We start from the raw sequence: 57,671 nt of genomic DNA, 5'->3' as shown, positions 1-57,671 counted from the left end.
AATGCTGCAAAAGCACTCTTTAACTTTTCCTCACTAAGCTCCATGCCGAGTTCTTTTACTTTGTCCTTAAATGCATGTCGCCCAGAGTGTTTTCCAAGGAACAGGTTATTCGCCTTCACACCGACCATTTCTGGTGTAATGATTTCATACGTAGAAGCGTGCTTTAGAACACCGTCCTGGTGAATACCAGATTCATGAGCAAAGGCGTTGCGGCCCACTACCGCTTTGTTTGCCTGCACATACATTCCTGTTAGTTTTGCTACAAGGTCACTCGTTCGTTTTGTTTCTTCCAGTTGTAAGCCTGTCGTATAAGGGTAAAAATCAGAGCGTACTTTTAACGCAACGGCAATTTCTTCTAAGGAGGCATTGCCTGCCCGTTCGCCTATTCCATTGATCGTTCCTTCGATTTGCGTTGCGCCATTTTCCACAGCAGCTAACGAATTGGCAACAGCCATCCCGAGGTCGTTATGACAATGACAGGAAAGGCGTGCTTGATCAATGTTTGGCACATTTTCTTTGATATACTTAAACATTTGGCCATATTCCAGTGGCGTTGTATAGCCGACTGTATCTGGCAAATTAATCACGGTCGCCCCTGCGTCGATGACACGTTCGATGATTTGTGCCAAAAAATCTAAATCCGATCTGGAAGCATCCTCTGCAGACCATTGAACATCATGGAATTTCTCTTTGGCATAGGTGACCATTTCGACTGCCGTATTCATCACCTGTTCGGGAGTTTTTTTCAGTTTATAAGTCATATGAATCGGGGAAGTAGCCAAGAAAAGATGAATGCTTGGGTGTTCTGCCCCTTTCAATGCTTCCCATGCTGTATCGACATCTGACTTTACGGTTCGTGCTAAAGCGGTAACCGAGGTGTTTTTTATCGTGTCGGCAATGGCTTTAACAGCTTGAAAGTCTCCTTTGGAGGAAGCAGGAAACCCTGCCTCCATCCGATCCACACCAAATCTCTCTAGCTGTTTGGCGATTTCCAGTTTTTCTAGTTGATTTAGGTTCACACCAGGTGACTGTTCGCCGTCTCGAAGGGTGGTATCAAAGATTTTAATTCGTGACATGCTCTTTCACATCCTTTTGCTTAGATTGTTTTGCTTGAAGTGGTTGCTTAACAAAAGGCATTAAATCACGTAACTCCTTTCCAACTTTTTCGATTTGGTGGTTGTTTTCTTTTGCATTAATCGCATTGAATTTGGGTCTGTTTGCTTGGTTTTCCAAAATCCATCCTTTGGCAAATTCACCAGTTTGGATGTCTGTTAGCACTTCTTTCATTCTTGCTTTCGTATTCTCATCAACAATTCTTGGGCCTGAAGCAAAATCACCCCATTGTGCTGTGTCAGAGATGGAGTAGCGCATGTTTTCCAGTCCACCTTCATAGATCAGATCCACAATTAGCTTCATTTCGTGCAAACATTCAAAGTAAGCAACTTCTGGCTGATAGCCTGCTTCTGTTAGTGTTTCAAAACCTGCTTTGATCAAGCTTGTAAGACCGCCACACAATACTGCCTGCTCACCAAACAGATCTGTTTCGGTTTCTTCTTGAAACGATGTCTCTAGTACGCCTGCCCTTGCTGCCCCAATCCCTTGGGCATAAGCGAGAGCCAGCTCTGCTGCATTCCCTGTTACATCTTGATATACACCGAACAATGCCGGAACTCCAGCACCACCTTCATATGTTCTACGTACAAGATGCCCTGGTCCTTTTGGTGCTACGAGGAAGACATCCACATCTTCTGGAGGAACAATTTGGCTAAAATGAATGTTAAATCCATGGGCAAAGGCAATGGCGTTTCCTGGCTGCAGGTTTTGTTTAATGCTTTCTGTGTAAACAGCTGTCTGATGCTCATCAGGCAATAGAATCATCACCACATCGGATTTGCTAACAGCTTCTGCTACAGAATAAACGGAAAAGCCATCTTCTTCTGCTTTTTGCTGTGACTTCCCTGGTCTTAGTCCAACCACAACATCATAGCCGCTTTCTCTTAGATTCAACGCATGGGCATGCCCTTGTGAACCATAGCCAACCACCGCGATTTTTTTGTCCTTCAATACCTCTGTTTGAATATCATTTTCATAGCGTACTTTTGTCATTTTGTATTCCTCCTCATTTTTAATCCTGCTTCACTGGCAGTTAGCTCTATAGTTTTTATAAAGGTGTTGCGTGAAGATCTGTAACAGCTTTAGGTTGGTGTCCTCTTAAAAAGGCTGTTACACCTGTTTTGGTAAGCTCCTTAATGCCGTATGGATGAAGCAGCTCGATGAGTGCCTCGACTTTATCTGGCTTTCCCGTTACTTGTATGGTCATGCTTTCCTTGCTTACATCGATTACCGAGGCGCGAAACGGAGAAATGATTCCTTGAATTTCTGCCCGCTGATGCCCATTGCTTCCCACTTTTATTAAGGCAAGCTCTCTTGCAACGATTGCCTTTTCGGTAATATCTGATACTTTGATGACATCAATTTGTTTGTTAAGTTGTTTTGTCAGTTGTTCGAGGTTTTGGTGATCACTTACCTCAATAACAAACGTCATTTTCGAAATGCCTTCTGTTTCTGATTTTCCAACGGAGATGCTGTCAATATTGAATTGCCGTTTATGCAGCATGCCGGTAATGCGATTCAGTACCCCGCTCCGGTCTTGCACAGTGGCTGTAATGATGCGCTTCATCTCTTCACCCCAATCATTTCATGGAGCCCTTTGCCTGGTGCGATCATCGGATAGACACATTCTTTTTGGACAACCCGACAATCCACAACTACTGGCCCGTTATAGGAGAAAACCTCTTCTAGCATTTCTGGTGCGTCTGCTTCTTTTTCTATTCGTACACCTTTAATTCCGTAGCTTTCCGCGAGTTTTACAAAGTCAGGATTCTCGACGAATAGAGATTCCGAGTAGCGTTCCTCGTAAAAGCTTTCTTGCCACTGTCTTACCATGCCTAATGCCTGGTTGTTTACGATGATGACTTTTACTGGCAACTGCTGTTCCTTCAAGACGGATAGCTCCTGTAAAGTCATTTGAAAACCACCATCTCCAACAACTGCTACAACCAATTCATCTGGTGCACCGAGCTGTGCTCCGATTGCTGCTGGAAAACCAAATCCCATTGTTCCGAGTCCACCAGATGTAACCCACTTGTTTGGTTTATCAAAAGAATAATATTGTGCTGTCCACATTTGATGCTGTCCCACGTCTGTTGTAATGATCGCATCCCCTTCTGAAATCTGGTGGATTTGGTCAATGAGCCACTGTGGGGAAAGCAGTTCATCTGAGCGATCATACCAGAGTGGAAATGTCAGTTTGTTGTGCTGCAATCCTTTTTGCCAGTCTTCATGATCTGTTTTAATGTCCTTTGCTAATAGTGCCTGTAGTGCAGCCTTCGCATCCGCTACAACTGGGATCGCAGTTGGAATGTTTTTGCCGATCTCAGCTGGGTCAATATCAATATGGGCAACCTTGGCATTTGGAGCGAAATGCTGTAAGTTCCCAGTCAGTCGATCATCAAATCGTGCTCCAATGTTTAGCAATACATCACATTCATATAAAGCCATGTTTGCTGCATAGGTTCCATGCATCCCGGCCATTCCGAGCATTTGGGGGTGGGAGCCTGGAAAGCTTCCCAAACCGAGTAATGTATTGGCAACAGGCAGCTCATATTTTTCTGCGAATTCCTTTAATTCTGCTGAGGCTTTTGAAAAGAGTACTCCAGCTCCTGCTAGGATGAGCGGCTTCTTAGCATGGCTTAAAGTCTCAGCTAGCTTCGTAATTTGTAATGGATTCGGGTTCACATTCGGCTGGTAACCTGGCAGTGAAAAAGTATTTGGATAAGATCCACCAGTAACTTCAGCCGATATATTTTTTGGAATATCTACTACTACAGGACCGGGACGGCCGGTAGAAGCGATATGAAAAGCTTCTTTGACTACTCGTGGCAGTTCCTCGATCGTTTTCACTTGATAATTGTATTTCGTTATCGGTGTCGTAATCCCTAATACGTCCGCTTCCTGAAAAGCATCTGTTCCAATCACACCACTGGCCACCTGTCCGGTGAAAATAACGAGTGGTAAGGAATCCATCATGGCATCCGTAATTCCTGTAATAAGATTTGTTGCGCCAGGTCCGGAAGTTGCAATCACAACACCAGGTTTTCCTGTTACCCTTGCATATCCTTCTGCCGCATGAATTGATCCCTGCTCATGTCGGGAAAGGACGTGTTTAAACGATGCTTTGCTTCTGTAAACCGCATCATAGATTGGCAGAACAGCCCCGCCAGGATATCCGAATATCGTGTCCACTTGTTCATCCACCAACGTTTGGATGAACAAATCTGCACCTGTCATAAATTCTGTTTCACTTTTCGGTACCTGTTTAACTTTAAGTGTCACTACTACATGCCTCCCCCATTTGCTTTTCTATTAAAAAAGGCCCTTCTCTCCCCTAAAACTGCACAAATCAGCAGAATTATTGGGGAGAAAAGAGCCATCTTTTCACGGTACCACCCAGGTTTTATAGCATCCTCACGAATACTACCTTATGAGACTGAAGATCAGTCTCCTTGATAACAGGCACATACACTGTACCTGACCACACCTACTTGGCAGTCACCGTTCAACGTGGCACTCAGGGAAGATGTCAGAACAAAATGTATTTCTGGGCTTCCAGCAACCCCAGCTCTCTGTGAATACATTGCGAATGTTCCTTTGCTCCCGTCATCGAGTTAACCTATAGAATTTTTTAGTAAAAAGTTGTTTTTTAGAGTTAAAGATTTGTTCAATTTGTTAGGTGAAATCTGAATATTTGATATTGCGGATAATCATATACCGTTTCAAAAGAACAGTCAACAGCTTTTTTCAAAGTTTTTTATTTGTTTAGATAACTCTGTTTATTTGTATACGCTTTCATGCTTGTTAGACAGGGAAAGTCTTGAAATGTTACAATTACATTACAACGCGATATATCAGTTGTTTTATTGTATTTACAGGTAAAAGTTCAATTTTATTTAATTAATATATTGCTGAGGGTTTTGTTGTAGATTTTACGTTTAGTTTAGGGTAATTTGTTTTTATGTAGTGATATATCGGTTATGTTGGTTGCATCTATTTTTTGGGCGTAGTGTTGATGCGTAGTTGGTGGTTTACGGGTGATTAAGTGGCTAATTGGGTTGATTCTCTCTCTATGTTGGTTGATTACACAGACAAACTGGTTGATTCTCTTTGTCTTTTCCCTCATCCCTAACAAAAAAGCTCCTCCCAGCTATTGGGAGGAGCTTCTTTTCAAACTATTTATCTAAGAAATCTGTAACGGCACCTTTGGAAGAGCAGGAAACATTATGGGCATACTTCCCAAGAATTCCTCGCTTGTACAATGGGGGTGCTGACCAGTTTTTCTTTCGTTGTTCAAGTTCTTCAGCACTTACTTCCATGCTAATTTCTTTTTTGTCAGAATCAATGGTCACGATGTCCCCCTCTTTGAGGAATGCAATTGGCCCGCCAGATTGCGCCTCAGGAGAGATGTGCCCTACAACAAGGCCATGGGTTCCACCAGAGAATCGGCCATCTGTAAGCAGTGCTACTTTTTCACCAAGTCCTTTTCCGACAAGAATCGCTGAAATAGACAGCATTTCTGGCATACCCGGTCCACCTTTTGGTCCGACATAGCGAATTACCAGTACGTCACCTTCGTTAATTTTGTTATCCATTACTGCTGCAGTCGCTTCTTTTTCTGTATCGAAAACACGTGCCGGTCCAGTGTGACGATTAACCTTCACGCCAGAGACCTTAGCTACTGCTCCACTTGGGGAGAGGTTTCCTTTAAGAACAATAAGTGGTCCATCTGCCCGTTTAGGTTTATCAAATGGCATAATAACCTCTTGTCCTTCTGTTAACGAATCAGCTACTTCCAAATTCTCAGCAATTGTTTTACCTGTAACGGTTAGACAATCCCCATGCAAGTAACCATTTTCGTACAATAGCTTCATCACTGCTTGTACCCCACCAACTCGGTGCAGGTCTTGCATAACATATTTTCCACTAGGTCGTAAATCTGCTAAATGTGGTGTCTTTTCTTGAATTCTATTAAAATCATCAATCGTTAAATCTACTTCGATCGCATGCGCAATAGAAAGCAAGTGAAGAATAGCATTCGTAGAACCTCCTAAAGCCATAACGACAGTAATCGCATTCTCAAATACTTCTTTTGTCATAATATCTTTTGGATAAATTCCCTTTTCAAGCAAATGATAGACTGCTTTACCAGCATCTGCACAATCAGCATGCTTTTCAGCTGACTCGGCTGGGTTTGAGGAACTTCCTGGAAGGCTCATCCCCATCGCTTCAACGGCTGAAGCCATCGTATTGGCTGTATACATACCTCCACATGCACCAGCTCCAGGACAGGCATTACATTCGATCTTATGCAATTCTTTGTCATCAATTGCGTTGTTATTATGCTTGCCAACACCTTCAAACACGGAAACAATGTCGATATCTTTATCATTATGACGGCCTGGAGCGATCGTGCCACCGTACACAAATACTGCAGGCACTTCAGCATTGGCAATTGCGATCATACAGCCTGGGATATTTTTATCACATGCACCAATCGCCACAAAGCCATCCAGATTCTCTGCACCGACTACAGTTTCAATCGAGTCAGCAATTACATCTCGACTTGGTAGGGAATAACGCATTCCTTGAGTCCCCATTGAAATTCCGTCAGAAACTGTAATTGTGTTAAAAATGAGTGGTACCCCACCAGCGTCTCGTGCACCTTTTTGGCTGCTACGCGCTAGGTCATCAATATGTATATTACAAGGCGTTACCTCGCTCCATGTACTGGCAATACCGATCATCGGCTTTTTAAAATCTTCCTCGGTAACACCGACCGCACGAAGCATCGCTCTATTTGGTGCTTTCATTGGGCCTTCACTGAAAACCTGACTTTTAATACGTAAATCTTTATCCATTTATCATCCCTACCTTTCTTTCGAAACATTATATGCTTAATTTTTTCATAGTTCAATATATTTCTTATTTTTGTGAAGTGAAATTTCTTAAAAATCAGTAATAAAATACTTCAATGTGAGGAATTTGACTGCATGTTATTTTTAGATAAATTTCGGGAAAATAGAAAATGGACAAACAAGAAAAACATCATGAGTATCGGTGAGCTTGAAGGAGTTTTAAGTTTTTCAAGGCATGATTCCACTTGGCTTTTATGAATAATTTTTCTTTTACTGTCCAACCTTAAGACGGAGGTGAGTTTATGTTAAATCGTGGATTGACTACTGCTTTACTTGGTATAGGAACTGCGCAATTTCTTAAAGTCCCCCTTTACTATGCGGAAACAGGACATTGGGATTGGAAAAAAACGTTTGGGTCTGGTGACATGCCAAGTTCCCATTCATCAGCTGTCACGTCACTTACTACATATGTGGGTATGAAGAAAGGTATTTCTTCCGTAGACTTCGGTATTTGCAGTATTTTTGGACTTATTGTCATGTATGATGCAATGGGAATACGTTGGCAAGCTGGGCAAACAGCGATCGCAGTAAATGATTTATATGAGCAGGTCGAGCATTTCGCTGACAAACACCCTGATATAAATTATAAAAAACAAGAAAAAGAATTAAAGGAAATGCTAGGCCATATGCCTATTGAAGTCCTTGGTGGAGCAGTACTAGGAGTGGCAATCGGGGCATTTAGTCATTTTTTGGAAAAGAGGAAAGATACAAAGGCTTAGAGAAGCTGTGATTAGTTTTCTAGAGTACGTTGAAGCTGGAGCGAAAAGTTAATGATCGCTTCAGTTTTTTTGTGTTTTAGTGACTGTTCACTATTAGGGCTTTAGCTGTGTGATATAATGATATAAAAAGCTTAAGTCTAGTAAAGTGAAACTTCAATCAGTGGGGGTTTTCATTCTTCCCCCACTGATTGTTAGTTGAACGAATCGGGGTGTTAACGACCGTTTACTCCCACTTTTCACTTCATGTTTTGAAGTGGGAGTCTTACGGACGGTTACTCCGGGATAAATGGGTGGTGTTTATTGTGAAGGAAAAGGTCACTAGTTTTGTAAAAGACTTTCTGTGGATAAAAGATACCAGCTTTGCTAATATCACACTTGATCGCTTAGAACAAAAAATGAGAGAGGCGACCTTTGAACGTGGCTTGATCAAAGGGTTGCTTTTAATTTTTGAAAAGAGGATACAAGAACAAGGAGAAAGAGCATTTCAACATTGGCTTGTTAACCTCCATTTTAAATGCCCTGATGAATTTCAAAATGAAGAGAAGGCTATTCAAATCTATGATACTTACTATCTTTGGTTGGAAAATGAAGTAACTAAACTAGAAATAGAAACAAAATTACGTTGGGAAGAGCAAACCGAGGATATTAAAGGATTAGATGAAAAGGCAAGAAAAACACAATTAGTTATAAGACACAGATTATCAGAAATCGTTTTAGAATTGATGTAATGATTATTTGTTGTTAGCACGTCATCTCGCATAGATGATGTGCATTTTTACTTGGAGTTCTTCTGCTTTTTGACGTTCATCACCCCTATGACGTGCATTTTTACTGCTTCTCTTCTCTCTTTTGCACGTCATCTCCCTTATGACGTGCATTTTCACTACTTCTCTTCTCTCTTTTGCACGTCATCTCCCTTATGACGTGCATTTTTACTGTTTCTCTTCTCTCTTTTGCACGTCATCTCCCTTATGACGTGCATTTTGATTGTTTCTCTTCTTTCTTTTGCACGTCATCTCACTTATGACGTGCATTTTCACTACTTCTCTTCTCTCTTTTGCACGTCATCTCCCTTATGACGTGCATTTTCACTACTTCTCTTCTCTCTTTTGCACGTCATCCCCTTCATGACGTGCATTTTTACTGCTCCTCCTCTCTCTTTTGCACGTCACCTCCTTCATGACGTGCATTTTCACTGTTCCCCTTCTCTCTTTTGCACGTCATCTCCCTTATGACGTGATGACCTCCATCACCCCGATGAAATGCAGTTCACCCGGGACTCTCCCAACCTTTGCAGTTCATCGCCCCGGCTGACGGATCAGTAGGCTACTCTTAAATACTGTCAGGATTTTTTCCTGTTCGATCATTGCAATCCATGGCATCAATCGTATGCATTTCTTCTTCTGTCAATGAAAAGTCGAATACATTTGCATTAGCTGCAATTCGTTCTGGTTTAGTTGATTTTGGGATGGTAATAATGTCATGTTGAATATTCCAGCGTAAAATCACCTGTGCTGGTGTCTTACCATATTTCTCTCCAATTTCGGTAAGAGTAGGATCATCAAGCAAGCGCCCACGTTTTAATGGTGCCCATGCTTCCAGTTGAATGGCTTCTTTTTTACAGTACGAATGAAGAGCTGTCTGGGTGAGGTGTGGATGGTATTCGACTTGATTCACAACAGGTTTCACCTCAGCATTTTCGAGTAAATGTTCGAGATGTTGTTGATGAAAATTGCTCACACCGATCGCGCGCACTTTCCCTTCGTTATACAATTCCTCCATTGCTCTCCATGTCTCGATATAGAGATCTCTGACTGGCCAATGTATTAAATATAAATCCAAGTAATCTAAACCTAGTTTTTGCAAACTTCTTTCAAATGCTTGCTTTGTTTCATGATATCCTTGTTCATCATTCCAAACTTTTGATGTCACAAAGATATCCTCTCTCGGGATACCGGAGTCCCTTATTGCCTGACCGACGCCCTCTTCATTTTCATAATAGGATGCTGTATCAATACTGCGATATCCATGCTGCAATGCAGCCTCTACAGCCTCTACCACTGTTTTTCCGTCCTCTACTTTATATACGCCAAGTCCAAATCCCGGCATCTTCACACCATTATTCAATGTTACAGTATCCTGCAAACTTGTGATCATGCATATCCTCCTCAAAGATTGTATTATTCTACCTTCATTGTATAAGAACTAGTCAGAAAATCGCAAACGTTTACCGAAGTGTCAATCCTACAGAAATGGGGTATAAATAAGTTATTACACGAACGAACTTAGAATATGGAGTGAGCTATGATACAGGAAATTTTTAACTCAAATCTATTTATACTTATTGTTTCACTTCTATTAATCTGCAGTATTCTGGCAGTTCAATTTTCCGTGAAAGTAAATGCTCCATCACTGCTTTTCTTTATTGCGCTTGGTATGATTGCAGGCAGTGACATACTAGGAATTATAAATTTTAATAATCCGGAAGTTGCCCAACTTGTTGGGATGATGGCTCTCGTAATCATCCTATTCGATGGTGGGATTCAGACACAGTGGAAAAATATACGACCTAACGCTGCACCCGCAGTCTCGTTAGCTACTGTTGGTGTGCTGATAACGAGTTTGCTTGTTGGTGTTGCAGCTTATCTTCTTTTTGACCTGAGCTGGCCAGAGGCGATTTTATTGGGGGCTCTTGTTGGTTCTACAGATGCTGCAGCGGTTTTTGCTATGCTAGCAGGAAGAAATATTACAAATAGACTAGAAGCTACATTGGAAGGAGAATCTGGTGCCAATGATCCAATGGCAGTGTTTCTAACTACGGCATTTATTTCGATTGTAAACCAGGAAGGAACAAGTTTTTTTGGATTCATTGGTCAATTCCTATTACAAATGGGTGGTGGCCTGTTAATTGGCTTGTTAATCGGGAAAATTGCCAGCAAGTCTCTTTATCGAATTAACCTCTCCTCAAGTGGTTTGTATCCACTACTAGCTATATCATTTGCTTATTTGACCTACAGTGTTGGTTCATTATTGAACGCAAGTGGATTACTTGCTGTATACGTTGCTGCCCTCGTAATAGGAAATTCTGGTTTAAAACAACGAAGTCCAATTTTACGATTTAACGAGGGGTTCAGCTGGATTGCCCAAATTGTGTTATTCGTCTTACTCGGATTGTTCGTCGCACCAAAAGACGTGTTCAGCTTTGAGATTATAGTGAAAGGGTTAATTTTATCCCTTACTTTAATGCTTATTGCACGTCCTGTTGCTACCTTTCTTTCTGTGGCAGGGATGAAGTTTAAATTTAAAGAAAAGCTCTTTTTATCTTGGGCTGGTCTGCGCGGCGCGGTCCCCATTGTGTTGGCATTATTTCCGCTACTAGCCGATTTAGCCAACAGTGCTTTATACTTTAATATCGTATTCTTTGTTGTGTTGACCTCAACGCTTGTCCAGGGAACTACCATACCTAAAGTTGCCTCCATGCTAGGTCATGTGTCATCTTCTACTACGAATCCAATCTATACAATGGACCTTCTTTCCATTGGGAAAACAGAGCTTGAGGTAGCAGAATTTCAAATTGCAGAGCATAATAATGCAGCAAACAAGAAGATAAAAGAACTTAACCTTCCTGAAACGGTTAATATTACCTTAATTTTGCGGAAAGGAGATACTGTTCCTCCGAGTGGTAATCTTACCTTAAAGCCTGGAGACACGTTATATATGCTCCTGCAAGGGGATGAATTAAAGGCAGTAGAAGAAATCTTGAAGGCTGAGGAACAGTAAGGAAGAGGTATAGCAGAACTAGGAATAAAACTTAAAACTGAGGACACACTTATAAACTAGTTAAAATATTCCCATCTGAGAATATTTTTGTATAAACGAGTTTAGAAAGTGGTGTGGAAATGGTTGAATTCTTGAAAGAAATGCTCATAGTACTGGGAAGAATCATTACTATTTTACCCCTATTATTATTCATCACCATATTTATGGGAAAGCGAGCGATTGGGCAGTTGCCTATATTTGATTTTTTAATTATAGTCACATTGGGGGCTGTTGTTGGTGCAGATATCGCGGATCCTAGTATTAAACACCTTCCAACTGCCGTCGCTATAATTGGGCTTGGGGTTCTACAAAGAGTTGTAGCAAATTGGAAAATATCCAATCGGAAAATAGGGAGATTCATTACATTTGAACCTACTGTTATTATCCAAGATGGAAAATTACTTAATAAAAACCTAAAAAGTATTCGCTATTCCATTGATAATATACTTCAAATGCTTAGGGAAAAAAATGTTTTTGATATGAATGAAGTAGAGACAGCGATTATTGAATCAAACGGGTCATTAAGCGTACTTAAAAAACCTCAAAAAAACACAGTAACCTTAGAAGATATGAACATTGTCAAAACAACCTCTACTATATCCTATCCTGTTATTGTAGAAGGAACAATTTACTCGGAGATCCTAAATGAATTTAGTCTTAATGAAGCGTGGATTAACCAGCAATTGTCCGATCAAGGAATTCATAATATAAAGGATGTTTTCTTTGCTTCAATAAATAATAGTCATGCGTTACACATTACTTTAAAAGATGAAAGAGGCTTAACTATTCCTCCAATAAAACACTAAATTATAAAGTGAAACTGCAATCAGTGGGGGGTTTTTTTCATCCCCCACTGATTTAGCATACATAAACCATCTTCAAAAACTCGTATGTACTTCCATTTGTATCCTGCATAAATCTGCCTGCCTCTTCAAAGCCAACCTTTCTGTAAACATTAATAGCTCTTTGGTTAAATACTGCAACAGATAAAGTTATCTTTTTAGGATTATAATTTGCTCTGACGAACGCTAAGCCTGCTTTTACAAATTCTCTTCCTATTCCTTTTCCAGTTAAATTAGGTTTCATACCTAATCCAATATCCACAATATAATAATTAATAGATTGTGCTGAAAAAAAGGCGACTAATTCCCCCTCGGACCTAACGGAAAAAACGGAATTCCCCCTTTTGATCGGGTCTAAAAACAACTCGAGGTCCTCTTTATCTGCAGTAATATCATAAAAGGAGTATATTCCATCATACTTCCAGTTATATGCGATATGCTCTGCTTCTCGTTGTGTCATAACATGAAATGTAAACTTCATGTTATCCTTCACTTTCTGTTGCAGAAAGCGGGCTATGTGCGCCTTCGTTCAACATGCCATAATGAATAAGGTCTTCGTAACGATTTCCTTTTCTCACGTGTTCTTTAAGGATCCCTTCCTCTTTCATCCCTATTTTTTGCAAAACCCTTCCAGATGCAGGATTTGTACCGAAGTAACGCGCAAACACTTTATGTAGCTTTTTTTCCTCAAACGCAAACTGTACGATTGCTTGCGCTGCCTCTGTCGCATACCCCTTCCCCCAAAAAGGCTCGCCAATCCAATAGGCGATTTCTCCATGCTGGAATGCTCGATTATTCGAGAGTGCGATCGCGCCATATAACTGTCCATTTTCCTTATCCGTAACAGCAAACTCATAGGACTTATCTGCGATAAAGCGCTCGCGGTGAGGCTCCATCCATGTCAAAGCATCCTCTACGGAATACGGATAAGGAAGGTATAGTGTGTTTTGGTAAATATTAATATTATTACAGAGCTCTGCTATCGTTTCTGCATCAGACTTTTCAAAAAGTCGTAGCAGTAACCGTTGCGTCGTAATCGTTTTATGTTGTTGATCATAAAGCATAAAGTCCCCCCTCATGACAAATCTTTTTATTTTAAATAAACCTGCAATGTAACTTTGTTATTGCCGTAAGACCAAACCGAATTTTCAACTACTAAATTAGAGCTAAAGGCTTCAACCCATACCTGTTTTGCATGTAATAATGCAGTTAATTGAGCAGAATTAAGCTGTACCTCTTCAATTTGTTCTGTCTTTTGAAAAACAAAGACGACACAAATACGATCTGCTTGATTTGCAGCAACCTCCATTATCCTACCTCCTTATTTTGGTTTACTGGGCTTGATGTTTTCCACTTGATTGCCGTTACAACCCACCAAAAAATCAAGTAACCGTATAGAGCGAATATAAAAATTGCCATGATATCGCCTTTTACGACGTTTTGCATTATGTATTCAAATTCATTTACTCCCGCTCCCCTCCCGATGAGGTAAAATATTGTGGCAATTGGTGTAATAATGGCCATAGCCAAGGCAGGGTACGCTAAGTCTTGCATACGTTTCTTACTAATACTCCATATTGCCATTCCAATCGTGGATAAAATGAATAGACCATAAGGCCACACCAACCAGCTTGGCAGCGATTCCCACATACCAGCACCCCCTGATTAAGTTGCAGTAAAATTAATTCTAAGTATACCATATTTTGTATTTGTTAGAAAATTACCAATTTAATTTAAGACGAAGAAAAAGCAAGGAAAGTAGCCTCCCTTGCTTATACTTATTTATGCCTGCCACTATGCTCTGTTTTAATTAATGTGCTTTCGGTCTTTGTTTCATCATGGACATCACAATAATAAACGACCACCTTGATATGATGGATGATCTGGCAGGTCCGTGTGTGACGCATGAAATTTTTCCAATAGGTAAATTTATGATCGCCCCCGTCCACCTTTTCTATATATGTATCCTGTACTTGCCAATTATGTTCCTTTTCTTCCGCTGGTCTAGTTGATCCATCCTCGATTTCTGCATGGGTAATTTCTCCACTTAAAAGAATAAAGAAAATCCCAGCCAGCATTAAGCCTCGCTTCCACATATCATCAGCCCTTTTAAAAATTTCGATTACGCTTAGTTATTTCCTGACTGATGAAAAACATACATAGGTTACGCCATCACTTTACTCAAAAAGGCCGTATTTGGTTTTGAACCGTTTTATAATTTTTATCCAAGCATTACTAAACAATAGCAGAAAAACAACATTAGAAATGGCATGCGCTAAGTCAAAATAAAAGCTAGCACTATAATATAAAAGAATTTCTTTCCAGCTTATTTGATTGATCATACTAACGACAAACCAAAGATTCATGAACCAACCGAATAAAAATCCTATCAAAAAGCCATAGATACACCTGCCTAGCATCTGCTTCATAAACAATGTGTTGCGCAGTAGCCCTGCCATTAACCCAATCATTCCCCAGGCGTACATTTGCCAAGGAGTCCAAGGACCTTGACCTAAAAATAAGTTGGAAACAATCGCGGCCAGCACGCCAATTACGAATCCACTTTGTGGACCTAACACAAGTGCTGCTGCAATAATTACAAATGTGGTTGGTTGTACACTTGGTAATGAAGCAAAGGGTACACGACTAACTGCTGCAATTGATCCTAGAATGGCAAGCATGACAAGCTCTCTACTCGTTAGTTTCTGTTTCGAGAAACGATACATAAAAGGTATAAAAGAAACACCCATGATAAGCAGACTAACGAGCATATAGTGTTTGTTTATAACAAGAGGAAAGCAACAAAGTAAAAGCAATAAAGTAAAACTTAGGATGAGGAGGACTTTTTTTGAACGTGCCAATTGTCTTTTGCCTCCTCCATTGTTATGACAGGTGTTGCTGAAGTTTTCCTGCTGATTCGGTTCATAACTGTGGTATAATACGTGTTCGCTTTAAAAAAGTCGCTTGTACTCTCTGTTATGGACACATCTCCTTGAAAAAGCATACTGCACCTTGTCGCATAGTTTGCAGCAAATTCCACGTCATGTGTCACCATCACAATCGTTAACCCTTGGTTCCTCAGGTCACCAAGCAAATCACCAAACATTCTTTTGGAAAAAGGATCAAGACCTTTTGTTGGCTCATCGATTAGCAAAATCGCAGGATTCTCAAGAATTGTGCCAAGTAAGGCAGCCTTTTGTAGCTCACCACCACTTAAATCAGCTGGATGGCGATCTTTTAATGCTGTCAGACCAAATTTACTTAGTAGATTATGTATCTGCGCTTCTCCATTTTCCTGCTTATGTTTTTTTATGATCTGTTTGTATTCCGCAATCAGTGTATCCTCAAGAAAATAGAGTGCTGGATTTTGTGGCAAATAACTAACTGCCCCGCTTTCCAGCTTTTTTGTTTTTTCTCCATTGATAACTATCTTCCCATGCTGCTGTCGCAAGATTCCTGCTATAACTTTTAATAAAGTAGATTTCCCCGTACCATTGGCCCCAAGGATAGCCAGTAACTCTCCCTTCTTGACTGTAAGTGACAGGTTATGAAGAATAGGAGACGTGTTCCGTTTATATTGAAAGTCAATTTCATTTAACGTTAAATAAGGAGCAGAATGTTCTTCTATTTGGGAGATCTCTCGTGAGTCAACATGTTTAGTCCGAAGCCAATCCCTGCCTTCTCTAACAGTAATCGGGATATTTTCAGGTATCACCTCTGATTCATAGTGCAGAAACAATCTAGAGGAACTTGGTAAAAAATACTGCAAAACAGGATGATCTTGAAGCATGGCTACCGCTTCACGTGGCTGTTCATCCATCTTTTTCATACCCTGATCTAATACAAGGACACGATCAGCTACTGCAAATAGTTCCTCTAAGCGATGCTCCACCATCAAGATAGTCATGCCAAACTCTCTGTTTAATTGTGCCAGTGTCTGGATAAACTCTTTAGCTGCAATAGGGTCTAACTGAGCAGTAGGTTCATCAAGCAAAAGCAAGTCTGGATCTAGTAAAAGAACGGACACTAAATTCACCATTTGTTTTTCCCCACCAGATAGTTCGCTCGTTCTTTTATTAAGCAAGTGACTTAATCCAAAGTAGTGCGTCATCTCTGCAACTTTCTTACGCATCACAGCCGTTCGATAGCCTTTATTTTCCATACCGAAAAGAAGCTCTTCCATCACGTTTTCCATCACGATCTGATTTTCCGGATCTTGAAAGACGATGCCAATATCTTGAGGAGGTGTTTCGTTATGTAATGGTTCCCCTTTATAAAACATGGTCCCTGCCAATTGGCCATGTGGCGCAATTTCTTGTTTTATGAGATGGAGCAGGGTTGATTTTCCACTACCTGATGCACCACACATTACCACGAACTCTCCTTTATGTATGTGAAAATCCACATTCCTTAATGCGGGTGTTTCCTCCAATGGATAAGTAAAGCTTATATTTTTTGCAGATAATATTTCCATTTCGCTACTTCCTTTCCTTCAGCCCATACCGGAAAAGCGAGTAACAGGGCCCAATTAGCTAGAAAAAGACATTCTCGTTGCTCTAACTTTGTGGTTTCCAGCACAGGTAGCAATGACAGGACGCTATCTTCAAGCCACCAACCAAAAATCATTAAACACCCTGTGATAAGAATAAACAGCAATGCGTATGCGTCCTGCTTTTTCATTGGAAAGGCTTGATAATGGCTACGCTTTTGTTGGCCGTATCCTCTTGCTGACATAGAATCGGCAGTTTGTATGGATTGTTCGAGTGACCCTGTTAGCAGTGCCTGTAAAAAAAGCATTCCGTTTTTCACCCGTTCCTTCAAGCTTCCTTTTGTGACTGAAAATCCTCTTACCTTCTGTATCTCTTCTATTTCCATTAAGCGTCTTTTTAACAATGGGACAAAACGTACAGCAAGCATACTTAAGAGCGCCCATTGCGGAGAAATGCGAGCAAATATGTATAAAAAGCGATCCTGGGTAATAATTTGATTCAGACTAATAAATGCAAGTAGAATCCCTACTAATGTGAATGCGATCATGATTCCCTGTATGACTGCTTCTAGCATGACTTGATTCTCAAATAAATAAAATAAAATATGATTTCCTCGTCGGTTGAAAATTGGTGTTAAAATAAGAATAAAAGCCGCCAAAGTGAGAATCATCCCAAGCCAGCTTTTCAATTGCCTGCCTTTATCAAAAAGAAATTGGGTGCAGAGAAGGAATCCTACCCCTACCATTAAAAAAATGGGATGTTGTGAAAGCATAAATCCAATGATGATCACGACATAGTAGAGGAGCATAACAGCAGGGTGGAAAGAGCGTACCCCTCTTAGGCTCATCCTCCCGCCCCGCTTTCCTCTAAGTAATTGGTTGTATAAAACCAGTAAATCGTTTGTCCCTCCGCTACCGGCGTTGCACCAACACCTTGTTTAATCAACGCACCATCAAGCCGAATCATCCAACCACTATTTTGCCCTTCATCGAATTCATACAGATTATCAATTCCTTCAACATATGCACCGGCATTTGCGCCCCTTACACTTAGTTGGATACCTTTTTGCTTTAGTATTCTTCGCGTAATATCGAGAATTGTGTCCCCTTCCTTCCTTTCCACCTTTGTTTGGGGGACGATTTGCCCTTTTACTTCACGTGCATCAATCGAAAAGTTGACATAGGAGGAAGGCTGTTCAGGCTCTTTCTTTGGGGGTGTTTTCTCATCGTCCTTGTCTTCCTTATCATCCTTTTTATCAGGCTTCGCTTCTGACTTTGTCTGTTTCTTTTGCGCAGGCTGGTTTGTTGGTTCTTTTTTCTGGCGGTCCTGTTGTTTCACGGAAGCTGTTCCTTCGTTTTCACTAGTAGGTTTTTCTTCTTGCGACGTTTTATGGGAGTCTGTACTCGCTGAATTGTTAGCTTGTTCCTCTTGTTGATTTGTTTCTTGGCCAGATTTTTCTTGAACTGTTGCTTTTTCGTTCTTCTCCTCTTCAGGCTCCGAATCCTGTTTCGCTTCTTGTTGCTCTCTGTCTACGGCGATGATTGCCTTTTCTTGGAGTGCTGTTTTCTTTTCCGTCAGTACATTTACAGTATCTTGTTGCTGTCCATTAACAGGCGTAACCTCGTCCTTTGCACAACCAAAAGCAATGAAAACGATAAGAACCAACATGAACATCATATTTATATATTTTCTCATACGTTTTTCCCTCCTTGGTTAGACAAACAATCGGGTAACCTAACCGATTACCCGATGTTTGTATGTTACATACTTTGACGTGCTTGGCGTTTTCTTAAAAACAGGAGGATAGAACCACCAATCAACAGGAGCACTCCTCCAGTTGCTAGGAGATTAAAAGTATTTGTTGATGTATTTGGTAATTTTTCTCCAGACGCATTTGTTTGAACATCGCCTGTTTTCTCTACCTCCTTAGAGTTGTTGTTTTGGTCATCTTTTGGGTTATTGTCTTTTTTAGGAACTTGCTCTTCATTTGGATCTTCGTCGTTCGGTTCTTCTTCTTTTGGTTTATCGTCTGTTTCTGGCTGCTCAGGATCTTTTTCCGGGTTTACTGGTTCCTGTGGTTCTTCATCCACAGATGCTGCAAATTGATACACCGAGCCACTTCCATCTACTAGCTTTTGATAGGCAACAAGTGCTAACAATGCTTGCTGTGTCGAGATACTTCCAGATTCTCCATCTAAAAGATGACTGTATCCTCCATCAGCCTGTTTAAATTTAAGTAAGTGCTGTAAAAGGTTCCCACCTTCTTTCGTAAACTGTGGAGATGTTGGGTCTACTCCAACTGCTGCTAATCCAATGATTGCCTGTGATACGGACTCACTAGAGTCTCCTCCATTAAATTCAATATCATAGCCGCCTTCTGTATCTTGTTTTTCTGAAAGATAGGTTACAGCTTTTTCGATAGCTGCTTCCACTTTGGGATCATCCTGGTATGGAGCGAGCGCCGCTAAAGCCATACCCGTAATATCCGGACTAGCAGTGGGTCCGAAAAATGACCAGCCGCCCGTTCCCAATTCGTTATCTAAAACACTTGTAATAAGTCGTGTGCGGAAATCCTCCGACACGTCAAAATCACCACTATCTATCGCGAGTAAACCATAGATCGCTGCATTAATAGCGGGGGCTTCCATCGCAGTATGGGATTCCAGTTTTTCTGCTAAATTATAGCCATTGACCGCAGTGGCATCTTTTCCAGCTGCACTAAGCGCGATAATGATTTTTTCAAGGTCAAAAACATTTCTGAATTTGCCCTCGTTTTCATCAAGCAAGGTTTCAACACTTTTCACATAACTATCAGGGATGTCACGGTTTGTATGGGCAACACCCCAAACCCACCATTCACTGTGATAGCTTAAATCAACGGATGCTGTATCCATATAAGAAAGGATGCCATTAACGTTAGTTTGGATTTCCTTTAAGTTGATTGCTGGTGTTTTCTTATCTGCAGGTGTTTTGGGTTCATCTTCGGTTTCTGCAGGAGGAGTTTTTTCCTCCTCTGGTTGTGCTTCTTCCTCTTCTTCAGGTGGTACATATGTTGTGACACTTAATTGAAATTCTTGTCCTTCTTGCATGGTGTAGTTTGCCATGCTGCTAGATAAAGGCTTGTTGTCTACCGCGATATTCCAGTAATCATTAGGACCGAGTTCCGTTTCACCGATATTATTTAAAAACGTGTAGTATGTATCATCTACGGATATGTCTAGGCTTACTTCTTCTCGTATTGCGGCCTGGTATAGCGCATCGTAAGCGCTAGATCCACTTGCAATTGATATTTCTCCTTTTATGATAGCGTTGTCATTTATATCTGTGGCTCGTATTTTCACAGACACTTCAGGGGAAAAATCATTCAAATCCCTGACTGCGAATAAAATATTATCGCCATTTTCCACTTCAAAAGAGGAGGCACCTACCTCCGCTGCCTTCCCATTTACATTAAAGGACCAGGCATGAGAGTCACCTTCCAACTCTTCACCAATGCCGGTTATATAGGCTCCGAAATCACTTTCTTCATAAAAAATGTCCTCGTCACGTTGCTCTCCAGCATCAAGTAAGACATCAAAAGCCATGTCTCCTTCTTCTATTTCAACTGCTGTTAGGGGTAGTACTTCCTCGCCGTTTTCATCAATTGCTTTTATCGTAACACCATTATCCAATGTGGCTGCATGCATAATTAACGGCTGCATGAACGTTAAGTTTCCGATAATCAGTAAAAAACTTAGCAAACATACAACAGATTTCAGCATTCTGTTTTTCATTTCTCAACCTCCTCGTTTACTATCATTCTAGTACGCTATACTCCATATACGTCCGCTAATAAAGCGCATTCACTAGTTCTTAGCGAATGCCCCAGACACTGTGCTGATCCATGGCACAAAAAATACACCTCTTCCCGAAGAGATGTATGCGTGACGTAGCGTATTAAACATTTTATGTATACAGAAAGCTCTATGCTGTATAATCCGCTGACACACCTCCCTATCCGCGTAGGTTTGAATGGTGTAAAAAAACAGGCAGGTCTCCTGGCTCATGATCTTCATTTTCTATGACCTTCCCATCAAGTGACAGTGGTTTACAATAGAAAACTCCCATTTACAGTGGCGGGACCGCGCCGGATTTAAACCGGACTTCCCTTTTAATGATTTATGCAAGAGCATAAATCAACCCATCTTTTTCCTATTCAATTACTTTTATGATAATCAACTCCAGGTAACTAGTCAACTAGCGATTTCGTACGGTCGTAAGAGATTAGTAGAAATTATGTATCGGGTATTGGGGAGAGCGGGGAGGTGGATGGTTCCTCACGCGAGAATAGTGGTTTGGCACGCGACTTGCACCTTGCTCCACGCGAGTTTGGCGATTTGGCACGCGAGTTTAATCGCTTCCCATGCGACTTCCGCCACACCTCACACGACTTTAATGAATTAAAGAGGACTAGCCCATGCTAGTCCTCTCCCTCAAAATAAATTCCGCTTTGCTTTCGTGCTGCTTCAGTTATGGCGAGTACTTCTCGGCTAATCGCCTTCATGTTTTCATATGTTGACGTCTTGCCCTCCAGTATAATCTGAACAAAGCTTTCCAGTTCATATGTCATGGTGTTTTCCCGCTGCGACTCCCCCGTCCATTTCTGTCCCTTGGACGCTCGTAAACTACATTGCACATTGGAAAAAGAACCGATATTATCAATGCTTATGGTCCCTGCCTCGCCCTGAATTTCTGACTCCAGATTGGAGGTAGAAATTTTCGAGCATAGGATTGTGCATACGTAGCCTTGATAGCTTAATACCAATGTACCACTACCATCCACACCGCTAGATAGCATGACTGGCGTGTACTTCACATCAAGTGGTTTTCCAAACAATGCAACTGCCACCGCAATAGGATAGACGCCTAAGTCAACCAATGCCCCACCAGCAAATTTCCGGGAAAATATAGCGGGTTCTTTACCTGCTAGTAATTCATCATAGCGAGAGGAATACTTCATCCGATGTAGGAGCACATTCCGAACCTCCCCCACATCGTCCAGACGACCTTTTACCTTTTGAAAGTTTGGTGTGTAAAGGTTGCGCATCGCCTCGAATAAATACACGCCATTCTCCTCGGCAATACGATGGGCTCCCTCAAACTCCTTTAAACTAGCAAACATTGGCTTTTCGCAAATCACATGCTTGCCATTCTTTAGAAAAGCTACGGCTTGCTCAAAATGGAGGGAATTAGGAGACGCAATATACACACAATCCATTTGACTGCTTTTAGCCATCTCCTGCAAAGCTGTAAAGTAATGACCAGCGCCATGTTTCCTGGCAAAGTCCTCTGCTTTTTCGGAGGTGCGGGAATGCACTGCAGTTAATTCCACACCAGCTACTTCGCCTATTGCGTCAATAAAGGATTCTGTTATCCAGCTTGTGCCAACTGTTCCAATTCTCATTACATCCGCTCCTTACCCTAACAACTCTTTTAGTTGGACTGCTGCTTCGCGCGGGTTTTCTGCCTTGGTAATCGCACTTCCGACAATGACAGTATCTGGTTTTCCTTCTATAATGTCAGGTAATGTATCCACATTAATTCCACCAGCTACTGTTACCTCGATATCATGATCTTTCACTAAGGCAAACAGACCTGTATCAAAACTACCTTCCTGTTGCTTATCCTTGCCGACATGTAAACTTACTAAATCGACGCCTAATGCGACCAATTCTTCCACTCTTTCTGCTTTATCGACCTCTAAAAGGTCTATCATAATCCGACTTCCATGCTCTTTCGCTACACGTAATGTGTCAGCAATCGTAAGATCACCAGAAAAAGCCATCACCGTTGTAATATCTGCTCCTGCGTCAAAGGCCTGTTTTGCCTCGTGCTTACCTGCATCACACGTTTTCATATCTGCTACAATCGTTTTCTCAGGGTACCTTGCCCGTACCTCACGAACGATTTCCATACCATATTCTTTAATAACCCCTGTGCCTACCTCAATGATATCAACCGATTCTTTCGTTTCCTCAAGTATTCGGAAGCATTCCTCTTTTGTTAAACGATCTAAAGCAAGCTGTAGATTCATCTTTCCCATCCTTTCTAGCGTTCAATCCGTTCAATTTCTCCCATTCTAGCTTGGACATCTTCATAATAAGGCAGCCCTTCATTATCCCCTTTTACACTAACAACCATAGAACCTATTGTTGCTGCAAAGGTAGCAATTTTTTCTAATGGCCAACCTTGTAAAATGCCATAAAGCATCCCCGCATCAAAGCCATCACCCGCGCCAACAGTATCGACTACTTTTGATGCCTTAACTGGCGGTGTATTAATCACTTGATCCTTATGATAAACGACCGCACCTTTTTCTCCCTGTTTTACCGCAATGTAGGAGATACCAAGTGTTTTCACCTTTTCGATAATCGTTTCTGGGTCATTCTCTCCCATGATGATTTCCATTTCTTCATCTCCAGCCAAAAGAATATCGACATGAGGCAGAATGGTTGAAAGAGTTTCCTGAGCTTCTTCCTTTGACCACATCCGTAAGCGAATATTTGGATCAAAGGAAATAAGCACATCATGCTTCTTCGCCAATTCGATTGCCCGTTCAAAAATGGCCATGTTTTTTGGATTAATGGCTGGAAAAATTCCTGTTAGATGAAGCACACGAGCTGATTCAAAATAGCTTTCATCTAAATCTTCTGGTTCCATTTCTAGTACAGGTGATTTGTCACGGTAATAGAATGTCCGTACATTGCCATCCTCCATTATTTCTTTAAAGTTTAGAGAGGTTGGGTAACCATCAACAAATCCAATCTGTGACACGTCAATGCCCTCTCCTCTGGCAAAATTATAGATATATTTTCCAAACTCATCATTCCCAAGCTTACTTATAAATCCTGTTTGCAGTCCCAGTCGGGAGCAGCCTATTGCTACGTTGAGCTCTGCTCCCCCAATATTTTTCTCAAAGCCATTTACAAACTTCATCGGCCCAGTTGACGCTGGATTAAAAGCGATCATTGCTTCCCCGATCGTGATAATATCTTTTTTCAAAACTCTCTCCCCCTACATCGTACAGTTATGATTTAGTTAGCACATCAACCATTCCAGCATGGCCAATCATGACAACATCAGCCATATTAATAAACAGCCCTGTTTCTACTACACCGACCAAGCCCTTCAACTGTTCATGAAGCTCGGCAGGCTCCTGAATGCTTTCAAAGTCACAATCCAAAATATAGTTATCGTTGTCTGATACAAAAACTTCTCCATCTTGTTTCCTGATTGTAGGTAGGCAACCTAATTGTGCTACCCGGTCCCTTGTCGTCTCCCAGCCGAACGGAACTACTTCGACTGGCAAGGAAAACGTCCCTAAATAATCCACAACCTTTGTTTCATCCACGATGATGATGAGCCGTTTCGCTAGAATGTCGACAATCTTTTCCCTTACGAGCGAACCGCCACCACCTTTCAATAAATGAAGATGTGGATCTACTTCATCGGCCCCATCTATTGCAAGGTCAATGCCATCAACAGACGAAAAGTCTGCCAAAGGAATGCCAAGCTCCTTCGCTAGTTTTTCTGTTTTCTGTGAAGTAGGAACACCCACGATTTCCAAACCGTTTTTCACTCGTTCCCCTAAAGCTTGGAGCATCCAGTAAACAGTTGAACCTGAACCTAGCCCTACCGTCATACCATCCTTAATCTCTTTAACTGCTTCTTCTGCTACAATTTTCTTGTTTGCATTCATTTTATCTTCTCCTTTTGCTTCCACTGCGATTTTATTTATTATCCATCTAATGTTCCCTGTTACAAGACGAATCAACCTAATAAGAGGCCGTTATCTTAAAATAAGGATGGGTTAATAAGTTTTGGAATGTAGAACGCAATGTCAGGGAAAAACGCAAGGAACAGTAGAACGACAATCACAATGGCAATGTAAGGCACTACCGCTACAAAAGACCGTTCTATCGGTAAGTTCCCGATTTTTGCTGCTAGCAATAGACAGAGTCCGTATGGTGGTGTAATAAGTCCGATAGCTAGTGTGATTACGACAATTAAGCCTAAATGGATAGGATCCATTCCAAATTCGATTGCTGTAGGCAGAATAACTGGTACAAAGAGAATCATGGCTGGAATCGCATCCATAAAGGTACCTACAAATAAGAAGAACGCAATGAGAATCACGATAAACAAGGCTTTCGTACCTACATGATCAGTGAAAAACTGCTGTGCCATCGTTCCTAGCTGATAATAGCTCATTAACTCCCCAAGGGCACTGGCTGCAGCTAATGCAAACAAGGATAGCGAGCTTAATGCCAATGTATCCATTAAAATCTTTGGTAGGTGCTTGATTTTCAACGTTTTGTAATAGAACATACAGATGAAAAGCGTGTAAAGCGAAGCAACAGCTGCTGCCTCAGTTGCTGTGAAAAACCCAGAAATGATCCCACCAATGATAATGATAGGTGTCAATAATGCCGGCAGCGCTTCCAAAGCAAGTTTACCAAACGCCTTTAATTCCGTTTTCTCTGCTTTTGGGTAATTCCGTTTCACTGCAATAATATAAATTAAAACCATCATCGCTACGCCAATTAAAATTCCAGGGATAATCCCACCAAGGAAAAGTCCGCCAATCGATGCGTTTGTTAGACCAGCGAAAATAATCATCGGTATACTCGGAGGAATAACCACCCCTACTGTAGATGAGGCTGCTGTTACGCCAACCGCGGTTTCCTTGTCATACCCATTCTTTAACATGCTCGGAATAAGAATTTTTCCCACACCCGCTGTATCTGCTTGGGATGCACCAGAGACACCAGCAAACATCATGGAAACGAGAATGTTTGCGTGCGCTAGACCACCGCGAATTCTTCCTACAATGGCAAGTGCAAGCTGGATTAATTTTTCCGAGATCTTTCCTGAATTCATTAAGTTCGCTGCTAAAATAAACAATGGAACTGCTAGCAAAACAAAGGAGTCGAGTCCATTTACCATTTTCATAACGACCGTTGCTTCTGGTGTATACTCGATACCAAAAATTCCAATCAATGCCACAATTCCAATGACGAATGCGATTGGGACACCAATTAACATGAGTACAATAAATATACCTAGTAATAGAAAACCCATTATTCTGTTACCTCCTTCGCTTTCCATGCTTTCATGTGTTCCATGAGATGGGTGACAGAATAAAGAAGCATTGTCACTGCCATGATAGGGATAGATAGCCATACATACCCCATCTTCATGTCTGGAAGGGTTGCCCACGTATAATTCCAAAACTCAACAACGACCTGGATTCCTAGCAAAAGAACCACCACATGGAAGGCAATTAAAACAAGGTCACTTATAATGCTTATGGAAAGTTTTTTCTTTCCTTTTAGCTTTAATTGAAGGATATCAAAATTAAAATGTTCTTTGCGGTTTACCATCACCGCTGCTCCCATGAACACTGCCCAAATAAACGTATAATTGGCTACCTCTTCTGTCCAGATGACGGATATTCCCATGTACCTTGTAGCGATCTGTAAAAGAATAACTAGAAAAAAGATACATAGAAACACGATACCAATCGTGATTTGAATTTTTTCCAATGCCTGTACAAAACGTTTCATGCTTCAAACCTCCCTCGTATCTACTCTGCTGCTCTAATCTTTTCTAACAAACCTTCTACTTCAATTTCTTCAGCAAACGCATCCAAAATTGGCGTGGCTACGTCGATAAATGGTTGCCTATCAATCTCTTTTACGGTTGCACCTTCTTCAACAGCTTTTTCCTTATAATCGACATCCTGCTGATTTGTTGCTTCTCTTTCCGCTTCAACCGATGCTTCAGCAGCTTGTAAAATAATGTCTTGATGCTCCTCGGAATAGCTATCGAATTTTTCCCCATTAATTAGTAAAAACCGTGTCGTAAAGTCATGTGCTGTTTCGGTAATATATTTTCCGTTCGGTGTGGCATGATGGGATTGTTGTACAAAAAATGGATATGCATTTTCCGATCCATCTACTACGTCTTGTTGTAGTCCCTGATATAACTCGCCCCAGGAAATGCTCGATGGTATGGCCCCAAGCTCTTTCCAGAAGTCGCCAATCACACCAGATGTTTGGGTTCTGATTGAAACACCTTTTAAATCTTCAACAGATTCAACTGGTTTTTTTCCGTAAAAATGTCTTACACCAGCAGACCAATAGCCTAATAGTTTAAAAGAATTATTGGACTTCTCATTAATGATTTCACCCATTTGCTGCCCAACTTCTCCATCTACCACATTCAACCAATGCTCATAGTCTTTAAACAAGTATGGTGCTGAAAAGAGATCAAGTTCTCTAATTCCCGTCTGTGTCATGAAACCAGGTGAAGCGAGTACCACATCTGCGGCACCAAGCTGTAGTTTTTCTACAAGCTCTGATTCTTCTGTGCCAATCGTTCCAGCATGCACTTCCACCTCAATTGACCCATTGGAAAGTTCTTCTGCTACTTCTTTAAATTTAAGCATCCCCGTTTGATACGGGTTCTCTGGTGCTGTCTGGTTATGTGCAGCGATAATTTTTATCTTTCCATCTTCACTATAGCTCGCCTTATCAGCACATCCTGCTAACGCTATAATGGCAGCGATTACAATTAGAATTAAAAAAGATTTCTTATTTCCCATTCAATTCACCCCTTGATCTTTTAGGAAAATGATGCCTCTGAAGGACACCATTTTCCAATAGGTTAATTACTGTATCTCTTGTGATTTTTTAACGAAAGCTTTTGCACGTTCTGTCAATTGTTTATAGGACGTTTCATCTGTTAACGCTTTCGCATTAACTAAATTACTGCCAATCCCGACTGCAGCACTACCATTTTTCAAGTATTCATTCATGTTGTCGACATTGATTCCACCTGTAACCATTGCTTCGACATGTGGTAAGGGGCCGCGTATATTTTTTATATAACCGGGTCCAAAAGTATTAGCAGGGAAAATTTTCACCATGCTTGCCCCATGTTCATAGGCTGTTTGAATTTCGGTCGGTGTAAGTACACCAGGTATTGTTTCAATATGATAGCGATTTGTTAGTTTCAATGTCTCCACGTTCAATGTTGGTGAGACAATAAATTGTGCTCCGGCCATGATAACTGCCCGTGCAGTTTCAGGATCAAGAACTGTTCCAGCGCCAATCAGCATATCCTTTGGTGCTTCTTTTACAGCCACCTCTATAACTCGCTGCACATTCGGTGTTTCAGCAGTGATCTCTACCGCATACACGCCCCCCGCTGCGAGTGCATTTAAAATAGGAACGATATTGTCTTCATCCGCATGGCGAATAACAGCTACGATCTTATGTTGTTTTATTTGCTCTACTATACGCATTTGTTTATTCTCCTCTATTCTAAGTTGGCATGCATTTGATTTAGTTTTGTATTGTCCTGTCCGGCTGGCTTGTTGTCTAATAAATAAACGACGATCGCATCAAGCACTAAATGGGCCGATTGATCAAATTGACTTCCGAGCGGTTGAATGGTTTCTGGCTCTTGTGGCAGTCGTTTTTTGGTTGCCGACGGGATAGTTACTGTTACCTCGCTCAGTTTTCCAATTGCCGAATCACGATTAGTCGTTACGAGCGCCACCTCAGCACCAATCTCCTTCGCTTTTTCTCCATATTGTTTCAAAGACCCTGTTGACCCTGAACCAGATATGAGTAGCAAGAGATCGTCTGTCGCGATACTTGGTGTAACAGTCTCTCCTACAACGTAGATTGGATATTCGCTATGCATCATACGCATCGCAAACATTTTACCTACAAGGCCAGATCGCCCAGTACCTGCAACAAAGATTCGATTCGCTTTTTCCAGTTTATCTGCTAGTGCTTTCGTTTCTTCCGGACTAACCTGTCCCATTACGGTTGTGATCTCAGTACTAATTGTTTCCATTATATTTTTCATTATCGTCATCCTTCCAATTGTATCTAGCAGGAATCCCGCTTTAATAGTTGTGGTTCAAACCTATATATTTTGGTTTCATCAACCTCTGTTTTATCTTGGATCTGATTTAATAACAGCTCCGCAGCCTTCTTCCCCATTTCAAATGCTGGCTGAGCTATAGTAGTCAATGTGGGACTATAAAATCCCGCAAATGTCACTTCATCAATTCCGATGACAGCAAGATCATCAGGTATGCTCAAGCCTTTCTCTTTTGCATATTGAAGAATTTCAAAAAGCACACGATCATTGATTGCTAGAATTGCATCTGGTTTATTTGGCTGCTGTAGCAATACGTCTAGTTGTTGGCGGATATGTCCAATCTCCGCACTGATTAATAGTTGCGGATCAAATTTTATATCGTGGGCTTTTAAAGCCTTTTGGTAGCCATTCATTCGCTCCATTCTTGGTGTCACATAACGATGTAGTGGTGGAGTAATCATACCAATTCCTTGATATCCCTTTGTAACTAGCAGATCTACCCCTAATTTGGCAGCCTTTTCATTATCAAGTAACACCGTGTTAACCTCGACTTCGGGAACCATTCTATCAACAAAAACGATAGGGTATTTATCCCGGACAAGCTGTTGGTATAATGCTAGATTCCCCCCAGTTGGGAATACAATAATGCCATCCACTTGTTTTGCACGAAGCATGTCCATGTACTTTTTTTCTTTTACTGGATCATCATCTGCGTTACAGACAATGATATGAAAATTCGCTTCGTGACAAAAATCCTCGATAGCCCGGATTACCTGTGTTGAAAAAACATGCAGAATATTGGCCACGATAACGCCGATCGTTGTTGTCGATTTCTGTTTTAAGCTTCTGGCTATGATGTTAGGACTGTACCCTAGTTCTTCAATGGCCTTTTCAACTCGTTCCCTTGTCTTCTCTCCCATGTAGTCATAGCGTTGGTTCATATATTGAGAGACTGTACTCTTGGAAACACCAGCATGCTTCGCAACATCCGCCATCGTTACCGTTTTCATTTTTCATTCTCCTAATAGATAGATAGTTTTACTAACTCATTAACTCTGTCACTAAATCGGTTTAGTAAATCGATTTAGAATAAGTATAGAATATTTGTAAGCGGTTTACAAGAGTTTTGTCGAAAAGATTTTTTTGGAGGCGTTGGAATCGACCAACTTGGCGGGATTATCAACCACTTTAGTAGGTTTATCAACCTGATTTTGGCTACTATCAACCAACTACGGCTGTTTATCAACCACTTTTGGTTCTTTATCAACCAACACCGGCCGATTATCAACCACATTGGGCACTTTATCAACCAACTTGGGTACTTCCATCACAGGCTGCTAAACAACCATTTTTCCTGTTAATCTACCTAATAAAAAGACAGCTAGATAGCTGTCTTTTTATCATTCGTAAGGGGCTTCAACTCTATAAAAATAATTTGGTTTGTTAACAGTATTATCAAACGGCTTATGGAAAATGTGCGTCGTTGCTGGAGAAAGTGGCGGGATTAACCATGCCCATTTTCCTGTAACAGTTCGCCCGGCCCTTTTCTCATTGTTCTCAAACACCTTAAATTGCTTTGCAGCAGTATGATGATCGACGATCGCTACACCGTTTTTTTGGAAAGAGTCTAGCACTGCCACATTCAACTCTACTAAAGCGCGGTCTTTCCATAATGTGTTTAAATGCTTTGTATTTAACCCTAACTGTTTGGCAACATGTGGAAGCAAATTATAGCGGTTTTCATCTGCCAGGTTTCTGGCACCAATTTCTGTTCCCATATACCAACCATTAAAGGGCGCTGCTGGATATTCTATACCGCCAATTTCCAATCGCATATCTGAAATGATGGGTACTGCATACCACTTCACTTTTAAATGATAAAAGATAGAGAAGTCCGGATGGCGAATGGGCACTTCTAAGACGAGCTCCTCTGGTATTTCTCTATACACTGGGTCACTGTCTCCCACCTGTATAACGATGGGAAGTAAGTCAAAATCTGTACCTTTTCCTTCCCACCCCAGCTTCTGGCATTCCTTCGTTAACGAAAGGGATGCTGGGTCGCCCACTATGCCCTCTTCTGTTTGATACCCCGCATAGCGGAATAATTGGTGATTCCAAATCTTGACCTGTGCTTTCCCATTTTGTTCAGGTGGAAAGATAGTAATACGCGGCTTGACCTTCCCGTTATTTGTTGCCTGTTCAATATGGGTGAATAATGCTTCAAAAACAGCATCCTCTGTTGTGAAATGCCGTGCATCCACTACATCAAGTTTGTTCCAAAACAATCTACCAATACAGTGATTGTTATTCCGCCATGCTATTTTAGCCCCATGTGTTAGCTCCTCGGTTGTCTGCACATATGTACCGGTTTCTTTTAGTTCCTGTTGAACTGCAGCTCGCCGGTCCTGTATTTCTCGCTCAGTCTTGCCGAGTTCTTTGTGTACATTATAAATATAATAATCAGCTTCTTGCATTCGTTCATCTATCTTCATTTCTATGCTCCCTTAAACTTTCTCTTTGCTCCATTTTAACAAACCAAGAGAGAGATTATGTGACGGGAGGTCGACAATTACGTATGGGAAACAATCCATTCTGCGTTTCCTGCTATAACGTATTCTTTTACACTATGTGGCAATATAAAATGGTCACCATTTTTAACTGAGAAGGTTTCACCTTGAATGGAAATGTCAGCCGTTCCCTTTATTACACTACATTGCAGAAAATCAGCATCCATCTCACGCTTGGCCTCGCCATCCAAGACCCAGTGATAAACTGTAAAGTACTCTTCCTCAACTAACTTTGAAGAAAGGAGGCCCTCCTGCCGTTCTTGCTGCTTCGCCATGTCTGGCAATTTATGCGGAACGGTAGTCACCTGCTTGGCACGATCGAGGTGCAATTCTCTCGTATTTCCTTTTGCGTCTTTACGGTCATAATCATAAACACGGTATGTAATATCTGAACTTTGTTGGGTCTCTAATATGACAATCCCTTTTCCAATTGCATGCAAGGTACCACTTGGCACATAAACAAAATCCCCTGCTTCAACAGGAATACGTTTTAATAGACTATCCCAGTTTCCTTGGTCCATCATGTTTTCAAGCTCTTCCTTTGTTGTTGCATGATGCCCCAATACTAGCTCTGCTCCTGGCTCTGCCTCTAGTACATACCAGCATTCTGTCTTACCGTATGGCTCTCCTTCCTCTTCCCGCGCAAAACTATCATTCGGGTGTACTTGAACGGATAAGTCATCATTAGCGTCCAGCACCTTAACTAGCAGTGGGTACGCTTCCAAATTGTCCGGATTTTTATTAAAAAGCTCTCCATCGTTTTCCCAGGCATCCGCAAGCGTCTTCCCAGCCAAAGGCCCATTACTTATTTTACTTGGTCCATTTGGATGGGCGGAGATTACCCATGCCTCTCCTGTCTGCTCAGAAGGAAGATCATATTGATAGAGTTGCCTTAATTTCTGTCCACCCCAAATTCTTTCCTGTAAAACTGGCTGTAAAAAGATCGGTGCATTGTACATATTTAAAATCCTCCACTCTCTTAATCTATCTGGATCTATTATAGCAAAATTGAAAGGAAATAGAGAAAAATGTGTTCTTAGCATATAGTAATAACAATATATTAATTATTGCACGCTCAAAAATTTATTTTTTTTACGAATAATATAAAAAAGAGGTTTTATCTAGGAAGCAAGCGGGTATACCGTAAATAATACTTATATTTAAAATAGAGGGAAGGTGCTTAAGTTGAAACGGTTAAATGACAAGGAAGAGAAGTTTTTACAAACAATTATTGATAAAAATAATGCTCTTTTCCAAATGGAAGGAAAGGTTTATACCATTTCACTTGTGCAAGAAGAACGGCCTTCAAAGGTACCAACACAGCCCTCATTTATTGAAGAAAAAAAGCAAAACATACTTGATGGTAAAGAATTTTCCATTGATGATGTCGTGGATATGATGGATAGTGGTGTTTTATAAACGAATAGGGATGAATTATGTAATAAGCAGTCCATAACTTGGAGCTGCTTTTTGTTTTGAAAAAACGTTAAACAGGGAATAAACAGTACATGACCAATTTTAAAGGAGTGAATAATGTTGGCAGATACAATTAAAGTAATGAATCCCGCGACGGGAGAGTTAATACAGGAAATCAATAAATTCACAGAGGAGGAAGTGACCGAAGCATTACGTAAAGGGAAGGAAAGCTTCTCGTCATGGCGAAAAGTCAATGCCCATGAACGTGCTCGTTTATTAAATGCCTGGGCAAGCAAATTGCATGAAAACCAGCAAGAAATTGCCGAGCTCATGACATTAGAAAACGGAAAACCTTTAAAAGAATCACAAGGCGAAGTAGCGTATGCAGCCAGCTTTATCGAGTGGTATGCAGAAGAAGCGAAACGTGTGTATGGCCGAACCATCCCAGCACACACAGAGTCAAAACGTATTGTTGTACAAAAAGAGCCAATTGGATTGGTTGCAGCAATCACCCCATGGAATTTTCCAGCAGCAATGATGACTCGTAAAGCTGCACCAGCATTAGCAGCAGGGTGTACCTTTATCGTGAAGCCTGCATCTGAAACTCCTCTTTCTGGTATAAGAGTGATTGAGCTTGCACATGAAGCTGGCATTCCAGAAGATGTGATCCAATATGTATCTGGTTCTGGTAGTGAAATTGGCAAGCTATTTACAGAAAGTGAATATGTTCGCAAAATCACGTTTACTGGTTCCACCTCTGTCGGCAAAAAATTAATTGAGGGCAGTGCCAGCACTGTTAAAAACGCGACAATGGAGCTTGGTGGACATGCTCCACTTATCGTCGCAAAAGATGCGGATTTAGATTTAGCAGCTAAACAAACCATCGCTACAAAATTCCGTAATGCCGGGCAAACCTGTGTGAGCGCAAACCGGATTATTGTCCAAGAAGATGTCGTTGAAGAATTTGCTGAAAAGCTCGTCGAAGAAACGAGAAAGCTTAAAGTTGGTAACGGTCTAGAAGAAAATGTAGCGATCGGCCCAATTATTAACGAAGATGGCTATGAAAAAATCGTGGCACATGTAGAAGATGCGAAGCAAAAGGGTGCCGAGGTACTACTTGGCGATGAGTATGACGCAGATCAAGAAAAAGGTTACTTCTTTGTACATCCTACCGTCTTAAAAAATGTAACAACAGATATGGATATCATGCATGAAGAAACCTTTGGCCCAGTCGCACCAATTACGACCTTTAAAGAGATAGATGAGGCCATTGAAATTGCGAATGATACACCATTCGGCCTTGCTGCATACTACTTCACGAACAATTATAAAACAGGTACGTATTTAAGCGAACAGCTTGAATATGGTATTCTAGGCTGGAACGATGGTGGCCCTTCCGCAGCACACGCACCATTTGGCGGTATGAAGGAAAGTGGTCTAGGTCGTGAAGGTGGACTAGAAGGAATCGAGCCATACCTTGAAACAAAATATATTTCAATTGGTGACTTTGATTAATTGATTTTGGGGGCGAATCGTGGCTGCACCTAACTGAATCGTCAGACCCCCATTCTGAATCGGGAGAGCATAAAACTGAATCGACACGTAAATTCTTCTTAATCTAAAGTAAACCAAGCCTGAGCAACTATTTAATAGCTCAGGCTTGGTTTTTTAATGTTGCAGGTCAACTACGATACGAGAAGAAAAGGTTGGGGTTTCATATTCAACGTCTCCATCTACATGCAGTTCTACTACAATGAAATTATCTTCCGTATAATAATCTATTTTGGAAAGCACCGGACTGCCATTTATCTGGATCGACCCTCCATTCGGCTCTAACTGTCCTTGTATTTCCCCGTACGGAACTTTTATGAACAGGCGATCCTCTCCTCTTTCTATATCATAATTGGTTGTTGTTTTATTCAGGTCGAGTACGACTCTAGAATAACCTGACTGGAGACCGAATCGAATGTTTTCCAGAAACGGAGTTGAAATAACAGCAGTACGGTCTGCTTTTAACTTTTGGTAAAAAGCACGTACAATCCCCGTCCCATCCTGATCCGCTATAAATGTGCCATTCTCAATAGTACCGGCGAGTCCATCTAGTTCCCAGTCCACGTCCTCTTCGGCAATCGTGATCTTTTCTCCGTTTTTATCATAGCCTTTCACTGTTAAATCAACAGGTTCACCTAGTGCTGCTGTTAAATCAAGTGGAAAGATACCAAGAACTGCTTGCTTTTTATATGGCTTGGATCCTTTTGGATAAGGCCCATACATTAAATATTGGTTCCTTACCTCGCTTACCCACTCCTGTTGCTTCTCTTTCCAAGATGCCATAATTTCCGATACTGGCATGTCATCTAGGATCATCTGAGGTACTTCCGGATCGCCAATTAGATTCGTATAGCTTGCTGTCATGTCAAATTTTTCAGGATTTTGATCTCTCATTGCATCGACTAAATGTAAGCCAAGCGCAACGAGATTAATCGCCGATGGGTCTTTTATATGAACCTGAACGCCTGCTACTCGCTCACCTTCATACTTACCAAACATCGGGGTATAATATGCTGGGCGAAAAGCCACTCCATCTAAGCCACGAGTTTTCATTTCCTCAGTAAGTGCTTCAGCATCGATCCACGGAGCACCTACCTGTTCAAATGGCTTCGTTGTACCAAGTCCAGTGGAAAGCGTTGTGTCATCAACAATTTCAGTGCCGGCATATAGGTAGGCGGATTCCTGTGTTGGAATGTTTGGCGATGGGAGTACCCAAGGAAGCCCTGTATCTTCAAAATGCATATCCCGCTTCCAGCCTTTCATTTCAGCAACCTTCAAATTCACGCCCATGCTATACTCATGGTTCCACATTGTTGCCAATTCTCCTGGCGTCATTCCATGTCTGACTGGCAGAAGGAATCTCCCCATAAAGCTTACGGCATCTTCTGAGCGAAGCGGCCCTTCGACGCGCTCTCCACCGATTGGATTTGGTCTATCAAGCACGATTAAATCTTTATCCATCTCACCTGCAGCTTCCATAGCAAAACCAAGTGTATAAATATAGGTATACACATTAGAACCAATGTCCTGAATATCAAATAAAAGGACATCTACTTCTTCCAGCATTTCCTCGGTTGGCTTCCAGGTTGATCCATACAAACTGTATACTGGCAGTCCTGTTTCCTCATCTATATAGGATTCGACATATTCGCCTGCCTCCTGATCCCCTCTTATGCCATGTTCTGCTCCGAAAAGAGCTGTAAGATTCACATCAGGGTGGTTATACAACAGATCAATAGTGCTATTCAGGTCTCGATCTATTCCAGTTGGGTTCGTAATTAAGCCAACCCGTTTTCCCTCCAGCCAATCTAAATGATCTTCCATTAGGACTTCTACGCCCGGTTTAACTTTTGCTTTTTTCTTACTCGTTTGACTAGCTTCTACATGATGATTACTCCCTCCTCCAAACAGGCTAAAGAGTAATACAAAACAAAGTACTAGGATATGACGTGGTTTCATCAAAACACTCCTTAAATAAGTCTAATCAAACTTCTCCATTTCCTTTGTACCAACCCACTTCTCTACCATCTGCTCCAGTCTATCTTGCTTTTTGTACAAATACATCATTTCTTCTATCAGTGTTTTTTCAGACATTACGGTCATAAGGTGATCTTGGGCATGTACTAAAATGACAGGAAGAACGCCTAGCTTTTCCTGTGCTTCTTCTTGGATGAGGGAGGTTTGTACCTTATGCGCTTTAAGAAGTTCTTCAGAGGCTTCTTTCAGTAATCCATCTGTTTCAGAGAAATTTCCACCTCTTGCTTTTTCCAACGCTTCATGTAAAATTCCTTTGGCATTCCCTGCATGCAATATAATTTGCATCGATAAATTATTTATGTTCATCATGTATTCCTCCAAAGTGTATGAGCTCAATAGATTCGGAAGTGAGGATATTCTTCACGTTTTTATCTGTTAAAAGTTCAAGTTCCTTCATCCGCGCCTCTGTATAACTGCTTCTTTCTAAAAGCCATGTATCCAAAAATGCTGGATGGCACATAATTTCACTCACGCCACCATTAGTGGAACGAATGAGGTTTTCCAAAAAAGCGGCTTGAACAGTTTCTCCATAAAAATCATAATGCAGATAATCTGTACTTCTTACATTCTGCCACCTACTCTTTGAAAAGGATCTCACCGGCAATCTGTACTCCTCAGCAACCTCCAGTACAGCTTCCAGCGCTTGAGGAATATGCAAATGCTTGTGGTGATGACTGTCTATATGGGTGACCTGTGGATACCATTGCAGAAGTAATTCAAGCTGTGCAAGCAACTCCACCTTTATATCTTCTTTTCTAGCAGAATTGCTTAGTTCTTCTCCTTTTAAAAAGTACCCATTCGCGTCTACTAGACTTGGAACCTGCCGGGAAATTGGTTTCCCGGCATCCAATACAAAATGCAATCCAACACCTAAATTGGGGTGTCCCTTGGCAAGTCCCAGCGAATCTTTGACAAATGGCGTGTTCACCATTGCCGTGGTGCTTGTAACAATACCGAATTGATGTGCATATAGAATGCCTGCTGTCACACCAGGAGTCATTCCAAAATCATCTGCATTGATAATAACCTGCTTTTTGGTTTGCTGCATAAACCCTTTAAGCCTCCTCTTCCTTGGCTGCCGCAGCTGTTTCTTTTCTCTCTTCTTCCTCTTTTAGAAGCTGTTTGTCATATAGTTTAAAGAACGGGAAGTAGATAAACATCGCCACTGCAATATTCACTAGCATGAGGATCCCCCCACGAAAATCACCTGTAGTTAAAATTCCTGAGAAGGGTGGTGGCATGGTCCATGGCACAATCACATACGGCTTCCCAACTAACCCGATCGACATGGAGAAATACGTTATGATACCAACTGCAAGCGGTGCTAAAATAAACGGGATAATGAGCAATGGATTCATGACGACCGGTGCGCCAAAGATAACTGGCTCACTAATATTAAAAATACTTGCCCCAATTGACCCTCGTCCAAGCCCTTTAAGATGCTTTGATTTTGCTAGAAACAGAAATAGCAGTGTAAGTGCCAGCGCCATTCCAGATCCCCCAACTGCCCACCAAATCGCCATATAAGGCTGACCGACAATATGTGGAAGTTCTTCTCCTGCTCGCTGTGCTGCTACGTTTTGTTCTGTAAGACTATACCAAATTGGTGCCATAACACTTGCTACAACAGAAATTCCATGAATACCAAAAGACCAAAGCAGATGAATAAGTAAAATGGCAATCATTGCTCCCCAGAAGCTTCCACCAAGCATCTCCAGTGGTTCACGAAGCACGGCTCCAACTACTCCATGCAAGGATAAATCCCAACTGGATCGAAGTAATAGATCGACTCCCCATACCAAGGTTATAATGACAGCACCTGGAATGAGTGCTGTGAAGGCTCGCCATACGGAAGGTGGTACAGTGTCTGGCATGCGTATGACAATATTTCGCTTCTCGAAAAAGCGAAAGATCTCCACCGTCGTAATGGCTAGCAAGATAGCGATAAATAGTCCTTGGCTCCCCATTAAATTAAGCGGTATATTTCCTTCCTCAGTTAAAGGAGTTGCCACAAAAAATGCTGCGGTACTTAACACACCAGCAGAAAGGCCATCCATTCCATAACTTTTAGCCAAACTATAGGCTATCGAAAATACCGCTATTAAACCTAGCAGACCGAAAGTTGCATCTACTGGGATGCTAAGCGAAGCTGCAAATGGTGCCATAAATTCTGCCCATGGTTCATAAGGTGGTGAGGAAATAATTAAAAAGATACTACCTATGATTAATAATGGCATGACGGCAATAATTCCATCACGTACCGCTTTTAGATGGCGCTGCTCCGCCAATCTTCCAGCCACAGGCATAAAATAACGTTCCATAAATGCTTGAAACCCCTTCATCGACCTTCTCCCCTTCGTTTCTTTATTTTTTCAAAGCTATCGCCTGTTCCAAAACTGCTTTTCCATCAAGCATGCCATATGCTTTCATATCAATAATTGCAATAGGGACACCCGCTTCATCTGCCTGTTTAAACAGTGTATTTTTCTTGTAACGTATTTGCGGCCCTAGTAAAAGAACATCTGCTGTCTTTAATTGCTTTTCAATATCATCCACAGAGTGGGCTTCTATCACAGCGTCAATTGATTGGTTTTCAGCTTCCTGATTCATTTTCTTAACGAGCAAACTTGTACTCATTCCTAACGCGCACAATAATGTGATCTTCATGTTTCCACCTCCAATAATAGAAAATCTATGCTTTTTAATTCAGATAAGGTTCGTTGACTTCCAGCATTTCTTTTAGGATCTGCTTTGCCTTATCAGCTGATGGGATTAGGGGATGGAGAGTTAAAGCTTGAATCGCAATTCCCTTATCTCCCGTGACGGCTGCTTCTACTGTCAATTCTTCATAAGCCTTCACGACTTGTAGTAATCCCCTGATTTGGGCTGGCGCCTCTGCCGTTTGCAGTGGTGTGATTTGATGGTTTTCAACAACACAGTTAATCTCCACACAAACATCATCCGGCAGGCACGAAATCGCCCCATTATTTCGTACATTTAATGTGTGAACCTGCTGTGTATTTAAATGAATATCACGAATGAGCCGAACTGCTGCTTCCGAATAATAAGCGCCACCTCGTTGTTCCAATGCTTCAGGCTTTTTGTTTAACCCCGGGTCTTGGTATAATTCAAACAACTCTGCCTCGACTTTTTTCACCTGATCTGCTCTCGTTTCATTTTTTTCATATTCTAGAAGCTGTTTCTGCAAAATGGTATCCGATTGGTAGTAGTACTTGTGATAGCCACAAGGAATTGCCCCAAGGGACTGTAAAAAATCATGGTCCCAGCCAAAGTCAGGTATGTTTGCAGCCTCATAACTGGCAGATTTACCTGTCAAAACATCCTGAATGTGTGATCTTCCTTTAATATACAATCCGGTTATCCAAATTAAATGATTAATTCCGATGAAATTAATCCGCACATCCTCCATTGACACGTTATACGTTTTGGCGAACTTCTTATAATAATTAATCGGGTTATTACAAAGCCCCACCACTTTAATAGTAGAGTGTTTTAACACAGCCTCTGTAACAATACCAGCAGGGTTCGTAAAATTTAACATCCATGCATCTGGAGCAAGTTCTTCCATCTCATTGCAAATATCCAATATAACCGGAATCGTTCGAAGCGCTTTCATAAATCCTCCTGCTCCGGTCGTTTCCTGCCCAATAACCCCGTGGTTAAGGGAGATGTATTCATCATGCCGACGCATTTCTAACTGGCCTACTCTTATTTGCGTAACGACGTAGGTTGCTCCCTTTATTGCAGCGCGTCTATCCAATGTAGAAACGATCTTAATATCATGCTTGGACTTTTTTATCATACGCTTTGCCAGCGCATCCATGATCTGCAGTTTTCTCTCTCCTTGCGGTATATCCACGAGCCATATTTCCTTTATCGGGAGCACATCAGCTTCCGCAAGCAACCCTTCCAAAAGCTCTGGCGTATATGATGAGCCACCACCTATTACTGTTATTTTAATAGGTTTCAAAGGATCCCTCCTTTCTTTTGCATGTTATAGTTATTCTATTCTGAAAAATGAGTCATTTGCACCCACTCTTTTTCCATTAGCAACGGAAAAAAGCTACTTGGAAATTATCCAATAGCAGTAGCTCGTTAAATTGCCATAATTTTAGTTTGTTAATTTAATGTAGTAGTTTGGATAAAGTGAAACTTCAATCAGTGGGGGTTTTCATTCTTCCCCACTGATTGTTAGTAGAACGAATCGGGGTGTTAGCGTCCGTTTACTCCTACTAAAAACTAACTGTTTCTCTTCATATTTTGAAGTGAGAGTCTTACGGACGGTTGCTCCGGGATAAAGTACAGATTAAAATTCACAGTAATAAATATAGTGCTTTTTAAACCATTGCTAACAAATATAGAACAGGTTTACGAAGAACTATTATTGTTGTAAATAGCGAAGAAACGACAATTGCCTTTGTAATAGAGATGGAAAGAAGTACTTTTAAAGTGAAGATTTTTCCAGAAAGGGGGCAGATCTGGCAAGGAGAGAAGTTGTGAAGCTAGGTCTTACTCTTGATATATTGGCATTATTAGTGTAGGAAATACACGAAGACTCCGGCGGGATGAAAGGCATAGGTGAGACCCCAAAGTGCGCAGCACTAGGGTGCTCACCAGCCGCCCGCGGAAAGCGAAGTGCATTTCCGGAGCGGCAATAAGAGATCCTACATGAGGTATGTCTCATCCCCATGTCCACGTCATCGAGTTTAACGATTATCTATTTTTTCCAACTACAATGCTAATCTATTTTCATGACTTCCTTAAACGCTTTAAAATCTTTAGCAGCAATTAATTGTCTAATGAGATGCTGATCCTCCAACAAGTTGCCGATCTCTTCAAACATCGGTTTGAGTTCATGCTGCCTATTCTTGCTAGCATTTAATAGAAAAATTAATTGGACAGGCTTGTCTCCCCACTCAATAGGTTTTACAAGCGTCATGACCGACCAGAATGTACGGTTCGTTTGTGGTTCCATTGGGTGAGGAATTGCTACGAGGTTGCCAAAACTCGTGGAGGCATATGCTTCTCTTTGCAGAACAGAATCGAGGTAGCAACGGTCAACTAACCCTTCTTTTTCGAGTTCATTACAGAGAAAACGCAAAATCGTTTCAGGTTCCGTAAAGTCTTTTTTAAAATATGTAAACGGTTTCAAAAAATAACTACTCATTACTTCGTTCTTTCTCTTGATAATCCCATTAACTCTGGATATATCTGCTTTTCCCAATATAGTGCTTACTTGAATAACGGGAATGCCTGGATCCCATAACAGGGGGATAGTCGTAATAATAAAGTCAATTTCTTCAAGTGGATACTGCCTTACATTGTGCATTTCAGTAGACCCGACAATAACCATCTCTTCCTTAAAAGGATCTTTTAATTTATACATCAGCAGCTGGGCGCTCCCCATCCCTGAAGCACATACTATGAGACATCTTTGTTTATTCATAGCTTCCTGTTTCTTCCGTTCTTGTGCCACTTCCAAATGGAGGGCAAGATAGGCAACTTCATCCTCTACCAGTTTAATAGCTTGGATTTCATTCAATACCTCACTGCCAACAAGTGCTGCTTCAAATGATAGCGGGTAATTTAATTTAATCTCATCAAGCATCGGGTTTCTTATGTTCATTTGGTAGTGGTAACGGTTGATAGCAGGCTTTAGGTGTAAAGCTAAGGCTAACCGCAGGTCCATATCCTCTTTCAATTGGAAACCATATTGATTATCTATTCTTGCTACCATATTCTCCACCAGTTTAAAAATGGCTGGATCCATACTACAAACATGAGGATCCACTTTTTCGTTTGGTAATACAAGCCTCGTGCCTAATAAGTGCATGGCCAAATAGGCCACTTCATTAACTGGAAACGTAATTGGTATAGTGTCCTCTATATCGTCCAATATTCTTCTAGCAACCATATATTCTTTTTCATCCTTCAAATGGTCATACGCCAAGCCTGTCCCAATAGCTTGATTTTCTCCCAGTCTTCTAACAGCAATGGCAACATGGGTAATAAGGTTTTGGAGACTTATATCTGAGATGAGAATTTGGTTTTTTCGCAGGTTAGTTAAAATACTATTTTTTATAACTTGCAAATCCTCTTCTGGCAAAATAGACAAGTCGACAGTACCTCGTAAAACAGATGAATTTTGTTGGTACAGCCATTCCGCAATACAAAAGCGTATTTGCATCTCATCCCCAACCACTTTGATACCATAATTAGGCTTCTGCTCAAGTGCAAGGTGATAATCATGCAAAATCTCCCGGACTTGCCGCAAATCCCCCTGCAGACTTGATCGGCTGACGAAAAGTTCCTCAGCCATATCCTCAAGTTTAATATAGGTTGTTTGCATGAGTAATTTTTCCATCAAAAAATGGACCCTATCCTCCGGCTCAATAGGCGAAGATTGTAGTGCCTGTTGTTCTAATAGTAGAGCCACTTTCTCCTTATCAGAGGGAAGTAGCTCATACCCCTTCCCTCGAATCGAAACCAATTTTATATTATTGTCTATGAGTAATGGCTGTAAATCTTTCAAATCATTTCGTGCGGTTTTGGAACTAACTTGTAGCTCTAAGGATATCTCTTTGCTTGTGATAGCTTGCTTGGATGAAAGGAGTAATTGTAGAATCTTTCCACAGCGTGCATTCATATACAACCCTCATTAATTGAAAGTTTAACCTATTTAGAATATAACACATCACTACTTCTTCCCCAACTGCCTATTGGCCTACATTTCAACCGACCAAACTGCATGTACAACTCGAAAATCAATACTCTAAACATTAATATCAGAAACATACAAATTTGCAACTTTCTTTCATAGTAGAGAGAGGGATGTCAGCTTCTTTTTCTACTACTAAGAGCCACAGCTAAAAACCCCGCACCCATACCAATCAGCGTGCCTGCTGCCACATTATCAAAGAGCAGTCCTAACCCTATACCAAGAAACATGCAGCCAGTAAAAACAACCCCACCAATACCTTGATTCATTTCCATCATCCCCCTCATTCTTTATTATTCCTATTCATACTAAGCCGGTTAAATTCCCAGCTATTTATACTGAATAAATCAACTTACAGAGCAAAGCAGTACGCTCAGGAATGTCGTCGATCAAAATGTGTTCATCTCTTGCATGTATCCCTTTACCAGCTGCACCGAGTCCATCAAGTGTTGGGATTCCCATTGCTGCAGTAAAGTTCCCATCACTTCCACCGCCAGCAGCTTCTTCTTCAAGTTCCATATTTAATTCTCGAGCAACTTCCTTGGCTTTCGCAAATAACTTTTCCGTCCGATCATTCTTATGCATAGGCGGACGCATCACACCACCATGCACCTTTATTTTAGCGCCCTCTGTATGAGGTTCAAGCTCTTCCATAATGTGTTCAATTCTGTCTTGTTCTTCTTCTGTTTCCATCCTTACATCAACTCCGATGGAAGCTGCATCCGCTACGACGTTTAGTGGCCCCCCGCCTTCAACAGAGCCTACATTAACGGTAGTTCCCTTCTCGTAGTCTGTGAGGGACTCTAAATAAAGAATTTGCTCAGCCACTTCCTTGATAGCATTCACCCCTTCTTCATGGTGATTGCCGGAATGGGCTGCTTTTCCTGTTACGTCCACATAATAGCGAGCAGAACCTTTTCGTTCTGTTTTTAATGCCCCGCTCCCAGCTACGGGTGGCTCTGTGACTAAGACGCAAAAGCTGTCTTTTGCTTCCTGTTCAATCAATGCTTGCGAGCTTGGACTGCCAATTTCCTCATCACTTGTACACAAGAAAACAATGCGTTTATCTACTTCCAGTCCTAAATCCTTGCATGCTTTCATCGACCAAATTGCTTGGACAAGCCCACCTTTCATATCAAGGATACCAGGACCATAGATTTTGTCTTCCTCTTCCTTAATAGATAGTTCTCCTCTTTCCCAAACCGTGTCAAAATGGGAAAGTATTAAGAGTTTTTCTTGCCCTTCTCCGTATTCAAAACGTAAATGATTACCGTGTTCTTTCTCTTCTATTAACGTTGCACGATAGCCAAAGTGCTTTTCCAATAAGTCTTGAATACGTTCTCCACATGCGTCAAGTAGTGTTTTGTCATGGGAAGGCGAATCACTTTCCACAATGTATTTCATGTCCTCCATAATGTCCTTGTGATGTTTGATCATGTATGCTTTTATTTGATCCATGTTGTTTCTCCCTTCATTAAAATGGTCCGTAATTAATCAAAACCGCAATGCTTATAAATACAGCGCCAATGATTGCCCAAATAAGAACGAGTGGCCAGACGAAGCGGAACCATTTATTCCATGGAACTCCTCCGACAGCCAATACTGCCATCAGCACACCTGAGGTTGGTGTAAAAATATTCGTTATGCCATCACCGAGTTTAAATGCTAAGACACCTGTCTGCCGTGTAATATCAAGCATGTCGACAAGTGGTACAATAAATGGCATGGTGATGACCGCCTGGCCACTACCGGATGTTACTAATATGTTAAAGAGTAAATTGAAAACAAAGATTGCCTGGGCACCAAGCAGAGTTGGCAGACCTTCTAGCGGACCAAAGGCATAATGAACGATCGTATCTAAAATATACCCATTTTCCAAAATGACTACGATCGCACGTGCCATCCCAATAACTAGCGCGCCATAGACGAGTCCTTTCGCTCCTTCCATAAACACCGATACTAATTTATTTGGCGTTATTTTGTTGATAATTGCCACCGTGATGCTCATCATGAGAAATGTTGCAGAAAGCTCGTTAATTGACCAACCGAGGTTATAAACACCAAATAGAAAAATTCCCAAGAAAACAAAGAAAGTAAGAATAACGAACTTATGCCGCAGGGTAAATGCCCCAAATGAATCCGTGTCTCGTGTACCCTCGTGATATTGGGCAAAAGGCGACGATCCCATCATCGACCTTGTAGGATCCTTGCTGATTTTTTTGACATAAAGACAGATGTAAGTAATCGTTACAAGCAGATAAACGATGAAGGCCGATCCACGTAGTGCCGCACCTGAGAACAGAGGTAATTCGGCAATTTGCTGAGCAATTCCAGTAATAACTGGATCAAACGTACCTGTAGCCACACCCACATACTGTCCTAAATAGATCATCGCAATTCCCGTAATCGCATCAAGCTTAAGTGCCCGAGCAAGGATAATCCCAATCGGAATAAAGGCAATAACCGCATTTCCACTAACCCCTGCTGTATCCAATATACCAAATAGAGTTATAACGGAAATAATCAGCAGATACTTCCTTCCCTTCGTACGATTGATTAGAGCATTAATTCCTGAGTTGACGGCTCCTGTATGCTCAAATACGGCAACCGTCCCACCAATAATTAATACCATAAACACAAGGTGGGCTGTATCAATTAATCCCTGTTGGACAGATAAAAACACATCCATTACAGAAGCCGGATTCATTTCCGTTTCACTGTAGCTGTCCGGGATTACTTGGGTAATTTCATTGTCCGTTGTCTCTCTTTCAAAAGACCCTGCTGGTATAATATATGTAGCGATGGCTGCAAGGAGCAGCAATCCAAACAAAATAACGAAAGCGTCTGGCATTTTACTGCGTCTTTTATTTTTTTCTTTCGTTTCGTTTTTTGCCACTTTCTCATCCCCCCAAGTAAAATAATTGAAAATTTCAACTTGGAGTTAATTATATTAATGAATAAGACTGAATTCAATGAAAATACACACTAGGACTTAAATTCATTTCGAAGACAAAGCAATTTAACCTTCATATAAAGCTTTTGAAATACCATAAGAATATTGTAGTCTTTCAATATGAAAGCTAAAAACATGAAAAATAAAAGCAACCAGTACCTTCTGTACCCGTACTGGTTGCTTTATTTACTGTTGAGTACGTTGTTCTAAGTTAATCCACTTTCCATTAAAAAAATTCTTTAACTTGCTTCTCTATAGTAAGATTTTTTATCCGACTGTAGCACCCGATATCCAACTAGGAAGGAGATTGACAGCATTGCAATAGATAAATAAAGCCAGCAACGAGATCACAAGGTCTCATTACTGGCTGTTCTCTCTTTCCGAAAAAGCATACCTAAAAATGGTGGTACTCCAATTACGATAACGAGAATGCGAATAAGCTGTAGGGAACTGACGATAGCAGGATCCCCATCAAGACTATATGCTGTTAACACCATTTCAAACAAGCCACCAGGTGCAATGCTAAGTATCGCTGTAACATAATCAAGAGATGTCAGACTGGCCAAAATGGCTCCTAGTAGAATTGAAAAAGCTATGATAATAAGGGAAGTCCCAAAGTAGACGATAGACATCTTCCCACCAGCTTTTAAATCGCGAAACAGAATATTTTTTCCTAGGCTCACTCCAACAGCTACTTGTGCTGCGTTCATAAGCAGGGGTGGAATGGATGGGAGATCAACTATACTAATATTGAGAAATGCCGTTACACCTATAGCTCCAATGATCATCCCAGCCGGTATTTTTTTGTTTAAATATAAACCTGCTAATGCAGGAAGTATAAACCACAGATAGCTAGTAGGTGAACCAAGGACGAATTCTGTAGTGGCCTGCCCACTCGTGGTGCTTCCTGTCCCTTGACCGAATAGTAAAGCCATCACAGATGGAACGGTAAAAAGAACTGTGACGAGACGGATCGTTTGAAAAATCACAACCAATGACGTACGTGCATGAAATGCCTCACTTGCTAATGTCATTTCAGACAAGCCCCCTGGAATCCCCCCAAAGATACTTGTCATGCTGTCTACTTTCACCCATGGAAGCTTTGTCACCGCTATACTTAACAATATACTTGCAGAAATAAGCAGGAGCGTTAGCAAAATATATGGTAGAAAATAAGGAAACACCGTCTGGAACGTTTCCAACGTGAAATATAGTCCAAAATAAATTCCTAGTATAATAAAGCCTGTATTTTTAAGTGGAGCCGGAATATAGGCATCCTGCTTAAGCAGCCCTTGTGCAATAAAGGTAAACGTTAGGGCACCAAGTACCCAAGGGAGGGGCATATGTAAAAGGGTAAAGAGATAGCCACCAATCGAAGCTAGCCCTAATGTAATAATTAGGCGCAGTAATTTTTCATACATGTTAAAACTCCTTACTATTCTTTCTCTAAAACTAGCATACCATGATTTTGTTCTCTCAACGTATTTGTTGACCAATACAACATTTTTCGTTACTATTACGTTGTACGATATAACACAAAACGTAATAACGAGGTGGAGCTATGCAATCACTTGATCGATTTTCTGAGCCTGCTTTATTTATCCTAATTAGTTTGGCTGAAGGTGAAAAACATGGCTATGCGATTATGGAAGATATTGAGCAACAGTATCATAAAAAACTTAGCCCTGGAACGTTATATGGTGCCATCAGCCGAATGGAAAAGCTGGAACTCATTGAAGCAATGCCTCTACAAAATAGGAGAAAGCCATATAAAATTACCTCAACAGGCAAAGCATATCTTGAAGAAAGTTTAAAAGAATTGGAACAAGTGACGACATTGGGACGCAGGAGGCTTGGTTTATTATGAAATGGCTACTCTATGTGTATCCAAAAAGTGGCGTGAACGTTACGGGGAAGAATTGTAATATATACTAAGAATGGAAAAGCCAACCATTCGAGATGTATTGAACATCTTATTCCACGGTTTCTTGGAACGATTACTTGCTGGGAAAGATATGGTCAAATCTTCATCGCATACATCGCTCTATTATTTACAAAATAGTTTTTCCCTGTTTCTTTTACTTATCGTTGTGTGTGCATTTACTGGATATTGCCTTTCCATGGCTCCCATACCTGATTTCTCCATAGGATGGATTTTGCTGTTCAGTGTGATCGCCATGTCCTATTTTTGCTATGAATGTGGCATAATAAAGGTTTTGTTTCTTTTTCAAAAGCACACAAAATAAGAAAAGCGAGGAAAAATCATGATTTATACCATGTTAAAAGATGTTAAGACGATGCTCAGCTTTTCCGCTTCTATTATTGGAAGCATTATTGCCATCTTGTTAGCAGCAAGAGATTTGGATGGATGGGTATTTTTTATTGTATTATCCCTCCTCCTTCTAGCGCTAAGCGTAACGCGTGCAAGTCGGTTGTATAACCAGAAAAACACATGAAAAGGAGAGAAAAGTGGAAGCTTTTCTCTCCTTTTTGCTACTTTAACCCGGTGTAACCGTCCGTAAGACTCCCGCTTCAAAACATGAAGTAAAACCGTTAGTTTTTAGTGGGAGTAAACGGACGCTAACACCCCGATTCGTTCAACTAACAATCAGTGGTAGATATTGAAAACTCCTACTGATTGAAGTTTCACTTTACATATGTACTGTAGTTCTAACCGTATTTTGCTTCACGAGCTGTCCATCTTTAATGACTGTTGTGATATTTTCTTTATTTTCTAGACTGCGGATGTCCGTAAGTGGATTGGTCTTCGTAATGATTAGATCCGCTACTTTTCCAGTTTCCAATGTACCTAGTTTGTTATCCCAACCCATACATTCAGCAGCCACTTTTGTCGTTGCCTGTAGAGCTTCCATTGGGGACATCCCTATCTCACACATTAGGCCAAGCTCTCTTAAGTTGGTACCATGTGGCATTACGCCAGCATCCGTTCCCATTGCGATTTTCACTCCCGCACGATGAGCCTTGGCAATACTATTTTTATGGATCTCAGCAACCTCTTTTGACTTTTCTACCGCATAGGCTGGCATGTCATTCGTTGTTTCGGCCAACTCCAGTACAGATACCGGCGCAAGCAATGTTGGCACTAAGTACGTACCGTGCTTTAACATTAAATCAATTGCCTCATCGTCCAAGTAAATACCATGTTCAATTGAATGTATTCCGGCACGCACTGCATTTTTTATCCCCTCAGATCCTTGAGCATGGGCCATTACCTTTACTCCATTACGGAATCTCGCTTCCCTCACAATAATCTCCAACTCTTCTTTGGAGAATTGCGTGAATTCTGGATGGTCAGTAGGACTAAGCACCCCTCCTGTTGCGTGTACCTTTATAATATCAGCTCCTGCACGTAGCATTTCACGCACCTTTTTGTGTACTTGATCAGGGCCGTCACATATCCCATCAGGCATGGAAGGGTAAGTTGCATTTGTAACATCTATGCCAGATCGCATCCAAGAATCTCCATGGCCACCAGTAATGGTAAGGGGATTAATGCTTACCTGCATTCTTGGTCCAACAATTAATCCTTCTTCAATCGCTTGTTTCACACCAACATCGGTAAAACCTGCATCCCTTACAGAAGTGATCCCGATATCAATCGTTTTCTTTAAATAATCCATCGCCTGGTAAAAACGCAAGGAGAAAGGTATTTCCAATGTTTTTTGCATCTCTGCTTTTTGGAACATCATGTGAACATGGGTATCAAACAGACCTGGTAAAATGTAGCCTCCATCAGCATCGACTACTTTTGCGTCAGGTTTTAGTGATGCCAATTCTGCTTCTTTTCCCACTGCCTCAATTTTCCCATCGTTTAGTAGTACAGCAGCCTTTTCTACTGGTTCTCCTCCATTGCCATCAATCAACGTACCGTTCTTTACAAATGTGTATGTCATATGTAATGCTCCCCTTCTATTAAATTTTATAGTGTACCCACAAGAATACTTGCAATGACAATCGATGCAATCGTGACGGTCGTAAATCCACCGACCAGCATCGGTGTTAAAATCTCGTTAAAAATTGCCTTTCTTTCCTTCTCATCCTTTCCTATACTTCTGCTGACTTCCTCACAGATAATATAATCACCAGGAAACCCGAATAGTGCTGTTAAGGCAACAGGTATTCCTTTATTTGGATTCCATTTAAATAATTTAGAACTGAAATAGCCACCAATTAAAATTCCGATTATCCCAACCACCATAATCAAAAGCACCTCTGGAAGATAGTCCGTAAACATGGATGGTGTGATCGAATTCATGGAAGACATCACAACAACAATTAAGAGTGCCATCGTTATCCCAAAGGAATTTGCCTTCTCCATCATACTTCCTTGATAGAAGCCAAAATAGGTTCCAATAATGCCTATTCCAAGTGCCCATAGACTATAATTAATGCCAGTCAGGGATCCAAGAACTACCGCTATGGCAGCACCTAAAAATACTTGAAAAAGAAGAATAACCTGTGTTTGGTATTTTTCCGGAAGCAAGCTTTTCTTGCTTTTTTCTTGCTTATCTTTCGTAGCGGCTACTGTCTGATAGCCTGTCTCACGCAGTTCTTTTTGTATGGAGACGCCAAGCTTACGTAAAAAAAATGCAGCAAGTGGCATTCCAACAAAATTTTGAATCCCTAAAATGAGTGCCGGAATGGTGATTAAGCTAACTAGTCCAAGTTCCTGCAAACGTTCTGATGTAATAACAAATGCGATAATTCCACCTGTTAATGGCCCTAATCCAACCACAGAAGATGTGTAGCCAACAATCGGTGTGACCAATGAAATGACAAGCACTACGGCGACAAGGATCCCGGATAAGGCAATAAGAACTGCCTTATACTGCTCCTTCAGTTGTTTAAAAGGGATTAATGTCCCCATATGCACAATCAGCACCGCTGGCAAAATAGAAGCGAAAGCGGAAATATTCGCCTTGTCGGCTATATCAGGTGGAAAAACACCTGTCCAAAGTAAGAGTAAATAACCGAACATCACGACAAATAACATCGGGATTCTTGCTCTGGAAACAACGGATAAAAATTCTCCCAATGCGAATAAGGCAAATATTAGCATGGCAGCAACAATGGGCTCGTCTATCATGAGGATCAGCTTCTTTCTCTACTAAATTTGTTCCTGCGTTACATTGTGACATCACTTTAACGAAGTAAACAGTAAAAGATTATTACCCATTCTATGCCCCTATTTTTAAATTGTCAATATATTTTTTATAAATAAAATATTTGGATTTTAATGTTAAACACGACCATTTCTGTTAAATCAAAACACACTTGAAAATTCTTTATGCGGGGGTGTGGATGAAGGTACTTCTATTTGCAATTAACGTACTGTAGAATGACGATGCATGCAAAATGGCATTGATTTCTAGTCGTTCACTGTATATGTCTTGATGCATAATATGCTCTTTAGATGGCTTCTTCCCTTCAATCCGAACAAAGGGAGAAGTCACTTATATCCATTTCCCATAAATAGGTTCAACTTGCCGATAGAAGGAATACTTGGCGGGATAATAATCCTCAAATTATGATTCTGTTTTGACATTAACTGTATTAAACCAGGCAACACCGACATTGCAATTTTCTATGAGTTGGGCATATGCAGCCATTCCTTTAGGAACTCTGCTGTTACTACTTAATACAACCGCTGTCATGATTGAAGATAGAAAAAGTACAACATTCGAGAGAGGTGAAGCGCAATGATACTAGCACATATTTTGTATCCATTATTATCTTATTTATTTTAGGAGTTCCTGTTGCGATCTCACTAGGTTTATCATCAAGCACCTCCTTGTCTCATATTAAGCCAATCCCCTTTACAACTAGCCAATTTTCCTGTAGGATTGTTCGGGTATTTATTTACTTAGGTAAATATATAAAAGAGGTGGTTGTAAGTGAAGGATGTAGAAAACCGGGATATTATGCACGCCTTAAATCAAGGGTTCCGTTATACAGTGAAAGAGTTAAACACGAGATTAAAAGGTTTTGACTTATATGCTTCCCAGTGGGCGATTCTCTACTGTCTAGACAGGTTTGGGACGATGACGCAGACTGAGATTTGGAAGTATTTAAATACAGAGGCTCCTACTGTGACTCGGACTCTAGTTCGCCTTGAAGAAAACGGGTGGATTAGTAGGAAGCAAGGTAAGGATAAACGAGAACGCATTATTGAATTAACTCCATTAGCAATTGAAAAAATTCCACAAGTGAAGGACTCCGTGGCAAGCTTCGATCAAGAGATGCTTTCTTCTCTATCACAACAAGAAAAGAACCAATTATTTACGCTTTTAGGAAAACTGAAATCAGCAGGAGAGAATACAGAATGAAAAACCAATTAGAAAAGATATGGACGAAAAGTTTTATTAGCATTTCGATAACACAATTTTTATTGTTTGTTGTATTTTATACATTATTAACAACCCTTCCCCTCTATGTCATTCAAAACATGGGTGGAACGGAAGCTCAAGGTGGTCTAGTCGTCACATCGATGCTGATTGCTGCCATTATTGTAAGACCTGTATCAGCTGGTCTACTTGATAGAATAGGGAAGAAAAAAGGTCTTGTATTAAGTATTAGCATTTTTACGCTTACAACGTTTTTCTATATAGGGATTGAATCCTTTGTTCCCTTAATGATTTTGCGTTTCATTCATGGTCTTTCCTTTGGCGTAATAACCACGGCTACAGGAGCTATTGCTGCCGATATCATTCCAGCCTCACGCCGGGGAGCAGGCCTAGGATATTTTGCAATGGCTATGAATCTTGCAGTCGTAGTGGGACCATTTATAGGCTTAACCTTGCTACAATTTGTTAGCTTCCAGACATTATTTATTATTCTAAGTATATTTATGATTGCCGGGATCTTATCCGCCTTGCTTGTCACCGTTCAAGAAACGGAAGATGTAAAAACTACGATAAAAAAAGAAAAGTTTTCTATTCACAGTTTAATAGAATTAAAAGCATTGCCTATTGCAATTATTGCTAGCTTTATTGCTCTTGCGTACGCTAGTATCGTCTCATTCATTTCGGTGTATACAGAGTCAATTGGGCTAGCAGCTGCATCAAGCTTTTTCTTCCTCGTCTTCGCTGGTGTAATGCTACTATCCAGACCATCTCTAGGGAGAGCCTTTGACAGCAGGGGAGCACGTTTTGTCATCCTTCCATGCCTGCTATTTTTTGTGGCAGGTCTCGTTGTATTAAGTATTACAACTACTCCCTTGATGCTTTTCATTGCAGCAGCTTTAATTGGACTTGGTTATGGCACATTGCTGCCAAGCTTCCAAACGATGGCAATTCAGTCAACTGAGCCAACACGAAGCGGCCATGCAACCGCGACTTTCTTTATGCTATATGATGCGGGTATTGCATTAGGCTCCTTCATTTGGGGACTGGTTGTAGCAGGTTTTGGCTATCAGAGCCTATACTTGATTTGTGCCGCCGTTGTCCTTGTCGTAATGGTAATGTTTAATACGTATTATAAAAAACAACAAAAACTTCAAAACGCTTAGCTAACGAAAAACACAGTACAGAGCCAAATGGCTAGTACTGTGTTTCTTTTTACTTTATTAAAAATGCCGCCCTGCTCGAGCCTTCCTTCGTTTTCTTCACTTCCAGAACAGCTGGGAAAATTGCTTTCAGTTCTTGAACATGTGAAATAACGCCAATCATTCTTCCTGATTGTTGTAGGTCCACCAATGTGTCGATTGCTTTATTTAACGCTTCTTCATCTAGTGTTCCAAACCCTTCATCAATAAACATCGTCTTGATGGAGATGTTTCCTTGGAAGCTTTGAATAACATCTGACATACCTAGTGCTAAACATAATGATGCGTTAAATTTCTCACCGCCAGATAACGTTTTGACATCCCTAGTCTGTCCAGTGTAAGCATCATGTACATCAAGGGCAAGCCCGCTCTGTCGGCCATGTGACTCTTGGCGGTCACTACGCATGAGGAAATATTGCCCGTTTGATAATGGTTTAAGCCTATGGTTGGCCGCATCAATTATTTGCTCCAGGTATTCAATCTGCAAGTACCGTTCAAAGGAAACTTTACGGTTATTCTGTCCGCGAATGGCATCATACAAATCTGAAACCGTTCTTAGCTTCCTCTCGAGTTCTCCTGATGCTTCACTTGCCTTTTCAATGTTTTGCTGTAGATCCTTCGTTTCCTGATGATAGTTTCTCGACTCATGCCATGTTTTTAGTGCGTTCTCATAAGCTGCTTTCAGCTCAGCAAGTTCTGCTTCAATTGTCGTCAGGTCAACCTTCTGCTTATCCTTCAACTCGGTTTGCAGTTCTGTTACCTGCTCTTTTACTGTCGAAAGTGTTTGCTTAAATTGTTCTATACTGTTCTTAAGTTTCGTTCGCTCATCTTCAGTAAGCGTTGCTTCATGATAGTCTGTTTCCGTTGCAAATCCTGACTCGTTTAAAGCACTTGTAAATTGCTTTTCCACTTCCTCACGCTTCGCAGTTGTTTCGTGGAACTGTTTTTGTACATGGGTAAGCCGTTCCCCGGCCTTCGCCTGCATTTCCTTCACCTGTTGAAACTTCTTCTGGATAGACTCCCATGCATTTTCCAACATTTCCTGCTGCTTTTTAGCCTGCTGGATTTTCTGTTCCAATTCCGATAACACCCGAACTTCTTCAGGAATGTTATTTACCCTGTCCTGGTAAACTGCTTTCGACGTATCGTAAGAGGATTTGATTTCTTGGTATGCTTTCTCTTTTTCTTGAACTGTCGCTTCTAATTGCTTTGTTGTTTCTTTTAATTGCTCATAGCTTTTCTTCTCTCTTGCTAGCTCTTTCCGTGCTTCTTCAAGCTGTGCTATTTCCTGCTTAAGCGCCGTTCCCATTTGGGTGAGTTTATCCTTCCTCTGTTCCGCATTTTCCAATGAAATCGAATGGCTATTAAGCTCCTGAGCTTTTTCTTTAACTTGAGATGATGCAGTCTGATAATTTGCCACTGCTTCTTTATATTTACTATCGACAAGGTCGAATTCCTGTTTTCCTTTATCCAGTTGTTCCTTGGTAACGGAATTTGCACTCGTTACCGCTTTTTGCGGGTGGTCAAGACTACCACAAACAGGACAGGCCTCCCCATCATGCAAGTGTGTAGCTAGTAGTGTCGCCTGGTTGCTAATCCAGTTTTCTTCAAGCTTTAAAGAGATACTCCTTTTCTCTTCAACCACTTTCTTTTGCTGGCTAATTTCTGTTTCAATAGTAGCTAAATGATCTTTCCATTTAAGATAATCCATGACGAGTTTTATCTGCTCGCGCATTTTCCCTAATTGCCGTTCTTTATCTGGCAGCTTTTCCACCTGTTGATCGAGTGTTTTTATTTTTTTATCTACTTGCTCAGCCAGACTTTTCTGCTTTTCAAGCTTTTCTTTCGCCTGTTGCCATTCCGTATACGTAGCTTTACCTTGCTGATGCAATCTTTGAAGTCGTTGTTTCGCCTCATCCATTTCCTTCACTACTGGTAAATAGTCATGAAGTTTGTCCAATTCTTTGCGGACCGCTTCTCGCTCAGCCTTTTTGTTCTCTTCTTTCTCATAGGCCGCTTGGACTTCCACTCTTTTTTCATCCATCTGCTTCTGATTTAGTTCCGCTTCTTTGCGTGCTTCTTGTTTTGCAATCTCATCACGACGCCATTCTTCCCGCTGCTTTTCATATGGTGCTAGGCTTTGTGCTCGTTCTGCTTGTTCAAGTTGGACTTCTTTTTTCTTGAATAGGTCTGTTTGGTTTTCTAATTCCTTGAGGCGATTCTCTTTTTGTTCCAACACAGCAAAGCGTTCATTTTGTGCTTTTGAATGGTGATAGATAGTCTGTTTCTCATTATGACGCTTGTATGCATCTTCATAGACAGCCTTGTCTTCCACGATTTTCGCCTCGTAAAACTGTCGCTCTTCTTCAAGCGCATCCAGTACCTGCTTTGTATTCTGGTACTCTGTCTCCAGAAGTGGAAAAAGGGTTCCGTTTTCTCGCTTCGGTAAGGTTTGTGAAATCGCTCCTATATGTTGATCACGCTCTCGTTTAGCTTGCTTATAGGCGTCATCCATAACGAGCCGCTTCTGTTTAATCTTTTCCGTAATATGCTTATATGGTTCTGTTTTAAAAAGTCTGCGTAAAATTTCTTCCTTGTTTTCTGTTTGTGAAGTTAATAGTTTACGAAACTCGCCTTGAGGTAACATAACAATTTGTTTGAACTGATCTTGTGTCAATCCAATCAGTTGCTCAATCTTCTTATCAATCTCTGAGACCATTTGTCTGTCCACAGCTGGTACTTCGTGGCCATTCGTCGTTTCAAAGAATTCGTATCGTTCACCGGTCTTTGTTTTATTTCCTTGTTTAACATGCCCTAATTGCCGAAGGACTCGATACGTTCGCTCATTTAAAGCAAACTCAAGTTCCACTGATGTATGGGTGTCATCATCAGCAAAATCACTGCGTAGCATGGTATTATTTTCTCTATCCTGACCACTTGCCGAACCGTACAAAGCAAAGCTGATGCCATCAAAGATGGTGGTCTTTCCTGCACCAGTGTTCCCTGATATGACAAATAAACGGTTCTCCTTTAAGTCTGTAAAATTGATCGATTCTTTTTCTTTATATGGTCCAAAAGCTGTTAAGGTTAACTTTAATGGTTTCATATCGCCGCTCGCTCCTTACCGCCTGCCGTGGCAACTAATTGGTTACTGCATTACTTGCTTTATGGGTAGATGTCGTTTCATTTTCTTCTTTTAATAATTCATCTAGTACTTCTTTAAAAAGCTGTTCTGCTTCTTCTGATGCCTCCGTGCCTTTTACCTCTTTATAAAAAGCGTGAAATAATTCAATGTCGCTCATTTTTGTCCGCTCCATTTTTTCAGTAGAGACTTCAGAGTAAGGGGAAAACAAATAATTTTTTCGTTCTACATGCATGGCATTCGGGTAAACAGAGCGAACTTTTTCCATCGGTGAAAGGACAGCTGTTTCATCAGTTAGGTTGATAAATACATAGTCTTCGTTAATTGGGTGCTCTAGCAATTCATCAAGTAATGCTTCCACTGTACGGATATCTCGACGTGGCTGAAGTTCTTTTTTCTCCAAAGAGACATTGCCCTTCCCGTCCATTTCTACAATAAAGTAGCCTTTCTTGTGATTTTCTTCCGATACGGAATACTTTAACGGTGATCCGGCATAGCGTATTGTTTCATTTGTTACATAGTGGGCCTTGTGTAAATGACCGAGCGCTGTATAATGAAACCCCTCAAAATGGGCTGCATCGACATACTCTGATCCACCAATGGACAATGGGCGTTCCGATTCACTTGTGTTCGCTTCTTCCTCTCCATATGGTGTGACAAATGCATGTCCAACAAGCACGTGACGAGCTTGCGGATCCATGGAAGCTTTTATTTCTTCTGTTATTTTTCTCATAGCATCATTGTGAGAACGAATCTCTTCATCTTCAAATATATTTCGTACTACACTAGGGTCACAGAATGGAACGAGATGAAAATGTACTTCACCATGTTCATCATGCAGAATGATAGGTTCCATTTCTTTTT

The 57,671-nt window shown here is 41.0% G+C and carries 55 protein-coding genes and 1 riboswitch (2 of these 56 only partly in view); of the genes, 11 read left to right on the top strand and 44 right to left on the bottom strand.

Annotation, left to right across the window (positions count from 1 at the left end; translation table 11 throughout):
* The 5 genes from BN985_RS07360 to ilvD form a co-directional block, all read right to left on the bottom strand.
* Nucleotides 1–1,076, bottom strand: the 5' portion of a protein-coding gene (locus tag BN985_RS07360) for a 2-isopropylmalate synthase (RefSeq protein WP_042222189.1). It extends 475 nt beyond the left edge of the window; only the first 1,076 of its 1,551 coding nucleotides appear in the window; the start codon lies at nucleotides 1,074–1,076; the stop codon falls past the left edge of the window.
* The gene (gene ilvC / locus BN985_RS07355; protein ID WP_042222187.1) at nucleotides 1,063–2,106 is read right to left on the bottom strand and encodes a ketol-acid reductoisomerase; all 1,044 of its coding nucleotides are present in this window, start codon (nucleotides 2,104–2,106) and stop codon (nucleotides 1,063–1,065) included. The genes BN985_RS07360 and ilvC overlap by 14 nt, the downstream gene beginning before the upstream one ends.
* 55 nt (nucleotides 2,107–2,161) lie before the next feature.
* Nucleotides 2,162–2,680, bottom strand: coding sequence for an acetolactate synthase small subunit (gene ilvN, locus BN985_RS07350; RefSeq protein ID WP_042222186.1), 519 nt, complete (start codon nucleotides 2,678–2,680; stop codon nucleotides 2,162–2,164).
* The gene (gene ilvB / locus BN985_RS07345; protein ID WP_042223019.1) at nucleotides 2,677–4,350 is read right to left on the bottom strand and encodes an acetolactate synthase large subunit; all 1,674 of its coding nucleotides are present in this window, start codon (nucleotides 4,348–4,350) and stop codon (nucleotides 2,677–2,679) included. Before ilvB ends, ilvN begins: the two co-directional genes overlap by 4 nt.
* A 938-nt stretch (nucleotides 4,351–5,288) precedes the next feature.
* On the bottom strand, nucleotides 5,289–6,974 hold the full coding sequence (gene ilvD / locus BN985_RS07340; protein WP_042222185.1) for a dihydroxy-acid dehydratase: 1,686 nt from the start codon (nucleotides 6,972–6,974) through the stop codon (nucleotides 5,289–5,291).
* Between the two features lie 299 nt (nucleotides 6,975–7,273).
* Between ilvD and BN985_RS07335 the strand changes: the two genes are divergently transcribed.
* Complete coding sequence (locus BN985_RS07335) at nucleotides 7,274–7,750, top strand: divergent PAP2 family protein (RefSeq protein ID WP_042222183.1); 477 nt, start codon at nucleotides 7,274–7,276, stop codon at nucleotides 7,748–7,750.
* Nucleotides 7,751–8,052: 302 nt separating this feature from the next.
* Entirely contained in the window at nucleotides 8,053–8,478 is a 426-nt protein-coding gene (locus BN985_RS07330) for a hypothetical protein (protein WP_042222181.1), read from the top strand.
* A gap of 604 nt (nucleotides 8,479–9,082) precedes the next feature.
* Here the strand turns inward: BN985_RS07330 and BN985_RS07325 are convergent.
* Nucleotides 9,083–9,907 (bottom strand): aldo/keto reductase, encoded by an 825-nt coding sequence (locus BN985_RS07325; protein WP_042222179.1) that lies wholly within the window; start codon nucleotides 9,905–9,907, stop codon nucleotides 9,083–9,085.
* Between the two features lie 147 nt (nucleotides 9,908–10,054).
* Between BN985_RS07325 and BN985_RS07320 the strand changes: the two genes are divergently transcribed.
* Nucleotides 10,055–11,530, top strand: a complete 1,476-nt coding sequence (locus BN985_RS07320; protein WP_042222178.1) for a potassium/proton antiporter — start codon at nucleotides 10,055–10,057, stop codon at nucleotides 11,528–11,530.
* Between the two features lie 119 nt (nucleotides 11,531–11,649).
* Nucleotides 11,650–12,375 (top strand): DUF421 domain-containing protein, encoded by a 726-nt coding sequence (locus BN985_RS07315; RefSeq protein WP_042222177.1) that lies wholly within the window; start codon nucleotides 11,650–11,652, stop codon nucleotides 12,373–12,375.
* A gap of 52 nt (nucleotides 12,376–12,427) precedes the next feature.
* On the opposite strand, the gene BN985_RS07310 is transcribed toward BN985_RS07315, so the two are convergent.
* From BN985_RS07310 to manA, 22 genes are all read right to left on the bottom strand, one after another.
* Nucleotides 12,428–12,892, bottom strand: coding sequence for a GNAT family N-acetyltransferase (locus BN985_RS07310; RefSeq protein WP_042222176.1), 465 nt, complete (start codon nucleotides 12,890–12,892; stop codon nucleotides 12,428–12,430).
* 1 nt (nucleotide 12,893) lies between these two features.
* Nucleotides 12,894–13,475 (bottom strand): GNAT family N-acetyltransferase, encoded by a 582-nt coding sequence (locus BN985_RS07305; protein WP_042222173.1) that lies wholly within the window; start codon nucleotides 13,473–13,475, stop codon nucleotides 12,894–12,896.
* A 26-nt stretch (nucleotides 13,476–13,501) separates the two neighbouring features.
* The gene (locus tag BN985_RS07300; RefSeq protein ID WP_042222171.1) at nucleotides 13,502–13,720 is read right to left on the bottom strand and encodes a hypothetical protein; all 219 of its coding nucleotides are present in this window, start codon (nucleotides 13,718–13,720) and stop codon (nucleotides 13,502–13,504) included.
* Nucleotides 13,720–14,061 (bottom strand): hypothetical protein, encoded by a 342-nt coding sequence (locus BN985_RS07295; protein ID WP_042222169.1) that lies wholly within the window; start codon nucleotides 14,059–14,061, stop codon nucleotides 13,720–13,722. The genes BN985_RS07300 and BN985_RS07295 overlap by 1 nt, the downstream gene beginning before the upstream one ends.
* 128 nt (nucleotides 14,062–14,189) lie before the next feature.
* Nucleotides 14,190–14,507 (bottom strand): hypothetical protein, encoded by a 318-nt coding sequence (locus BN985_RS07290; protein WP_156960094.1) that lies wholly within the window; start codon nucleotides 14,505–14,507, stop codon nucleotides 14,190–14,192.
* 81 nt (nucleotides 14,508–14,588) lie between these two features.
* Nucleotides 14,589–15,272 carry an ECF transporter S component gene (locus BN985_RS07285; protein ID WP_042222168.1) on the bottom strand — a complete coding sequence of 228 codons (684 nt, stop codon included), beginning with the start codon at nucleotides 15,270–15,272 and terminating at the stop codon, nucleotides 14,589–14,591.
* Entirely contained in the window at nucleotides 15,239–16,885 is a 1,647-nt protein-coding gene (locus BN985_RS07280; protein ID WP_042222165.1) for an ABC transporter ATP-binding protein, read from the bottom strand. The genes BN985_RS07285 and BN985_RS07280 overlap by 34 nt, the downstream gene beginning before the upstream one ends.
* Nucleotides 16,858–17,748: an energy-coupling factor transporter transmembrane component T gene (locus BN985_RS07275; RefSeq protein ID WP_042222163.1), complete on the bottom strand. Its 891-nt coding sequence runs from the start codon at nucleotides 17,746–17,748 to the stop codon at nucleotides 16,858–16,860. The genes BN985_RS07280 and BN985_RS07275 overlap by 28 nt, the downstream gene beginning before the upstream one ends.
* Entirely contained in the window at nucleotides 17,745–18,596 is an 852-nt protein-coding gene (locus BN985_RS07270; protein WP_052360638.1) for a DUF4430 domain-containing protein, read from the bottom strand. The genes BN985_RS07275 and BN985_RS07270 overlap by 4 nt, the downstream gene beginning before the upstream one ends.
* 65 nt (nucleotides 18,597–18,661) lie before the next feature.
* Nucleotides 18,662–20,674, bottom strand: coding sequence for a DUF4430 domain-containing protein (locus tag BN985_RS07265; protein WP_052360637.1), 2,013 nt, complete (start codon nucleotides 20,672–20,674; stop codon nucleotides 18,662–18,664).
* 237 nt (nucleotides 20,675–20,911) lie between these two features.
* Nucleotides 20,912–21,100, bottom strand: a riboswitch (cobalamin riboswitch).
* A gap of 260 nt (nucleotides 21,101–21,360) precedes the next feature.
* Nucleotides 21,361–22,344 carry a Gfo/Idh/MocA family protein gene (locus BN985_RS07260; protein ID WP_042222160.1) on the bottom strand — a complete coding sequence of 328 codons (984 nt, stop codon included), beginning with the start codon at nucleotides 22,342–22,344 and terminating at the stop codon, nucleotides 21,361–21,363.
* Between the two features lie 12 nt (nucleotides 22,345–22,356).
* Nucleotides 22,357–22,974: a 3-hexulose-6-phosphate synthase gene (gene hxlA / locus BN985_RS07255; protein WP_042222159.1), complete on the bottom strand. Its 618-nt coding sequence runs from the start codon at nucleotides 22,972–22,974 to the stop codon at nucleotides 22,357–22,359.
* A 14-nt stretch (nucleotides 22,975–22,988) separates the two neighbouring features.
* Nucleotides 22,989–23,942 (bottom strand): sugar kinase, encoded by a 954-nt coding sequence (locus BN985_RS07250; RefSeq protein WP_084157471.1) that lies wholly within the window; start codon nucleotides 23,940–23,942, stop codon nucleotides 22,989–22,991.
* Between the two features lie 25 nt (nucleotides 23,943–23,967).
* Complete coding sequence (rpiA, locus tag BN985_RS07245) at nucleotides 23,968–24,639, bottom strand: ribose-5-phosphate isomerase RpiA (protein WP_042222157.1); 672 nt, start codon at nucleotides 24,637–24,639, stop codon at nucleotides 23,968–23,970.
* A 95-nt stretch (nucleotides 24,640–24,734) separates the two neighbouring features.
* Nucleotides 24,735–26,021, bottom strand: a complete 1,287-nt coding sequence (locus tag BN985_RS07240; protein ID WP_042222155.1) for a TRAP transporter large permease — start codon at nucleotides 26,019–26,021, stop codon at nucleotides 24,735–24,737.
* The gene (locus BN985_RS07235; RefSeq protein WP_042222153.1) at nucleotides 26,021–26,506 is read right to left on the bottom strand and encodes a TRAP transporter small permease; all 486 of its coding nucleotides are present in this window, start codon (nucleotides 26,504–26,506) and stop codon (nucleotides 26,021–26,023) included. The genes BN985_RS07240 and BN985_RS07235 overlap by 1 nt, the downstream gene beginning before the upstream one ends.
* 20 nt (nucleotides 26,507–26,526) lie before the next feature.
* Entirely contained in the window at nucleotides 26,527–27,546 is a 1,020-nt protein-coding gene (locus BN985_RS07230; protein WP_042222151.1) for a TRAP transporter substrate-binding protein, read from the bottom strand.
* 66 nt (nucleotides 27,547–27,612) lie between these two features.
* Nucleotides 27,613–28,248, bottom strand: coding sequence for a bifunctional 4-hydroxy-2-oxoglutarate aldolase/2-dehydro-3-deoxy-phosphogluconate aldolase (locus BN985_RS07225; protein ID WP_042222150.1), 636 nt, complete (start codon nucleotides 28,246–28,248; stop codon nucleotides 27,613–27,615).
* Between the two features lie 14 nt (nucleotides 28,249–28,262).
* A complete protein-coding gene (hxlB, locus tag BN985_RS07220; protein ID WP_042222148.1) occupies nucleotides 28,263–28,820 on the bottom strand; it encodes a 6-phospho-3-hexuloisomerase in 558 nt (185 codons plus the stop codon).
* Between the two features lie 23 nt (nucleotides 28,821–28,843).
* Nucleotides 28,844–29,848 (bottom strand): LacI family DNA-binding transcriptional regulator, encoded by a 1,005-nt coding sequence (locus tag BN985_RS07215; protein WP_042222146.1) that lies wholly within the window; start codon nucleotides 29,846–29,848, stop codon nucleotides 28,844–28,846.
* 390 nt (nucleotides 29,849–30,238) lie between these two features.
* Entirely contained in the window at nucleotides 30,239–31,330 is a 1,092-nt protein-coding gene (locus BN985_RS07210; protein ID WP_084157470.1) for a nitric oxide synthase oxygenase, read from the bottom strand.
* Between the two features lie 77 nt (nucleotides 31,331–31,407).
* Nucleotides 31,408–32,364 carry a mannose-6-phosphate isomerase, class I gene (manA, locus tag BN985_RS07205; protein ID WP_042222144.1) on the bottom strand — a complete coding sequence of 319 codons (957 nt, stop codon included), beginning with the start codon at nucleotides 32,362–32,364 and terminating at the stop codon, nucleotides 31,408–31,410.
* Between the two features lie 226 nt (nucleotides 32,365–32,590).
* Between manA and BN985_RS07200 the strand changes: the two genes are divergently transcribed.
* A complete protein-coding gene (locus BN985_RS07200) occupies nucleotides 32,591–32,824 on the top strand; it encodes a hypothetical protein (RefSeq protein WP_042222140.1) in 234 nt (77 codons plus the stop codon).
* A 117-nt stretch (nucleotides 32,825–32,941) separates the two neighbouring features.
* A complete protein-coding gene (locus BN985_RS07195; RefSeq protein WP_042223009.1) occupies nucleotides 32,942–34,336 on the top strand; it encodes an NAD-dependent succinate-semialdehyde dehydrogenase in 1,395 nt (464 codons plus the stop codon).
* A gap of 153 nt (nucleotides 34,337–34,489) precedes the next feature.
* Here BN985_RS07195 and BN985_RS07190 read toward each other — a convergent pair whose 3' ends face one another.
* From BN985_RS07190 to BN985_RS07145, 11 genes are all read right to left on the bottom strand, one after another.
* Nucleotides 34,490–36,331 (bottom strand): exo-beta-N-acetylmuramidase NamZ family protein, encoded by a 1,842-nt coding sequence (locus tag BN985_RS07190; RefSeq protein ID WP_084157469.1) that lies wholly within the window; start codon nucleotides 36,329–36,331, stop codon nucleotides 34,490–34,492.
* Between the two features lie 21 nt (nucleotides 36,332–36,352).
* Nucleotides 36,353–36,715, bottom strand: a complete 363-nt coding sequence (locus tag BN985_RS07185) for a PTS lactose/cellobiose transporter subunit IIA (RefSeq protein ID WP_052360636.1) — start codon at nucleotides 36,713–36,715, stop codon at nucleotides 36,353–36,355.
* Nucleotides 36,702–37,457 (bottom strand): carbohydrate deacetylase, encoded by a 756-nt coding sequence (locus BN985_RS07180; RefSeq protein WP_042222136.1) that lies wholly within the window; start codon nucleotides 37,455–37,457, stop codon nucleotides 36,702–36,704. The genes BN985_RS07185 and BN985_RS07180 overlap by 14 nt, the downstream gene beginning before the upstream one ends.
* 7 nt (nucleotides 37,458–37,464) lie before the next feature.
* Nucleotides 37,465–38,751: a PTS cellobiose transporter subunit IIC gene (gene celB, locus BN985_RS07175; RefSeq protein WP_042222135.1), complete on the bottom strand. Its 1,287-nt coding sequence runs from the start codon at nucleotides 38,749–38,751 to the stop codon at nucleotides 37,465–37,467.
* A 22-nt stretch (nucleotides 38,752–38,773) separates the two neighbouring features.
* On the bottom strand, nucleotides 38,774–39,076 hold the full coding sequence (locus BN985_RS07170) for a PTS sugar transporter subunit IIB (RefSeq protein WP_042222133.1): 303 nt from the start codon (nucleotides 39,074–39,076) through the stop codon (nucleotides 38,774–38,776).
* 34 nt (nucleotides 39,077–39,110) lie between these two features.
* Entirely contained in the window at nucleotides 39,111–40,400 is a 1,290-nt protein-coding gene (locus BN985_RS07165) for a 6-phospho-beta-glucosidase (RefSeq protein WP_042222131.1), read from the bottom strand.
* Between the two features lie 768 nt (nucleotides 40,401–41,168).
* Nucleotides 41,169–43,076 (bottom strand): BglG family transcription antiterminator, encoded by a 1,908-nt coding sequence (locus BN985_RS07160; RefSeq protein WP_042222128.1) that lies wholly within the window; start codon nucleotides 43,074–43,076, stop codon nucleotides 41,169–41,171.
* 188 nt (nucleotides 43,077–43,264) lie between these two features.
* On the bottom strand, nucleotides 43,265–43,417 hold the full coding sequence (locus BN985_RS19015) for a hypothetical protein (protein ID WP_198029995.1): 153 nt from the start codon (nucleotides 43,415–43,417) through the stop codon (nucleotides 43,265–43,267).
* Nucleotides 43,418–43,481: 64 nt separating this feature from the next.
* The gene (locus tag BN985_RS07155) at nucleotides 43,482–44,606 is read right to left on the bottom strand and encodes a M20 family metallopeptidase (protein ID WP_042222126.1); all 1,125 of its coding nucleotides are present in this window, start codon (nucleotides 44,604–44,606) and stop codon (nucleotides 43,482–43,484) included.
* A 16-nt stretch (nucleotides 44,607–44,622) separates the two neighbouring features.
* On the bottom strand, nucleotides 44,623–46,044 hold the full coding sequence (locus tag BN985_RS07150) for a YfcC family protein (protein WP_232225554.1): 1,422 nt from the start codon (nucleotides 46,042–46,044) through the stop codon (nucleotides 44,623–44,625).
* Nucleotides 46,045–46,448: 404 nt separating this feature from the next.
* Entirely contained in the window at nucleotides 46,449–47,597 is a 1,149-nt protein-coding gene (locus BN985_RS07145; protein ID WP_269635265.1) for an AbrB family transcriptional regulator, read from the bottom strand.
* A gap of 65 nt (nucleotides 47,598–47,662) precedes the next feature.
* Here BN985_RS07145 and BN985_RS07140 point away from each other — a divergent pair, with 65 nt between their 5' ends.
* Both BN985_RS07140 and BN985_RS07135 read left to right on the top strand, forming a co-directional pair.
* A complete protein-coding gene (locus BN985_RS07140; protein ID WP_042222124.1) occupies nucleotides 47,663–47,968 on the top strand; it encodes a PadR family transcriptional regulator in 306 nt (101 codons plus the stop codon).
* Nucleotides 47,969–48,365: 397 nt separating this feature from the next.
* Nucleotides 48,366–48,557: a hypothetical protein gene (locus BN985_RS07135; RefSeq protein WP_042222122.1), complete on the top strand. Its 192-nt coding sequence runs from the start codon at nucleotides 48,366–48,368 to the stop codon at nucleotides 48,555–48,557.
* Nucleotides 48,558–48,752: 195 nt separating this feature from the next.
* On the opposite strand, the gene BN985_RS07130 is transcribed toward BN985_RS07135, so the two are convergent.
* The 3 genes from BN985_RS07130 to BN985_RS19010 all read right to left on the bottom strand — a co-directional run bounded on the left by BN985_RS07130 (nucleotide 48,753) and on the right by BN985_RS19010 (nucleotide 51,521).
* Entirely contained in the window at nucleotides 48,753–50,015 is a 1,263-nt protein-coding gene (locus BN985_RS07130; protein ID WP_042222120.1) for a metal-dependent hydrolase family protein, read from the bottom strand.
* A gap of 26 nt (nucleotides 50,016–50,041) precedes the next feature.
* Entirely contained in the window at nucleotides 50,042–51,208 is a 1,167-nt protein-coding gene (locus BN985_RS07125) for a hypothetical protein (RefSeq protein WP_042222119.1), read from the bottom strand.
* Between the two features lie 199 nt (nucleotides 51,209–51,407).
* Nucleotides 51,408–51,521, bottom strand: coding sequence for a hypothetical protein (locus BN985_RS19010; protein ID WP_156960114.1), 114 nt, complete (start codon nucleotides 51,519–51,521; stop codon nucleotides 51,408–51,410).
* A gap of 139 nt (nucleotides 51,522–51,660) precedes the next feature.
* Between BN985_RS19010 and BN985_RS19005 the strand changes: the two genes are divergently transcribed.
* From BN985_RS19005 to BN985_RS07115, 3 genes are all read left to right on the top strand, one after another.
* Nucleotides 51,661–51,825, top strand: a complete 165-nt coding sequence (locus tag BN985_RS19005; RefSeq protein WP_156960092.1) for a hypothetical protein — start codon at nucleotides 51,661–51,663, stop codon at nucleotides 51,823–51,825.
* Between the two features lie 191 nt (nucleotides 51,826–52,016).
* Nucleotides 52,017–52,448, top strand: a complete 432-nt coding sequence (locus tag BN985_RS07120) for a MarR family winged helix-turn-helix transcriptional regulator (protein ID WP_232225553.1) — start codon at nucleotides 52,017–52,019, stop codon at nucleotides 52,446–52,448.
* Nucleotides 52,445–53,629 (top strand): MFS transporter, encoded by a 1,185-nt coding sequence (locus tag BN985_RS07115; RefSeq protein WP_042222117.1) that lies wholly within the window; start codon nucleotides 52,445–52,447, stop codon nucleotides 53,627–53,629. The genes BN985_RS07120 and BN985_RS07115 overlap by 4 nt, the downstream gene beginning before the upstream one ends.
* A gap of 49 nt (nucleotides 53,630–53,678) precedes the next feature.
* Here BN985_RS07115 and BN985_RS19650 read toward each other — a convergent pair whose 3' ends face one another.
* Nucleotides 53,679–56,771 carry an AAA family ATPase gene (locus BN985_RS19650; RefSeq protein ID WP_042222116.1) on the bottom strand — a complete coding sequence of 1,031 codons (3,093 nt, stop codon included), beginning with the start codon at nucleotides 56,769–56,771 and terminating at the stop codon, nucleotides 53,679–53,681.
* 34 nt (nucleotides 56,772–56,805) lie between these two features.
* A protein-coding gene (locus BN985_RS07105; RefSeq protein WP_042222114.1) for an exonuclease SbcCD subunit D crosses the window boundary here: on the bottom strand, nucleotides 56,806–57,671 show its 3' portion. 328 nt of this gene lie beyond the right edge of the window; only the last 866 of its 1,194 coding nucleotides appear in the window; its start codon lies off the right edge, out of view — the gene reads right to left on this strand; the stop codon is at nucleotides 56,806–56,808.

It is taken from the genome of Oceanobacillus manasiensis (genome assembly GCF_000724085.1).
Taxonomy (GTDB): Bacteria; Bacillota; Bacilli; order Bacillales; family Amphibacillaceae; genus Oceanobacillus_B; species Oceanobacillus_B manasiensis.
This window is presented reverse-complemented; position numbering and strand designations above follow the sequence as displayed.

Bases quoted from the DNA above. Each gene is read 5' to 3' on its own strand.
- BN985_RS07235 (WP_042222153.1), bottom strand. From the start codon at position 26,506: ATGAAACGTTTTGTACAGGCATTGGAAAAAATTCAAATCACGATTGGT.
- BN985_RS07160 (WP_042222128.1), bottom strand. From the start codon at position 43,076: ATGAATGCACGCTGTGGAAAGATTCTACAATTACTCCTTTCATCCAAG.
- BN985_RS07135 (WP_042222122.1), top strand. From the start codon at position 48,366: ATGATTTATACCATGTTAAAAGATGTTAAGACGATGCTCAGCTTTTCC.
- BN985_RS07295 (WP_042222169.1), bottom strand. From the start codon at position 14,061: ATGTGGGAATCGCTGCCAAGCTGGTTGGTGTGGCCTTATGGTCTATTC.
- BN985_RS19015 (WP_198029995.1), bottom strand. From the start codon at position 43,417: ATGAATCAAGGTATTGGTGGGGTTGTTTTTACTGGCTGCATGTTTCTT.
- BN985_RS07310 (WP_042222176.1), bottom strand. From the start codon at position 12,892: ATGAAGTTTACATTTCATGTTATGACACAACGAGAAGCAGAGCATATC.
- BN985_RS07280 (WP_042222165.1), bottom strand. From the start codon at position 16,885: ATGGAAATATTATCTGCAAAAAATATAAGCTTTACTTATCCATTGGAG.
- BN985_RS07170 (WP_042222133.1), bottom strand. From the start codon at position 39,076: ATGAAGATCACATTATTGTGCGCGTTAGGAATGAGTACAAGTTTGCTC.
- hxlB (WP_042222148.1), bottom strand. From the start codon at position 28,820: ATGAAAAATATAATGGAAACAATTAGTACTGAGATCACAACCGTAATG.
- hxlA (WP_042222159.1), bottom strand. From the start codon at position 22,974: ATGAATCTACAGCTTGCTTTAGATCGTTTAACAAAAGAGGAATGCTTC.
- ilvD (WP_042222185.1), bottom strand. From the start codon at position 6,974: ATGGATAAAGATTTACGTATTAAAAGTCAGGTTTTCAGTGAAGGCCCA.
- BN985_RS07225 (WP_042222150.1), bottom strand. From the start codon at position 28,248: ATGCGTATAGTAGAGCAAATAAAACAACATAAGATCGTAGCTGTTATT.
- BN985_RS07300 (WP_042222171.1), bottom strand. From the start codon at position 13,720: ATGGAGGTTGCTGCAAATCAAGCAGATCGTATTTGTGTCGTCTTTGTT.
- ilvB (WP_042223019.1), bottom strand. From the start codon at position 4,350: ATGACAGGTGCAGATTTGTTCATCCAAACGTTGGTGGATGAACAAGTG.
- BN985_RS07305 (WP_042222173.1), bottom strand. From the start codon at position 13,475: ATGCTTTATGATCAACAACATAAAACGATTACGACGCAACGGTTACTG.
- BN985_RS07315 (WP_042222177.1), top strand. From the start codon at position 11,650: ATGGTTGAATTCTTGAAAGAAATGCTCATAGTACTGGGAAGAATCATT.
- BN985_RS07325 (WP_042222179.1), bottom strand. From the start codon at position 9,907: ATGATCACAAGTTTGCAGGATACTGTAACATTGAATAATGGTGTGAAG.
- BN985_RS07130 (WP_042222120.1), bottom strand. From the start codon at position 50,015: ATGACATACACATTTGTAAAGAACGGTACGTTGATTGATGGCAATGGA.
- BN985_RS07265 (WP_052360637.1), bottom strand. From the start codon at position 20,674: ATGAAAAACAGAATGCTGAAATCTGTTGTATGTTTGCTAAGTTTTTTA.
- BN985_RS07240 (WP_042222155.1), bottom strand. From the start codon at position 26,021: ATGGGTTTTCTATTACTAGGTATATTTATTGTACTCATGTTAATTGGT.
- BN985_RS19010 (WP_156960114.1), bottom strand. From the start codon at position 51,521: ATGCATCAAGACATATACAGTGAACGACTAGAAATCAATGCCATTTTG.
- BN985_RS07290 (WP_156960094.1), bottom strand. From the start codon at position 14,507: ATGTGGAAGCGAGGCTTAATGCTGGCTGGGATTTTCTTTATTCTTTTA.
- BN985_RS07260 (WP_042222160.1), bottom strand. From the start codon at position 22,344: ATGAGAATTGGAACAGTTGGCACAAGCTGGATAACAGAATCCTTTATT.
- BN985_RS07275 (WP_042222163.1), bottom strand. From the start codon at position 17,748: ATGAGCCTAAGAGGGGTACGCTCTTTCCACCCTGCTGTTATGCTCCTC.
- BN985_RS07155 (WP_042222126.1), bottom strand. From the start codon at position 44,606: ATGGATCAAATAAAAGCATACATGATCAAACATCACAAGGACATTATG.
- BN985_RS19650 (WP_042222116.1), bottom strand. From the start codon at position 56,771: ATGAAACCATTAAAGTTAACCTTAACAGCTTTTGGACCATATAAAGAA.
- BN985_RS07335 (WP_042222183.1), top strand. From the start codon at position 7,274: ATGTTAAATCGTGGATTGACTACTGCTTTACTTGGTATAGGAACTGCG.
- BN985_RS07320 (WP_042222178.1), top strand. From the start codon at position 10,055: ATGATACAGGAAATTTTTAACTCAAATCTATTTATACTTATTGTTTCA.
- ilvC (WP_042222187.1), bottom strand. From the start codon at position 2,106: ATGACAAAAGTACGCTATGAAAATGATATTCAAACAGAGGTATTGAAG.
- BN985_RS07230 (WP_042222151.1), bottom strand. From the start codon at position 27,546: ATGGGAAATAAGAAATCTTTTTTAATTCTAATTGTAATCGCTGCCATT.
- BN985_RS07180 (WP_042222136.1), bottom strand. From the start codon at position 37,457: ATGCAGCAAACCAAAAAGCAGGTTATTATCAATGCAGATGATTTTGGA.
- BN985_RS07185 (WP_052360636.1), bottom strand. From the start codon at position 36,715: ATGAACATAAATAATTTATCGATGCAAATTATATTGCATGCAGGGAAT.
- BN985_RS07125 (WP_042222119.1), bottom strand. From the start codon at position 51,208: ATGATAGACGAGCCCATTGTTGCTGCCATGCTAATATTTGCCTTATTC.
- BN985_RS07115 (WP_042222117.1), top strand. From the start codon at position 52,445: ATGAAAAACCAATTAGAAAAGATATGGACGAAAAGTTTTATTAGCATT.
- BN985_RS07270 (WP_052360638.1), bottom strand. From the start codon at position 18,596: ATGAGAAAATATATAAATATGATGTTCATGTTGGTTCTTATCGTTTTC.
- rpiA (WP_042222157.1), bottom strand. From the start codon at position 24,639: ATGAATGCAAACAAGAAAATTGTAGCAGAAGAAGCAGTTAAAGAGATT.
- BN985_RS07215 (WP_042222146.1), bottom strand. From the start codon at position 29,848: ATGAAAACGGTAACGATGGCGGATGTTGCGAAGCATGCTGGTGTTTCC.
- BN985_RS07140 (WP_042222124.1), top strand. From the start codon at position 47,663: ATGCAATCACTTGATCGATTTTCTGAGCCTGCTTTATTTATCCTAATT.
- BN985_RS07190 (WP_084157469.1), bottom strand. From the start codon at position 36,331: ATGAAACCACGTCATATCCTAGTACTTTGTTTTGTATTACTCTTTAGC.
- manA (WP_042222144.1), bottom strand. From the start codon at position 32,364: ATGTACAATGCACCGATCTTTTTACAGCCAGTTTTACAGGAAAGAATT.
- celB (WP_042222135.1), bottom strand. From the start codon at position 38,751: ATGAAGGGGTTTCAAGCATTTATGGAACGTTATTTTATGCCTGTGGCT.
- ilvN (WP_042222186.1), bottom strand. From the start codon at position 2,680: ATGAAGCGCATCATTACAGCCACTGTGCAAGACCGGAGCGGGGTACTG.
- BN985_RS07210 (WP_084157470.1), bottom strand. From the start codon at position 31,330: ATGAAGATAGATGAACGAATGCAAGAAGCTGATTATTATATTTATAAT.